The organism is Gracilibacillus phocaeensis (assembly GCF_900626275.1).
Taxonomy (GTDB): domain Bacteria; phylum Bacillota; class Bacilli; order Bacillales; family Amphibacillaceae; genus Gracilibacillus; species Gracilibacillus timonensis.
In genome coordinates this window covers 346,030-390,516 of sequence record NZ_LR131141.1, presented here as the reverse complement: position 1 = coordinate 390,516, position 44,487 = coordinate 346,030, and the positions used below count along the sequence as shown (strand labels likewise).

The window sequence follows — 44,487 nt, the reverse complement described above, 5'->3', positions numbered from 1 at the left end:
AAGAACGCTGCCAAAGCCACGAAACAAGAAATAAGGATAAATCTCCCCAACCCTTCTGTTCCTCTTTCTAGAACAGTTTATCGCAGGGTTGGGGATTTTTCTATACACTTGAGTATTGATCGCTTACTGTAAATTACAACAGGGTTATTGATTTTATCGTATTTTTCTAACTTGATGAATGGAAAGTTCTCTCCATTTTTCGAAAAAAAGCCCCACTCATCATTGAAAATGAGGGAGGCTTTGATAATGGTTATGTCATTCGATCAGGATCTACTTACATGAAGTTTGGCTCTATGCCTTTTGTTTATCTTTCTTTATTTGCTTACTTCTTAGCTGTCCGCATGCCGCATCAATATCCGTTCCGTGCTCTACACGCACGCCACAATTTATTCCATTCTCAAGCAATACTTGATAGAAATCCAAAATCGCCTGTTTCTCACTGCGATCATATTGAATGTGTTCATCCACTGGGTTATAAGGAATTAAATTCACGTAAGACAAGTGGCGCTTATTTTTTAATAACTGTACAAGTTGCTCCGCCTCTTGTTTATGATCGTTTACTCCTTTTAATAAAATATATTCAAAGGTAATCCGGCGATTGGTTTTTTCCAGATAATAATCGATCGCATCCATTAGTTTCTCAAGAGGGAACGCTCGGTTAATTTTCATAATTTGTGTTCTTAATTCATTATTTGGTGCATGCAAGGATAAGGCCAAATTGACTTGCATGTTTTCATCCGCAAAATCATAAATTCGTTTCGCCAATCCGCTTGTTGACACCGTAATATGACGAGCACCGATAGAAAGCCCGTTTTGATCATTGACAATTCTTAAGAAATTCATCGTATTCTGATAATTATCAAATGGTTCGCCGATACCCATCACTACAATATGACTAACACGTTCTTGTTTCTCTTTTTGGTCCAAATGTTTCTGTACATTGACAATTTGCTCTACGATTTCCCCAGCAGATAAGTCGCGATCTTTAGTGAGAATACCACTCGCACAAAAGGAACACCCAATATTACAACCTACTTGAGTGGTTACGCATACCGAGTAGCCATAAGGAAATTTCATTAAAACCGTTTCAATCAAATTACCATCAGTTAACTTAAACAAGAATTTAATGGTACCATCTTTTGATTCTTGTTTGATTTCCTGCTGTAACGTTCCTAAGTAAAAGTTCTCTTCCAGTACTAATTGACAGTCTTTGTTTAGATTCCGCATTTCATCGAAGCTGTTCACACGTTTTTTGTATAACCAATCCCAAACTTGTTGCGCGCGAAATTTCTTTTGACCATGTTCTATTAACCAATCTTGCAATTGTTGTTGTGTTAATGAATAAATAGAGGTTTTCACCAACATCCCCCTTTTCTAAATAAGACAAATCTTCATCATTTCATCATACTGAATATTTGACAGCTATGCAAGTTTAAAATTTTAATACGGTGATATCTATACTATTTACAAAGTGGTTATGGTCAATCATAATAAAGTTGATTTTTTCCTGTTTATTCAGTTCAAGATCAAAGTGTGGCCATGTTCATAGGATTTTCTTTGCTTACCATATAAAAATACATGGGACTACAGCACTTTTGTAATAAGAAAAACCAAGCAACCCCCACCTGGCCCTTTATTACTATATAAGTTGAACTTATAAATGTAACAAAAACGTGTGACAAGCAAGTCATTGCTCGCATGATTTTCTGATAATGCCTCGTTTGATTCATTCGTGTGGATGGATCAAGAGCACATACCAGATCAATGAGACATTATTTCATTCCACTTATGTAATCAAAAGAAAATGCTGACTACCGATAAGGAGAGAATATGACTTTACGATATGGCATAATTGGACTCGTTACGTTACATTATCCAACGTATCGGTATTACGATTCATTCCAGGTCAACATCATTTCAAATCCTATTATACCAAGGATCCTATGCTTTATTTTCATATAAAAAATAGTCCCTCCCATCTTAGCCTGAACAGGAAAACGCAAGGTTATTCGAGATAAAAAACTATGCTGTAAAGAAATTCATCACCATGAAATAAAAGAATTTACATAGTTTGGGTTGCTTTTTTTGTCTATGCTTGTTATAATACAATTAGCTATTTTGTTCGATGACACCTTCAAGTATGTAACGTAAAGTGTTCGTTTTGGGGCAAGAGCAAGAATAGTAATACATTTGTGTGAAAGTTTCACACTAGGAGGAAAAGAAATATGGTACAAGGTACAGTAAAATGGTTTAACGCAGACAAAGGTTTTGGATTCATCGAAGTTGAAGGACAAGACGACGTATTCGTACACTTCTCTGCTATCCAAGGCGAAGGCTTTAAAACACTTGAAGAAGGTCAAAGCGTAACTTTCGATATCGAAGAAGGTAACCGTGGACCACAAGCTGCTAACGTAGTGAAAAACTAATTAGCGCTTTTGTAAAAAAGCTTATGCAGTTGCATAAGCTTTTTTTATTGGATTAATTCTTCTAAAATGACAACATGGTTATACACTTCATCCTTAGCCCCATACACCAATGTCAGGTTATCACCATATTTATTTCGATATTCTCTTAACGACTCCAGCGCTGTTGCTTTATCCTGATCTTCTTTTAATTCTTGCATATATTTCTGCCTAAACATGGCAAACTTCGTCGGATCATGGGCAAACCATTTCCGCAATGCCGGGGACGGGCCAATCTCTTTTAACCATACATCGATTTGTGCCTTTTCCTTGGACACTCCTCTTGGCCAAAGACGATCCACCAAAATCCGAAAACCATCTTGTTTGCTTGGTAATTGATACACTCGCTTTCTTCGCATATACTTCCCCCTAAGCAAATTATTAGACCTTTCCACTCCTTCAGCGTATCATTTCCTACATATTAGATTACCTTAAGGAGTGATATACTTGTCAACCACATTTTCCAATGTAAACTTTTCTGTTTTAGATTTAGCACCGATTCTTTATCAACAAGACATCCGTACTTCTTTAAATAACAGTGCTAACTTAGCTCAACACACAGAACAGCTTGGTTATCACCGCTATTGGTTGGCCGAACACCATAACATGCCCGGTATTGCTAGTTCTGCCACTTCCTTGTTGATTAGCCATGTAGCCAGCCATACCCAATCTATTCGCGTTGGATCTGGGGGCATCATGTTGCCGAATCACGCACCACTCGTTATCGCCGAGCAGTTTGGTACGTTAGACGCCTTATACCCTGATCGAATCGACCTTGGCTTAGGACGAGCACCGGGAAGTGATCAAGCAACTGCCTTTGCCTTACGTCGGACACTAAACAGTAGTCCAGAAGACTTTCCTAATCAAGTAGAAGAATTAGAATCCTATTTTGCAGGAGATGCGCGTGTCAAGGCCGTTCCCGGCAAAGGAGCAAATGTACCAATCTGGCTACTAGGCTCTAGTGATTTCAGTGCCCGATTAGCGGCTGAAAAAGGACTGCCTTTTTCTTTTGCCAGTCACTTTTCTCCAGATTATACGGTACCTGCTTTAAGCCTATATCGTGATCGATTCCAACCTTCCGAGCACTTAAATCAGCCGTATGCCATGGTGGGTGTCAATGTTATTGCAGCCGAGACAAATGAAAAGGCCAAATGGTTAGCCACCTCACAACAACAGCAATTTCTTTCGATGGTACGAGGCGCACCTTCTCAATTAATGCCGCCAATCGATGATATTGACCAAGAATGGAGCATATATGAAAAGGCTTCTGTTGAAAAAAATGTGAATAGTAAGTCTACCATTATTGGTGATAAGACAGCTGTCGCCGAGAAACTTGCCCAGTTCCTTGAAGAAACTGCGGCAGATGAAGTGATTATTAATTCACAAATTTATGATCATGAAGCAAGAAAACAATCCTACCAAATCGTCGCCGACGTAGTAAACGGTTAAGTTTATCCCCCTTCTTCTGCCATTTCTTTAGGCAGGAAAAGGGGGATTTTATCATAATCAAACCTTGCTCAATGCTTTTTGCGACTAGCTGGATTATTCTGGATTGGAAGCCATTCCAATACTTCCTGAATCACTGTATCCCAATAGCCCCATTCATGTTCTCCAGCACTAAATGATTCTGTAATCGGCACATCTAATTCCATAGCAAATTGATACATGCGCTTATTACTATCCCAGAGAAAATCCTCTGTTCCACAAGCTTGGAATAACTTTGGAATCCTTTGTTTATCTTCCTTCAACATTTGCAGCAGATAAAAAAGATCAACATCGGTATCTGTTAAATCCTCACCAGCAAAAATATGATAAAGAGCATTGGCGACTGGGTTACTTTCACCTTTCACTTGGCGGTAATGGGTCGCAATATCCATCACACCGGATAAACTAGCTGCGGCGGCAAAACGATCTGGATGACGCAATGCCCATAACCATGCACCATATCCACCCATCGATAATCCGGATACAAAATTATCTTCTCGTTTATCAGATAGCGGAAAAAATGATCGGGCTTTTTGGGGTAATTCCTCTGCGATAAATGTCCAATATTTTTTTCCATAACTCATATCCAAATAAAAGCTATGATCCACTTGTGGCATGATCACCGCTATACCATATGATGCTGCATATCGTTCGATCGAGGTTCTCCTTGACCAGATCGTATGGTCATCACTAAAACCGTGTAATAAATACAAGACAGGAAGCTTACCATCCATGCGTCGATTTTTTTGACCGATTTGATTGGATGTTTCTTCCGGCAGAATAACCGTCATGGTTGTACTAAGATTTAATACATCAGAAAAGAAATTACAAGTAATTAATGCCATCATTCATCCCCCTATGTCTCATTTCCTTTTTATTATTCTAGCACAGATACTTGCTGTTTGTAGATGAAAAGCACCGTTTTTTTTCACAGATCTTAAGCTAGAGTTTCCATTAAGTTAAATCAAAGTAAACAATATGAGTGGCAGCTTCCTCTATCCACTTATTTAAAGATCAAAACCGGTTCGAAACCAAAACGCTTTCTTATTTTATGTAGATTAACCATGCGCCATCAGAAAAAAGCTTATTTCTGACAAACCAAAAGAGAATCTGCTACAATAAAGGGAAGTTCCAACAATCATATATACTCGCTAATTTAGACGAGAAGATTACATACAAATAGTTGCAGCAAAGGACGAATAAATGATGGTAGATAAACAAACAAAACGACCGCTCGTATTAATCGCCTTGGTACTCTCCATGTTTATGGCAGCCATTGAGGGAACCATTATCGCTACAGCCATGCCAAATATCGTTTCCGACTTAGGTGGATTCTCATTATATAGCTGGGTTTTTTCTAGCTTTCTATTAATGCAAGCGGTAACTACGATGGTATATGGAAAACTAGCCGATTTATTTGGACGAAAACCGATTTTTGTCATTGGTGTAGGGATTTTTCTTATCGGTTCCTTATTATGTGGACTTGCTCATACGATGACTGCCCTGATTATTTTCCGTCTTATCCAAGGATTGGGGGCAGGTGCCATCCAACCTATCGTAACCACCATGGTAGGAGATATGTATAATGCCGAAGAACGAGCTAAGGTGCAAGGATACCTAGCTAGTGTCTGGGGAATTTCTTCCGTTGTCGGCCCACTTCTAGGTGGATTTATTGTTCAATTTATACATTGGGCTTGGATCTTCTGGATTAACATCCCGCTTGGTTTAATTGGCTTGGCAGGAGTGATGATATTCTTCCACGAAGATGTAAATAAGGAGAAGAAAAAGGTTGACTATCTTGGCACAAGTCTTTTCTTTATCGCCATTTCCTCGTTAGTTATTGTTTTTGTTCAAGCCGGAACTAATTGGGCATGGATGTCTCTAGAGACCCTAGGCTTGCTTGGATTATTTATTATTGGTATCGTTCTGTTCATATGGCAAGAACGTAAATCTACAGCACCAATGATGCCCTTGCACCTTTGGAAAAATAAACTCATGGTCATTGCCAACGTAGCTACTTTACTTTCCGGTATGATTGTTTTAGGATTATCCAGCTTTCTCCCCACCTTTGTACAAGGGGTGATGGGAGAATCAGCGATTGTTGCAGGATTTACGCTGAGTACTTTATCGGTAGGTTGGCCGATATCTGCCACCATTGCAGGGCACTTGGTATTACGAATTGGTTTTAAACAAACAGCATTTATAGGTGGTATCGCCTTGTTTATTGGTACATTGCTCTTTTTCTTACTGGATGCCGATAAAGGACCGATCTATGCAGGTGTTAGCTCATTAGTAGTAGGCGTCGGCATGGGGCTCACGTCAACAACATTTATCGTAGCCATCCAAAACAGTGTATCCTGGCAAGAGCGAGGAGCAGCCACCTCCTTAAATATGTTTATGCGGGTTATCGGTAGTGCGGTCGGCGCCTCTTTACTTGGCGGGCTCTTAAATCTCAGGCTACAGCATTTCTATCAACAACAGGCTGTAGATGTGGATATGCCCAATACGGATGCCTTATTAAATCAGGATCTCCAAGACACCATTTCGTCGGATACCTTGACATTAATGCAAGATGGGCTATCTTATGCACTACATACGGTATATCTAGGCTTGTTTTTAATTGGTACGCTTACGTTTATCATTCTATGGTTTTTCCCGAAAGTATCGATACCCAAGCAATAAGACTTTGAAGAAACGCGCATTTGTATGTTTTGACTTAAACGTACGTTATTCGACAACGCTACAAAGAAGATACCAATGGAAGATACAATTACCTAACATCTTCAATATCTCTTAGTAATGACAAAGCCAGATACCAAATAAACTTCTTAGTCTTTCTTCATTATGGTATGATAAGAATAGGGGGTGTACATCATGAAGCTAAGCAATTTTATTTTACACAATGATATTTTACTTGTTCATGCCGATATTAATGGAAATGATTACATCTTTACCGTTAAATGGCGAACTTTTACTAATAAAAAGGGTGGCGATTGGGAATTAAAATCCTATCTCAATAATTCCAACGGTAAAAGGGACCTAACCGAACAGCAGCTGCAGAAATTTATCGACCGAATTAATCCGCAATGGGACTGGGACAATGATCAGAAGCACATATCGGATGCATTAAAAAATGACTAGTGGCAAACTTAGACCACTAGTCATTTTTTCGATAAGAGGATGACCTCGAATCTTCTAACCTAATGACAGATACGATAACCTATCGTTAAACCTGGATTTCTGCTTGTTGAGTTTGCATACGCTCAAACCATTGCAATTGTTCACTCAATTGAACAACCTCTCCAATTACAACCATAGACGGATTACTTACCTCATTCAACCTCTCCGTTATAGAAGCCAAATCGCCTTTGATCGTTTTTTGATGGGAAAAGGTTCCCCAATGGATAATAGCAACAGGAACAGCTGGATTTAGTCCTGCTTGCAGTAGCTTCTCGCATATCACTGGAAATGTCTTGATCCCCATATAAAAGCATAGCGTATCTGCACCATTAGCGAGATGCACCCACTCTTCATTCGATCTTTCATCAGGGTTAGCACCATTGATAAAACTAACGGAACCACTTACATGCCGATGAGTCAATGGGATCCCCGCATAGGCAGCAGCACTGATACCGGATGTGATCCCCGGTACTACCTCATAATCAACCTGGTTTTTCTCAAGTACAACGGCCTCTTCTCCACCTCTGCCAAAAATAAAAGGATCCCCACCTTTTAATCGAGTGACAACCTTACCCAGCTTAGCGTGGAATAGCAAATGTTCATTGATTCGATCTTGAATCAAGCCATGCTTATTAGGTTCTTTTCCGCAAAAAATGAGATCTGCCTCCACTTTGGCATGTTGTAAAAGATTAGGATTAATTAAGCGATCATATAAGATGACATCCGCCTCTTTAATAGCTCTCAATCCCTTTATGGTTATTAATTCCTCATCTCCTGGTCCTGCTCCCACTAAGTAGACTTTCCCCATGTTGTTCCCATCCTTTCTCTCTTATCACTTTTGTCGGTCTTTCTCTATATCTTACTAAAATATACGTTGCAAAAATGGCTAAGGTGAGGATAATAACCTGATTATAACTATATTGCACCAATATTTCCGTTAGAGCAAAGGCAATGACTAAAGATACAATTGGCGAGGTAATCCATACCTTTGCAATCTGATGAATGATCTTTTGCTTCCAAACCTTCTTCTTATCTTTACTTGCCTGAATACCTACAATCGCAGCAGTAGTTATTTGAGTCATTGGTATAGGAATACCTAAAAACGAAGCCCCCACCACAAGGCTTCCTGTAGCACCTGAGATGACAATTCCATTCCCCAAAGTCAACGAGGTAATCTTTTTGGCGTTGGTTTCTAAAACCTTCCCACCAAAAAAGATACTGCCTAAGACCACTACAATCGCAATAAGCGGCAATCCGGCTTCCATCGACACAATATTTGATCCCACTAATGGCGCTAAAGCGTTGGCCACGTTATTCATCCCTGCTGCAATAGCCTCCACGATCCCGGTAATAAGTAATATGACGGCTAATAGTTTTACCGGTGGCCGGTAATTCATCTTTTTAGACAAGACGCGCTTGACCTTTTCTAGAAAGTAAGGAATAAGGAAAGCCGCTACTGGGACAATCACCCAGAAAGACACAATCATGGCAATCGTGTCCACATTTACCTGTCTAAAACTTAAGCCAACTCCGACAATGGCACCCACTGTTACTTCACTTGTTGATAAGGGAATTCCGATGTAATTGGTAACCAGCAAGGTGAAACCTGATACTAATAAAATGATACAAGCGACTTTCACTGTCATGATATCTTCAGGGATAATACCTTTACCGAGAGTACCTGTCACGTACTGTCCTCCGAATACACTACCAACTACTGCCCCTATCCCAGCTAACAGAAGGGCAAGTTGTCGTTTGGTAATTACTTTTGCCCCATAGACAATCCCCATGCTAGCAGCAGAACCACTTGCACCGATATTAAAAGCAAATAAACAAGCCGCTACAATTGCTATGATCGTTAACATCTTATCCCAACCTTCAGTCCATCAATTTCTTTAATTCATTTATACCGATAAGAAAACTTGGATTAATGATCAAAAAATGAAGTAGTAATCTCTTTACTACCATTTCTATTCATTACTCCCACACGTTTGCTTGTTTTACCTCATAATGAAAAAATCCTACTTGGCTTCAGTTAAGTAGGAAGTACACCTCTTATCTGCCAATTACTTGCTGGATTTAGCACAGTACATAAAGCCTGTTGCTGGGGATTCAATGGGCCAGTTCCCTTCTCCCCTCTGGATAAGAAAAACAATATAGGTTTTCATTTATTTCCTGTTATTAGTTGATCCTAAATATAAAGGATTCTACGTCTTCTGTCAATAGGATAACCAAAAAATTTTATAAAATAGGCTTGTAATCTTCCTCATTATAGGATATGATGCGTGTATGAAAATCCTATAAATAATAATCTTATCAAGAGAGGTAGAGGGACTGGCCCGATGACACCTCAGCAACCAGCATACAGATGTATGGTGCTAATTCCAGGCGGCTAACTACCGACAGATGAGAGAATACTATCTTAGTACACAAGAAGTCTTCTGCTTATCGAAGACTTCTTTTTGATTTTTACAGCGAAAGGATGAAAACCAATGAACAGAATGAAAACATTGCTTGCTCAAATCGGCAATCGCAAGGACGTACGAACAGGAGCGGTAGAACCTCCTATATACCTATCGACAGCTTATCAACACCCAACCCTTGGTCAATCAACGGGATATGACTATACCCGAACTGCTAATCCTACCAGGGAAATCGTTGAAGAAGCGATTGCCACGCTGGAAGGTGGCGTAAGGGGATTTGCCTGTGCCTCTGGAATGGCAGCTATTCAATTGATTTTTTCGTTATTCAAACAGCAGGATGAAATTATCGTTACAGAAGACATCTATGGCGGCAGTTATCGTTTGTTTGAGCATTTACAAAAGGCATATGAGATAAAGCCAGTCTATACCGATCCCAATGATATAGAACAAAAAATCACCAGTCACACCAAGGCACTATTCATTGAAACACCTACCAATCCGTTATTGATGGAAATTGATATAGAAGAAGTGGCTGCTATTGCCAAAAAACACCATCTGCTTTTTATTGTAGATAATACCTTCTATACCCCTTACCTTCAACAGCCACTATTGTTGGGTGCCGATATTGTTATTCACTCTGCGTCTAAATATCTGGGTGGACACAATGATGTCTTAGCAGGACTCGTTGCTGTCAAAGAGGAGTCCTTAGCAGAGCGACTTACCTATTTACATAATGCCATTGGTGCTGTACTGTCACCTTTAGACTGTATGCTGTTGATCCGAGGCATGAAGACATTGCCGCTGCGCCTAGAGCAACAACAAGCTAACGCGCAAGAACTGGTGACATTTTTAAACAAAGAACCACAAGTTGAAGAAGTCCTTTATCCAGGAAAAGGTGCTATGATTAGTTTTCGTGTAGTTGATAATAAGCTGGTTGCTTCATTTTTAGAAAAACTAAAGATTATCTCTTTTGCAGAAAGTTTGGGTGGTGTAGAAAGCTTTATTACTTATCCTACGACACAAACACATGCCGATATTCCGCAAGAAGAATTACAAAAACGTGGGATTTGTAACAAATTACTTCGTTTTTCCGTTGGTATTGAGCATGTGGAAGATTTGAAAGAAGATATTCAGCAGGCACTGAGAGAGAATTAAATAAACGCTTCTTCAGTGAAGTGCATAACCGAAGTATTTATGAAAGAAATGAAATCGGCAGAAGCAACATAAACCTGCCTCTGCCGATTTCTATCAAATACATTCGTTTTGCATATGAAAGTGCCTCATCCAAACAATAACCGAATCGCCCCAATAGCTGCAAACAACAACACCAATGTCTGAAATACCTTTTGAGGCATGATTTGAATTATTTTCACACCTATTAGCGCACCAATCAAGATAACGGGAATTAATAGAGCATTAAAGCTTAGTGATTCCGTTGTAATAATGCCAAGTGACATATAAAAAGGAAATTTTATAATATTAACCGATAAGAAAAACCATGCCCCGGTACCAACAAATTCTTTTTTTGGCAGACCTTTCACTAGTAAATAAATGGTCATTACTCCCCCAGCTGCATTGCCGATCATCGTGGTAAAACCAGCTAATATACCCATACTGTAAGTGAAGATTTTGGATTCCGGCAGCATTTCAACAAAACGCTCTCCCCATTTTTTCTGACCCATATGTAAAATAATTAATCCAAGCACTAGTATTCCAATCATCGGCTTTAACTGTTCACTTGTCACCACATTTAATACCAAATAACCAAGTAAAATACCGAGTAATACCCAAGGAAGCAAGGATAATAAGTAGCGCCAAACTACATTTCTTCGATAAAAGATTACAGCAAATAAATCTCCAACCATTAATAACGGAAGTAAAATACCGATTGATTCTCTCGCTGGAAAAAGCAACATAAAAATGGTGACTACTAAAATCCCCATGCTTGCTACTCCTGCCTTAGAAAAGCCAATAAGCAATCCTGCAAAAATAACCACGATCCATTCCCACATACTTAAGTCAAACACACTATCACTCCCTTTTTAAAACGCTTTTCCACATCGTTAAGTACTCGTAAATTTCCCTGCCTTTATGGTGGAGATAGCTTAAACTGTTAACAGGTGTTTCACATAACCACATTAACGATGACCCAAATTAATACAAAGCTCACGATCATGGTTAAGTTTGAAGCAGTTCCCACCAGCCGCTGATTATAGCCGAACATAATGGAATACGGTAATACAGAAGCTGGAGTTGGCAAAATAAAACCAATTAGTAAAGTAAATTTAAACATTTCGTCCACTGGCAGCAGAAGGTAACATGCCGTTCCCATTATCAATCCTAATCCATACTTGGTGGCTAGGAAAGCAACTAACATTTTTCCATAACCTTTAGCAAAGGAGAAGTTCAAATACAACCCCAATAATAATAAGGAAAGCGGCATATTCGCTACAGAGATAACGTTTGTAATATCAATGAACGTCGATGGTAAGGATAAGCCAAATAAATTAATGAGGCATACAAGGAAATACGTCATTAATGGCACAGACTTCGATAATTTCACGGCAATCGAGCGCATTTCCAATGTACCTGATCCACTGGCAAAATACCCTGCGATAATATAAGTTAATCCAAAAACAATGAAAGCATTCCCAACATCTAGCATGCCAAAATATTTGAGGCCTTCCAATCCAAAGAGGCCTTCCACTAATGGATACGCAAACAGACCAATATTTAAGCCTGGTACCATCATTCCAAAGGTTCCTTTCACCTCCCGAGAATGTTTACGAAACACAAAAAGAGCTAATCCTGCGCATATCAAACCGTAAACAAAGGCAATAACAACTAAATAAAATAAAGAGGGTGCGAATGTCACATCGTTGAACGTTACGATAATTAAGCATGGTAACGTTAGATTGAAAATAACCCTAGCAATGCCTTCCCCATCCTTTTCCTTTACAAGCTGAACTCTTTTTAATACATAACCGATCATCACAATCGTAATCGAAATAAGAAATTGTTCGTTAAATCCACTCATTTATGTATGTCTCCTCAATTAGTCAGTAACACTTTCTACTATATCACAAGTTGCAAGCCTTTCCTTCACATTAATTCTTTGACATAATATAAGGCAAGCTGTACCATAAGTAGTAATATAAACAATTAGTACAGTTAAAGGAGGTTCGCTTCTCTTCAGTGGAGAAACGCATAATGTTATGAAAGAAACTTGGTTCTTTTTAGATAGTAGTAAACAAACACCAGCTTATAACATGGCAGTGGATGAATGCTTGCTCCAGTGGCACAGTGAGGGGAAAATCCCCCCAGTTCTTCGTTTTTATGAATGGTTACCTGCTGGACTTTCCATTGGTTATTTCCAAAAAACGAAAAATAAAATAGATTTAGATGCCGCCAAAAGAAATGGTATTCCGGTAGTTAGAAGGTTAACTGGTGGACGTGCAGTCCTGCACGATCAGGAACTAACCTATAGCGTGATTGTATCAGAGCAGCACCCCAAGATGCCAAAATCGGTTAAAGAAGCTTACTTGATCTTATCCAGAGGGCTGCTTGCTGGGTTTCAAAATTTGGGGATTCAAGCCGAGTTTGCTATACCTGATAATCAACGAAGCACTACGCAATCTGCCGTTTGTTTTGAAGAACCTTCTTGGTATGAGCTTGTAGTGGATCAAAAGAAAGCCGCCGGAAGTGCCCAAACCAGAAAACAAGGGGTCATCCTTCAACACGGTTCCATCCCTTTGTCTGTCGATAATGATCGATTGTATGATCTCTTCGTCTACCGGAATGAGCGAGTAAAACAACGAGCACGTAATGCCTTTAATGATAAGGCAATCTCTATCGACAAAGCTGCCGAAAGAGCAGTCAGTCTACAGGAAGCTAAACAAGCGTTTAAAGAAGGTTTTGAACAAGGATTGGACATTCAATTGGAAGCCTTTCACTTATCCACGGAACAAGAGCAAGAAATCCATGCGTTAATGAAAAACAAATATTTAAAAGATGAATGGAATCTTTCTAGATAGGAGTCGATGATCAGATGGCAAAACAAGAAGAACACCTACGTAAACCGGAATGGTTAAAAATCAAAATCAATACCAACAAATCCTATAATCGATTAAAACACCTTATGCGTGACAAACGACTAAATACGGTTTGTGAAGAGGCTAAATGCCCTAATATTCACGAATGCTGGAGTGAGCGACAGACCGCTACCTTTATGATTTTAGGAGACACCTGCACGAGAGGTTGTCGTTTTTGTGCCGTGAAGACAGGTCTTCCGAATGAGTTAGATTGGGGCGAGCCAAAACGTGTGGCGGAGTCCGTTGAAATTATGGGGCTAAAGCATGTGGTTGTAACCGCCGTTGCTCGTGATGACTTAAAAGATGGCGGAGCGGCTGTGTTTGCGGAAACAGTACGTCAAATCCATAAAAATGTGCCCAGCTGTACCATCGAAATCCTCCCTTCTGATATGAAAGGAGATTACGAAAGCTTACATACCTTAATGGACAGTGAGCCAGATATCTTCAATCATAATATTGAGACCGTCAGAAGATTAACCAAAAAAGTTCGGGCGATTGCCATGTATGACCGCTCTCTTGAACTATTGAGACGAGTCAAAGAGATTGCCCCTAATACGCCAACCAAATCCAGTATTATGGTTGGACTTGGAGAAACGAAGGAAGAAATCATCGAAGCAATGGATGACCTTAGGGCTAACAATGTTGATATTATGACCATCGGCCAATACTTGCAACCAACAAAAAAACATTTGAAAGTAGAACGTTATTATCATCCTGATGAGTTTCAAGAGCTCAAACAAATCGCCTTATCCAAAGGGTTTACACATTGTGAAGCTGGACCACTTGTACGTTCTTCTTATCATGCCGATGAGCAAGTGAATCAAACCGCTGCCCAACGCCGGATTAAATACATGAAAGGATATGAAGAAACAAGTGGAAAAGAATTAGATAACCTGACGTTTTAGGTGTGGAAAAGGAGACAAATCAACATGGAAAAGTATCAAACACTGTTTTTAGATATTGATGGTACCACACTACGCAGTGATCATACCATCCAGCCATCTACTAAAGAGGCTATAAAACAGGCGCAAGCTAATGGGGTTGAGGTCTTTCTTGCAACGGGAAGACCGATTCATGAAATTCAGGATATCGCAAAGGAATTAAACGTTCATTCTTTTGTAGGCTATAATGGGGCACTGGCTATCTATGAGGGTTTTACAGTAGTAGATGAACCTATTTCACCTGAGGTTATTGATTTCTATCTACAAGTGGCCCAAGAAAACGATGATGAGTTAGTTTTCTACACCAGCCAGTTGAACCTGCTAACCAATGATACAAAACCCTATATGAAAGAGTTTATCGACTATTTCGGGCTCTATAATTATAAGAGCTATCACAAAAGCTTCCGAGAAGAAATTCTTGGTATAACCATTGTGAACCTAAGACCAGAAGAGCTTCATAAGTATCAGCTTGCAGGTCATGACATCTATTTTTCCAAAATTAATGTGGCAGCAATTCAAAACGGCTATGACGTTATCCGGGAAAGTGTCAATAAAGGAGAAGCCGTCAAAAAAGTGCTGGCCCATTTAAATTTACCGTCTGAAACAGCGATTGCCTTTGGGGATGGGATGAATGACAAGGATATGCTTGCTTTTGTTGGAGAAGGTTTTGCCATGGGGAATGCCGATGAGGAATTACAACCCTTTGCTAACCGACAAACAACCTCAGTTGAAGACTCAGGTATTTATAATGGTTTAAAACAACTCGGTATTACAAAGTAGGTAGCGAAAACGTTCCCTGTTCTCTTTATTTAGAAAGTTCATGCTTTTTAAAGATTTAAAAAGGCTTACCTGGTGTAAGTCTTTTTTCTAGGGCAAAAAACAGATAATTCTTGATATTATAGGATTTAGATTGATTTTGAAAGAATCAACAATTCAGGATCTGTTTTTGGTGAGTAATGAAGGACCGGAGGATTTCAGCAGGATTTGACTTGCTTTTGCCAAGTCGATATGTGATAAGAGAGTAAAATGAAGTAATACATTTCCTATGGCATTCGCCCATTTTATAAAAAAATGGTTATTTGCCTTAACCTTCAACCGGAACAAACATACATTATATAGTGATAAAACACAAGGAGGTTTGATCAGTATGAGTTATTACGGTGGCTGTTACAACCCATGTGGTGGCTATGGCAGTGGTTATGGCAATGAATGTCAGACTGGCGGTTACGGCGGTGGATTTGCTTTAATCGTTGTGCTTTTCATTTTGTTAATTATTGTAGGGGCTTCTTTCTATTGCTAACCCATTTCCACTTTCATGAATAACAAATGAAATACCTGTCGAAGGGGTCGAGGCAAAGTTGTTACGGCCCTCTCCCCAACTACAGAGAACCCTATCTGTGCTTAAACAAATAATAAGTTAAAAATCCTCTCCCCTGCTGGACTGCATGTTCCATAATATGCAGTTCAGTTTTTGCAGGGAGTTTTTTTATCCTGTCAAAAAGGATATAACTTCTTATTGTGAATTCCCCCAAACAAGATGTATACTTAAGGATGTGACATAAACATTATAAAGGTCATAAACCATTATGGATAGCAGAAAAAGTTAATTATGTTGGAGGTATAGGTTATCATGAAGACAAAATTGCACCTATTATTTGGTGGTAAATCAGCGGAACATCAAGTATCCTTACAAACGGCAAAAGCAGTTATGAACGCCGTTGATAAGGATCGTTACAACATCCAGCCCCTTTTCATCGATGAAAAGGGTGGTTGGAATAAAGTTCCTGCTATAGATGGGAAGGTAACAGATATTCAACACCTTATTGAAACGACCGATCAAACGGCTGTTTCTCCACTTACTTTAAATAAACTAGAAGAAACCGAAACAAATCAAGTCGTTTTCCCATTATTACATGGTCCAAACGGTGAAGATGGTACCGTGCAAGGTCTGTTGGAACTGCTTGATCTACCTTATGTTGGAAATGGCGTGTTAGCTTCTTCTACTGGAATGGACAAAATCACGATGAAGGCCATTTTTGCTCAAGCAGGATTACCGCAAGTTCGATATATAGGGTTCCTCCACAAAGAATGGGAAGAAAATCAAGATACTCTTGTGCAACAAATAGAATCAGAGCTAAACTATCCTTGTTTTGTTAAACCTGCCAACCTGGGTTCAAGTGTAGGTATTAGTAAATGCAACAATCGTGAGACATTGGATGAAGCGGTACGTGAAGCCTTACAATATGACCGGAAAATCATTGTTGAACAAGGGGTCGATGCACGCGAAATTGAAATGGGTGTTATTGGAAATGATGATCTAGCCTGTTCCGTAGCAGGAGAAATTGTTGCCAGTACAGAATTTTATGACTACCAATCCAAATATGAGGATGGTAATACTGGTTTGATTATTCCAGCAGATATCCCAGAAGAATCCTATGATCAAATGCAGCAAATGGCAAAGCATGCCTATCGTTCCTTAGATTGTTCTGGATTAGCCAGAATGGATTTCTTTTTAACGAAAGATGGTGAAGTACTGGTTAATGAAGTCAATACCATGCCAGGGTTCACCCCATTCAGCATGTTCCCGTTATTATGGAAACATAGCGGTTTAGATTATCCTGCACTCATTAATAGATTAGTAGAATTGGCCTTGGAAAAACATCAAGAGAAAATGAATATTCGATATACTATGGATGAATAGGAGCGTACCAAATGATTAATAGAACCTTATCACAAATAGCTGTGATGGCAAACGCTGAGCTTTCCTCCAATCAGTACAGCAACAGAACAATGACCGGGGTATCGATTGATACTCGTTCGATTGAGGAGGGACAGCTTTTTATCCCTTTCACCGGGGCAAACGTCGATGGACATCAATTTGTTGAACAGGCCTATGAAAATGGTGCAGCTGCTGCTTTTTGGCAAAAGGATGTTCCTAATCCACCAAAAGATGTCCCTTTATTATTTGTGGATGACAGCTTACAAGCCATGCAGGACTTGGCAAAAAACTATCGCATAGAAACCGGCGTCAAGGTCATTGGAATCACAGGAAGCAATGGCAAGACCTCTACTAAAGACATGGTCGCTCAAGTATTAAGCGGACATTTTAAAGTACAGAAATCGCAAGGAAATTATAACAGCCAGCAAGGACTCCCACTCTCGCTATTTACTTTAGACGAGGATACGGAGATTATGGTGTTAGAAATGGGAATGAGTGATATTGGGCAAATTGCTAAATTAGTAGATATTGCTTGTCCGAATATATCGATTATTACCAATATTGGTGAGTCACATATGGAAATATTGGGATCACGAGAGCGAATAGCAGAGGCGAAATTTGAAATCACCTCGAACCTTAGTCAAGAAGGACTTTTTATCTATGACGGGGATGAACCTTTATTGCAACAAAAGTTGACAGAGGATCAAACCCCTTTTATTTGTAAATCCTTTGGTAAATCGAAGACATCCGACATCTACCCGCTCTCGATTGAACTAAAGGGTGATGGAACAGAGTTTATCGTTAATCAATTTCCAGATAGCACCCTTTACCTTCCTGTTCTTGGGATTCATAATGTAAAAAATGCGATGGCTGCTATCTTGGCTGCGATCCATCTTGGCGTTCATGAAAACGAGATAAAGCAGCAATTAACCAATTTACAGCTAACGGCTATGCGAATGGAGACAATTCAGGGTAAAAAACAGTCACTTATTGTCAACGATGCCTATAACGCCAGCCCCACCTCGATGCGGGCAGCTATCTCACTCATTGATTCCTTAAAAGGATATACCAGTAAGATTCTCATTCTTGGAGACATGTTGGAGTTAGGTGTAGCCGAGAAGGAGCTTCACCAAGAAATCGGACATTTCATTGCGGAACAAGGAATTCACTATGTATATACTTACGGGGAACTGGGTAAGGAGATTGCCAAAGGAATTAAAGAAACAAAATCCTCAATACAAGTCACATCATTTATGGATAAAGAAACACTAGTTGCGGCTGTTACCCCTCTCTTGCATCCACAAACGGTTGTACTCTTAAAGGCTTCGAGAGGAATGAAACTAGAAGAACTGCTTGATGAACTAGTATAATTTAAAGGAGCATTTTAATAAATGTACTCCCATCTTCCTTGGGGATGACGACCATTTTTTCAAGTTTTCCACTTTTTTTGGTCGTCATCAGATCTACCATTGCACAATAACACCAATTGTAATGGCGACTTTATACACTCCTAAGAACAAAAGCACAAAATGCTCGTTCAGAAATGTATGAACTGGGCAGAGTAAGTGTAGGCGCCGATGTTGAGTTATCGTACAACGGAGGAAAGCCCGAGCTTGTTGCTGGACGACCCGCTTTGAAAATAATTATCCTCATAGATGGGTTTTATTCTTAACCCATAAAAAAACAGACAACATCACCAAGTTGTCTGTTTTTTGTTTAGCTCGGCACAACGGTTTCACCATTCCAGGCAAGCATACCGCCATCAACATTGATAGCCTGATATCCTTTGGCCAATAAATATTGAGCCGCTCTCGAGCTTCTGCCGCCAGAACGGCAGATAATGTAATAGTCTGTCTGGTCATCCAGCTCCGTTAAATGCTCTGGAAGCTCACCCAGCTTAATGTGCTTGGCATTGGGAATCATGCCTCTTGCAACCTCGTCATCTTCTCTGACATCAATAACCGCCAACGTTTCATCATTAGATAATTTCTCGGCTAATTCTGTTGTATGTATTTCTTGCATTTTCATCTCTCCAATCAAGCTATATTCATCTACAGTATAGCAATGTTTTTGTTTATTTGTCATTTAATTTAATGACAATAAAGCATGAAATTTTTGTAAAAGTGACCAAACCTCTGATATTTATGAGTTCACACGCTATATTTCGTAAACATTTTAACATATTTGTCTTTCTATTTCTAAATCCTAGATGTTCATACAGTCATTGTTACTGAGTTTCTCTTATAAAAAGAAAACGACAAAGTTCACACCGCCGTTTTCTTTATTCATTAAATAATCTTAAACTTACTGATTTCTTTTTCCAAATTCTCAGCTGATTTATCTAATTCTACTGCACTCTTGGACACTTCGTCCATCGATTGATTAGCTTGTTCGGCGGAGGCAGCCGTTTCTTGTACAGCCGCTGCCGATTCTTCACTTACTGCCGCGATTTCATCAACTGATTTTTTCATGTTTTGACTATTCTCTTGTACCAATTCCAGTTCATGTACCATCAATTCAACATGATTGACCATCCCTGAAATCGAGGTATTTATCTGTTGAAAGCTTTCTCCAGTAGTTCCTATTTGCTCTGTTCCTTTCTCCACTTCTTTAAACCCATTTTCTAAAGAGGAGGCCACTTCATTTGATTCCGTTTGAATATTACCGACTAGTCCTGTAATATCTGTTACCGAATCTGTCACCTGTTCCGCTAATTTCCTTACTTCATCCGCTACTACGGCAAAGCCATTACCAGCTTCCCCAGCGCGGGCTGCTTCAATCGCCGCATTTAATGCTAATAGATTAGTCTGCTCGGCAATCTCTTTAATCACGACCACAATCTTATCGATTTCTTCTGTCCGCCTGTCCAGCCCAGAAACTCGTTGATAGGAATCATGTACCGTTTGATAAATTATTTTCATTTGATCGATCGTCACTTGTAGTTCTTGTCTGCCTTGTTCACTTAATTCCTTCATCTCTTGAGCTTGGCTACTTACATTTGTGCCACTTTTCGCAGCAGTTTTCACCTTCAGATTATATTGATCCACAGATGTCGCCAAATCACTTGCATGACTAGCTTGAGACTCTGTACCAGACGCCAATTCTTCCATCGTTGCCGCAATCTGTTCACTGCCTTGTTTGACTTGATCAGAGGCTTGACTTAGTATAGTTCCCTGCTGCATCACTTGACCGGTGGCAATCATTACTTGGTTAATCATTACATATAGGTTATCCTTCATCTTATTCAAGGAATCAGCTAAATCAGCAAATTCATCTTTACCTTTCACCTTTACTTTTTCACCCGACAAATCCCCACTAGACAAACGATCTAATTCTTCTATCATTGCCTTAATATTATAATTCATGACACGGACAAACAAGATAATGATCGCCAGTCCAATCACTGTAGAGAGTATCAGAGTTATGACAGTCGTCTGTAAAATATCTTGACGCATTTGCATCGCTAATGCATGCATATCAAAATCAGAGGCAAGCACGCCAACCACTTGATTGTTTTCATCATAGATCGTTTTAGCAAAAGTAACAACCGGATTGCCTGTCAAGTTATCTATATATGGCTTTGACCATATGACCGTTTCCGGTGATTCTATTGCTTGTCGATACCAATCTGCTTCTGTTGCATTATAATCAGACATCCTCAATTCTTCGGTAATATTACTTAAATACAAAGCACCTTCCGTTGTACCAATATATAAATTAATCATATAATCATCCGAATGCATCTGGTCTGACAGTGTCTCCTCATAATAGCTTGTTAATAGCGGATCATTCACTTCTGGCATATTAGGATACGTATTTGTCGGTTGATCACTTAAGTCCACCTGTTGATAATCCATTTCCTCTAATTCGGATAATTCGGTTAACTTTTGTTCGTATGTATTAAATACATCCTGATATTTGGGTAATGTCTCTACAATATCATCCTTTTCTATAATGGCTTTTTCCAGCACTTCTGTTTGCTGGTACGAGAAATAACCTACAATTGTACTTGGGATAATGAGCAGCGCGAGCATAATAACAGGTATTTTATACTTATTTTTAGACAGTTTCTTCATATTAAATGCTCCTTTTTATGTGAAAAAAATAACAAAAATAATCATATCATATTTTTCAATAGTTGACTATCATTTTTTGATTCTTTTTTATTAGGTATAAAAAACTAATTAATGCACAAAATATAATTAACTTAGCGTAAATTTGGATGATAATTTCTATATAAGTTGAACTTATAAATGTAACAAAAATGTGTGACAAGCAAGTCTGTGCTCGTTTTATTTCCCGATAGTATCTCTCGTTTGATCCATGAGGCATTATTTCATTCAACTTATTTAGTTTTAAAAAGATGATAGGAAGGGACTTAGCATCTTCCATTATTCTGTTTTCTGCTTTCCATAAATTTTACACTTTTTAGCTTTCTCCTTGTAAAAACAGTATAAAACCCTATCATATAAGCTTTTAAAAGGTTACAAAGTGTTTACAAAGGTATTTTGCCAATGATTTCGGTTTTATTTTTGGGACAAACTGTGCTACACTCGCCAAAGAAATAACAAGAGAAAGGAATGAATCTAGATGAATAAAAAAACCATATGGAGTATTGCGTTTCTATTCATGTTTACGATATTAGCTGCTTGTAGTAACGATGATGATGGCGCATCAGATGATAATAGTGAGGAAGCGGGCGATTCAAATACAGAGGAGCAAGCAGAAGGTGGCGCAGAAGGCGGTGGCGAAATGCCTGAAATGCCTGAGCCAGACTTAGAGGGTGTTCCAGATACTGTAGCGGAAGTCAATGGCGAGGAGATTTCCAAGAATGAGTTCGAAACAGCCTATACGTCTCAATTTCAACAAATGGCCATGCAAATGCAAATGACCGGTGAAGAACTGGATCAAGATCAACTAAAACAGCAAGTAGCGGAAAGCTTAATTGGACAAGAATTGTTGGTTCAAGAAGCGAACAATGAAGGTATAGAAGCCTCAGAAGATGAAGTAAACTCGACGATAGACGGTTTGATCGAACAAAATAACTTTGAATCAAGGGAAGATTTGATCGCTGCATTAGAAGAACAAGGAACAGGTGAAGAAGAATTTATGCAGCAGGTAGAATCACAAGTCCAATTAGACACTTTGATCAACAATGAATCTGGAGATTTAGAAGCAAGTGAAGAAGAAATGCAAGAACTATACGACCAATTGGTTGCCCAACAAGAGCAGCAAGGTCAACAGAGTGAATCTGGGGAGGAACAAAGTATTCCTTCTTTTGAAGAAGCACAACCGAACTTAGAACAACAAGTTATTAATCAAAAGAGAGCAGAAGTAGTTCAAGGACTTATCAGCGAACTACGCGAGAATGCAGAGGTATCAACCAATCTATAATGAATCATAGCTAGGTCTTCCTAAAGACCTAGCTTTTTTATGATTTCTATGACGATTTTAAAGAGCAGATTTACGATGATATGGGAAGAATTCTATGATGATTTCAAAAACAAGAGCTATGCAGAAATGACAGAAGAAATTATCGACAAAATATCTGATCAAGATCAAGATAACACAATAAACAATGATAAATAAAAACCAGTAAGGAAACTTCATTTAGTGGATTAGGATGTTTTCCTCAATTACAATTGGCGGTTCCATCTGCTCATAATACCCATTATCTCCCTCTTTTTTTTGCAGTAGTCGTCTTGCAGGCAATTGCTATATGATAAAATGAGATGTATCCCCTATCATCTCCTTCAAACCCTTCCAATGATATAACCTTAGAGTGTGAGATATCAGGATTTACATTTTTATTAGATGACTTTTATCTCCATTAAGCAGATTCCTTTCTTGCCTGTTATATTTGTGGCAAAATAGGTATGAAACTTAAGTGAGGTGTTTTAGATGCAGATTGAAATATGGGGCGATTTTGCCTGTCCTTTCTGTTATATTGGTACGAAACGTTTACAGCAAGCAATCGAGCGTTTTCCTGAAGACTTAAATATTACTACCACACATAAAAGCTTTGAATTAGATCCTGATGCTCCGCCCTACAGTGGAAAGAACATGCATGATCTATTAGCTGAAAAATATAATATGACAGCCTCTCAAGCAAAGCAAGCCAACGAACAAATTGGTGAACAAGCCAAGGCAATCGGGCTTGATTTTGTTTTTGATACGATGAAACCAGGTAATACATTTCTTGCCCATCGCTTAAGCAAATACGCTGCTTCTGTTAATAAGGAAACGGCCTATGTAGAATCCGTCTTATATCATTATTTTACACTATCCAAGGATATTGGAAACGCAGATACATTAATGGCGATTACAAAGGAGTTAGGCTTTCATCAAGATGAGGTAGCGCAAATCATTAATAACGAGGAATATTACGCAGCAGACGTACGTAAAGATGAAGCAGAGGCAAGATCATTGGGCATTACCGGTGTACCCTTTTTTGTGATCAATCATAAATACGCTATTTCTGGGGCACAGCCGGTTGAAACATTTATGCAGGCTATCGAAAAGATTGCCGAAACCGAAAAAGAAACCAAAAAATCGTTTGAGATGGAACCAGGAAGTTTCTGTGAAGGAGACTCTTGTAAATAAAGCTATCCCTACAATCCCTATTTCGAATAGGGATTGTTTTTTATAAGCTAGGAAAGTTTATAATCCTTGATATAATAGGACTTGGAATGATTTTGACCTTGAATGAACGAGAGTACCGATAAGATGGATGATGTAAAGGAGTTTGCTTTCTTTAGTGGTGAGTTTGCCCGTTTTTTTGTGCTAGGCGAGCGCGGCGGGAATATGCTGCGCTTTCCGCGGGGCCGGCTTCAGCTAACTTGCAAAAGAAGAGCGCTTTTACAAGTGGATCTTCAGCTCGTCCTGGTCCCACAGGAGTCGCCGCACATTCCCTCCGCTAGGGTAAAAGTACTACATCGGTTATCACTGCAAAGATGAAGCGTTCTAGGTACCAAGACCGGGTTGTAGCAAAAGGAGAAAATCGTCAACTGATTCTTCGGCTGCGTAATGGATCATGGTATAAATATAAAAGTCATAACGTAGGATCGAATCGTTCTCAAAAAAAGGTTACGTGGTTTACTTATTGGCAGAAATATAGTGTCTGGAACGCTTCATTCTCGCAGCCATTCGATTGTAGTACTTTTACCCCAGCGGAGGAAATAGGTGAAGACTCCTGCGAGAAAAGCGCAGTGTGAAGACCCCGCAGGAAGCGATCTTTGCTGACGAGGAGGCTAAAGCCTTGACATGAAGGTTCGCAGGCTAAGATCACGACCTCCTGTCGTAACGCCTGCACTTGCACGTCCTGTGCATCGAAGCGGAAGCTATTTCCGGAGCGCATCCTAGCACTGACAAACAATCAACTTTATTTTATGGAATAAATGGTCTGGCTACTTTACATCATCCATCTTATCGGCAGTTCATTAACTACTTTGAGTGGTCGATAAAGAACCGGGCGGAAATTCCCCGGTTTTTCCTATGTAATAATATAGGTAGTAAAATCCCTGTCACCTGAGCTTTGTACTCATATTAAGATATGTAAAATCCCTTTCGTGCGCTAGCCATAGAATCTTCTTCTCCTTTAAATAATATATAGGTATTTTTATTTATTTGTCATTTTATGTAGTTAAATCAAACAGACCGTGATATAATTAATTAGAACTATATTTTCAGATTTATTAATCACAAATTCGCGTTTAAAGGAGGATAAAGGAAATAAAATGAAGAAAAAGTTTCAGCGTTGGGGAAATAAGGCGAAGCAAGGATGGAGCACCTTTTCTAGCAAACTGCGCCTGCCCAAAAAAACAAAAACCAAGAAAAAAAGAACATTCAAAAATTCAAACGTTTCCAAAAAAGACTCACTTAGTACAAAAATTCTCGTCAGTATTCTATCTACTGTGATGTTGAGTGTATTGGCAGTAGGTATTGCCTCTTACTTTATCTCTAATCAAATTATTGAAGATAAGGTGACAGAAGCACAAGAGCAAACGATTATTCAATCAGGTGACAAACTAGATTATTTAATGAAGCAATATAAAGACCGTGTCACAGAAATACTGATGGCAGATAATTTCAGCAATACCTTAAACCAAATGGATACATATGACGATACGAATAACTTTGAATACTATAATCTAAAATCAACCATCGATGATGCCTTAACACAAATAACAATGATAGATAGCAATGTAGATCTCTATTTACTTGATACTGATAAAGAATTTATGATCTCTTCAACAGAAACCATTGAAGAGTCTACTGTTTTTGAAACGGAATGGTATCAAGAAACCGCTGAGAATGATGCGGGTACCTATTGGATTGGTGGTTTAAAACAGGGAATTTCCACTAGAAAAGATGATCCGACGGTTGCCTTCGGACAAAATTTAAAGATTGGCGGAAAAGACTATCTGATGGTTGTAGAAATGCAAACCATCGTTTTTGAGGAAGCCTTTCAGGATGTTACCTTCGGAGAAAGCGGTTTAATTCGGATGATTGATGCCAATAATAATATTGTTTTCTCTTTTGATTCAGATGAAGTAGCGGAACCGTATAGTTATGATATCCCGAAAGAAGCAGATAGTAATAACTTAGTATCTGATAATCAATTAGTATTCTACACTCCTTCAGAAGCGACAGATTGGTATTTGGTAGGTGATGTTTCCAAACAGGAACTAACCAAGGATACCACCAATATCTTTTATATCACATTAGGAATTGTCCTGCTTGCTCTTATCATTTCGATCATCATTGCAGGAAGTATTGTGAAGAATATTGCAAAACCAATTGATCGAATTTCTCATTTAATGTCATCGGCGAAGCAGGGAGATTTAACCGTTCGTTCCGATGTATCCAAGCGCAAAGACGAGATTGGGGAATTATCGACGAGTTTCAATGCTATGCTAGGTAATATTTCAACCATGATGAAACAGACAAGGCTATCAGCCAATCAAGTATTAGATGCAGCTTCCGAACTAGCGACAGTCTCCAATACACAGTCACAGTCTGCCAAAGAGGTTGCACTCGCTTCAGAAGAAATTGCTAGCGGCGCAACGGGACTAACCGACGAAGCTGAAAAAGGAAACAACTTGGCTGCCAGTATCCATGACGAAACAGAAACGGTTTATCAAAATAATATTGAGATGGAACAACAGGCAGTTGCAGTCTTAGAACACAGTCATTCCGGATTAGAAAAACTAAATGAACTGGTTACACAAACTAGGGATAGTGAAGAGATGACTGAAGCCTTGGTTTCGAAAGTAGATATTTTACAACAGAGTACGGAACAAATCTATCAGGTAATGGAAATGCTAACCAGCATTGCACAACAAACGAATCTACTATCCCTGAACGCAGCCATAGAAGCCGCTCGTGCAGGAGAAGCTGGAAAAGGATTTGCTGTCGTGGCAGATGAGATCAGAAAACTCTCTACCCAATCCAAGGATTCGATTGATAAGGTAGAAGAGATCACTTCTGGGATTGTAAATGAGGTAAATGAGACACTACAATTATTAGAGCTGTCCACTCCTCGTTTCCGGGCGCAAGTCACCCAAGCTGAAGATACACAGTCGATATTAAATGATGTCGGGGAAAATATGGGAAGCTTTGCTGGGAAAATTCAACAAGTAACCGCTTCTGTACAGCAATTAAGAGATTCTCAAGAGGTACTAACCTCGACTATTCACCAAGTCAGCGCAACAGCAGAAGAATCTTCCGCAATAAGCGAAGAAGTCTCTGCCACGACTGAAGAACAATTACGTGTGAGTGAATCACTGGTGATCACTTCTGATGAATTAAAACAGCTATCAGAAGAATTACAAGAGATGATGAAACAATTTAAGGTAGATTAAGACAAAGACCGCTGAAACTCTATCATGTTCAGCGGTCTTTGACATGGTTTTAATGGATGAATAGCTGCAGGTGTTGTAGCCAAAATACATTAAAGATGATATTGGTTTCACCATAATAAATCCTCGTGGTCATCTAAATACATTGGTGAAATATCCATAAACAAATAATAATCCGAATCTAGCGGATAAGAAAAAGTTCGAATACGTTCACCTGTTTCAATATCATTATATAAGTCTGACAGTATACCTGTTTTTTCCTCTTTCATTCGAATCACGTTCTCAATAAAATAAGGTCGCCAGCTCCAATTCTTCCCTTTTACCAAACTGTCCCATTCCCATTCCTCTTCATTATAGATAAGATTGACGGTTTTTTGAAAACCATCTTCATCCGTCACATATACTTTAAAAAAGATATCTTCTAATCCCCTAGCCAAGTAATCCACTTGTTCATCCAGTGGCCTATGCTTCTTTACTTCCTTCCCTTTTCCAGAGATTAACTGGTTCAAGGTCCTTGCCAGCTGATATTTCGCCATTAATTTGGTTCGTTCGATTTCAATAAATTGCTGAATATCCAAGCGAAATCGTTTTTTCAATACATCCACCGCTAAAAAATGAGGTTTAATCTCAGAAAGAAAATCTCCTTGGTAGTACCTCCCATTATTGCGCCAGGCATAATGAAACTGATAGTTAGAAGCAATACCATTAAAAAGCAATTCTGCCCCTAGTTTTCTTGCTAATAGGGATAAAGAATGGATGATTCCATGAAAGCTCGTTGACATCGATTCATTTTGCAATACCTCTAAGTCAACTTTTAGAATATCAGGTTCCATCAACATGATATCCTCTACATTACTCATTCCAGTACCTAATTCATCCACTACTACTTTAACGCCAAAGGTTTGCAAATACTTCAAGGTATGCGATAGGGAATCAATATCACCGGTCGCTTGATGTCCCATGATTTCAATCACTATTTTGGATAAATCCAATCCTTTTTCCTGATAGGCTAATAATTGATTCAGAAATTGATCATCCGTATCCGTAGCAAAATAATTAGCCCCAATATTTAAAAATAAATGTTGCTGAATATTTTGTTCCATATAATAATTCAATGCTAGCTGTTGCACCTTTAAATCCATTTCCATCTTAAAGTCATCTGGTACGTTGGCATCATGGAAAAAAGGCCCTAGGCTAATTGTACGCTCTTGCTGTCGCAACCTGCCTAATACTTCATAACCAATAATTTCATGACTGTCCGCACTAAAAATAGCTTGAAAGTGTGGCTCCACTTCATCAACTTGCAACACAACATCTAATGGATCCATCGTCATTCCCCTCTCTCTTACCTCTTATTCTACCGATATCGTAACGGATTTTCAATTTTGTTATCTGATCGATCATACTTCATATAAAACAAAACCCGGCCACCTTCGCCGGGTTTTGTTATGCCTTATTTAGTTGTTCTTTAAGTGCGTCCCATTCTTCCTCCGTAAGCGTTACTCCTTTGCCCATCTTCTCATGGTCCGGTGACCAATCACGAATATCATACTTGGGCGAACGATCGTTCCAGCTAATAAGATTTACTTCCTTGTGCCAACCGGAGGCAGACTCAGAAAGTACCGCTATTTGTTGGATGATTTCATATTTTATACCTGCCATTGTTCTCCTCCTTTGGTTTGTGTTGCTTAGCTTTACTAGAATGATAACGATGACCATTCTACTTATCGTGTTTCATCACATTTCCTTACCTTTATTTTAAGGAAAATCGATGTTAGTTGCAATGACTATCTACGGTTTATGCCCAGGAAATACCCCTGTATTCTAGCATGAATACAGGGGTTCGATTAATTGGATGTTTTCTTCTTCATATGGCTTTTAATATACGTTAAAAACTCGTTTGCCTTTTGTTCCGGTGCTTTCGTGCTCAAGCTCACCCCTACAAATAAAATACCGGAAACGACAATGCCCCAGATACCTGATTTTAAGCCTAGCAACAATCCCCCAGTTGCTTCAATATAAATCACTAGTAGACTACTGATAATAATACTTGTCATCACACCCGCTGCTGTTCCTCTTTTCCAAAAAAATGTTCCAATAATAGCGGGCACTACCACGATTAAACCAGCCGAAGAGGAAACGGACAGCACAGCAATCAGATCAAGCTGTAATTGGGCAAATAAATAAGCAAGAATAGCTATAACCGGGATGACGATCTTACCTACCAGCAATTGTTTCCGATCCTTGGTTCCTTGCTTCACATTAGCATAAATATCCCTAGAAAATAAGGATGACAGGGTTAGCAAGATCGAATCAATTGTGGAAATAGCTGCTGCCATAATCCCAATCATCACCAACACGCCTAATATAGGCGGAATAGCTTCTGATGATAATAACATCGGAGTTGCCATATCCGGATTCTCTAAATCAGAGAACATGACCGAAGCGGAAAAGCCCCATACTACAGATACAATTGTATAAATAAGGCCAAATATCATAAAACCTAATAACATATACCTCATGCTTTTTAAGGAAGCTGGCATAAATAAGCGCTGGCTTACCTGTGGATTCGAAATGCTAAAGAAAAACCATGGAATCGTCAAACCAAGGAAGGTCCAAAACTGAAAAAAACCATTTCCTGGAACAGACCAGGCTTGTGGATTATTCGTTTTCACGGAATCTACAAATCCTTGAAAACCTCCTAAGTGGTTAATCAATAATAAAACGACAATCGTTGACGTAATAATCATCATAATCGACTGTAATGAGTCCGTCCAAGCAACGGAACGAATGCCTGCGATATAGGTGAAGATTAGGGCTAGTATCGTCGCAAGGACCACACCCGTTGTATAACTAATCGCATTATCTGTAACACCTTGAAGCAAATAGCCAATCCCTGTTAATTGTACAGCACTATAAGGAATCAAGAAAAGACAGCTGGCGATGGCAGATACAACCGACGCCCCTTTATGCTGATACCTGTCCCCTAACATCTCTGATGGGGTAACATAACCATATTTCTTACCAGCTAACCAAAACCTTGGTCCAAAAATGGCAACCAATGATACTCCCATAAGATAAATAATCTCAAAACCATAGGCACCCACACCACCGCTAAAGGTTAAGCCAGCTAATCCGACAAGCATAAACGCACTATATGTAGTAGCACTATAACTCATTGCGGAAACAAAGCCGTTTAATTTACGATCACCAATAAAATAACTGACCATACTCTGCTTTTTTCCACGACGGGAAATGATCGCAATCACAATCGCAATGATGACATATAAAATAATAGCTGACCAAATGAGTGTTGCGCTCATTCTTCCTCACTCCAATCTTCTGTTAATTTGACATTAATGGCGATAACAACGACTGCCAAGATGGTCCATAACAGAAAGCTCCCATACCATGTTGTCACCTCTTGAAAGATTGTGTAAGGCATCACAAAACTGCACAAAACAAGAATCAAAATAACTAATCCCCAACGTTTCTCTTTTTTATTCAGCGCTCTCACCTTTTCTTTTTTTGTCATGTCCTTAATTATACACATTTATATACATGTGTAAAGACACTTGTTGTGTTTTTATTCAAAAAGTTGAACAGTTGGTGGCATTCTAGTAACCAATCATTTTATTTGTTTACTAAAATGCCAAGTTTAACCCCGTTCGGTTCTTTCCGACCACTTAAGGTAGTTGCTGAGCTGCCGATTCGTTCAAGGTCAAAATCATTTCAATTTTTATTATATCAAGGTTTATGAGCTTTCCTAACTCATAAAAAAAGAACCAACACTTTGGTTAGCTCCTTGTTCTTGCTTATTTTTTCTTGTTTCGCTGTTGCGGTTTAGCACCTCGCTGCCTAATAGAAATATTATAAGCTAATAATCCGACAATAAGGAGAATAATCACAATAGCAGGCACACGAATAACACCCGACATATCTAAAACCATCATGGCTATCAATGCGATCAATAGTGGCATACGAAATTTGTTATTCATTTAATGCAACTCCTTCCAAAACTCAGTCCATGGATAGTCACGAGGTGGAAAAGAAGATATTCCCATTTCCTCTTTTCGCACAGGATGAACCAGACGCAACTGATGAGCCCATAAGGCGATTTGCTGACCATGCTGATTCACCTGTTGTCCATATTTTTGATCTCCATACAGAGGAAAACCTCTGGAAGCAAATTGCACACGAATTTGATGTGGTCTTCCGGTTTGTAGATGAATCTTTACTAAACTTAATCCCTTGTCACTTGTCAGTAATTGATAATCTAACAGCGCCTTTTTCGCTTTTTTATCTTTTTTAGTCGAAACAAAAACTTTATTTTGTTTACGATCTTTCTTCAGGAAATCCACCCATTCTCCTTTTGTTGGTGGAGTCCCTCGTACAATCGCCAAATAAGTCTTCTCCAACTCGTTTCGTCGGATCAAGTCAGAAAGACGGGACGCTGCCTTGGAGGTTTTGGCAAACAGCATCACGCCACCAACCGGACGATCCAAGCGATGCACCAAGCCTACATATACATTCCCCGGCTTCTGATAGCGCTCTTTAATGTCTTGTTTTACCATATTGAAAAGATCGGGATCATTACTGTTATCTTGTTGAACCGGAATATTAACCGGTTTTTCTACCATTAACAGATGATTATCTTCATATAGGATTCGAATTGGCATACAATACTCCTTTATCACTTTCATCATTGTTTCCATTGTATCATACTTCCATCAATACGTATGGAAATATCATAGTAATCCATTGAAGTGGACTGGTATCCTTACGTGACTTATCAGCGCTTCGTTGATCTCCTGATCTCTAAAAGTAAGAGGTTAGCTCGTGATCAATCGATCTTTCTGAAACTTTTCGTCCTTTTCAGTAGATCAAATTATGTTTTAAAAAATCTGACTTTACAATTCAAAGAAAATCATGTATACTTTATATATCATTTAGATATATATCATATTGATAGGAAGTGACCTAATGAAAGCATATTATAATGATACCACTTATGCGATACTTGGCATTTTAACAACCGAATACCGATCAGGCTATGAGATAAAGCAGTTTATTGATAACAGCCTCAATCATTTTTGGAAAATCAGCTATGGTCAAATTTATCCAACGTTAAAAAGACTGGAACAGGACGGGTTGGCAACGATAGACATAACTGCTCACTCAGGTAGACCAGACCGCAAGGCATACCACCTTACCCAAAAAGGGAAGGAGATATTGCGGGAATGGCTGGAAAAACCAATACAACAATTACCGGTAGAACGAAATGAAGTACTGTTAAAACTGTTTTTTGCCAACCATCAAACACCAGCACAAACGACTCATTTATTGAAGGATTATCATCAAAAATTAATTGAGTTGTATCAAACCTATGAAGGAATTGAAGAGATCATCTCAGCACATGACAGTAACCTAAAGGATGCAAGATATTGGCTATTCACATTAGACTATGGAAAAAGAACGACAGAAGCTGCTATCGCTTGGTGTGAAGCAACCTTGAAAGAACTTTAATAATACTAATTACTAAAGGAGGAATCATATATGGGGAAACAAGTATACACCGGCAGATACACCGTGGAAAATGATCAGGATATCATTGTTTTTATCATCGGCATGCGCATCAATAAAAGATATGCCATTCATAAATGGGGACCCGTTTTTTCCGCGATGCCTGGTATGATTAAAGAATTATATGAAAACCAAGAAAAATTAGGATTTCTTTCGGTGGAAACCTATTTTGGTCTGCGTACTACCTTGATGGTTCAATATTGGCGTTCCACGGAAGATTTGCTCTCCTATGCCAAAGGAGAAAAACATGTAACCGCCTGGAGAAATTTCAATAAAAAGATGGCCGATAATGATGCCGTAGGGTTCTATCACGAGACATATCAAATAAAAAGCGGTCATTATGAATCCATCTACCGAAATATGCCAAAGTTTGGATTAGGAAAAGCGATCAGGCACATCCCTGCAGGCTCCCAACATCATTCTGCCCGTAAACGTCTACAAAGTGCACAATCAAAATAAATGCATGTATAATGTTTACCACAGCACTAATAGCAGTCTCCCCTTTTCCAATCCAAATACTTGACAAAAAAATTCATTTATGCTATAATTTACTAATAATAAAATAACGTGTATAATAGGGTTCTCCTGGCCGGGGAATCCTATTTTTTTGTGGAAGGAGATCCATTATGAATATATCTGACATATTGCGTACCGTTCCATTATCACCATCTTCTAAAACAGTGAAAGAACTAGTCCACTTAAATGAAACCACCAAAGAGCGAGGACTAGAACTCTCAACAAATGAGGTCAAAACATTACTGACTGCCAGAAATAAAGTGTTACACGATCACGCAAGGATTGAACTGAGCACCGATGTATTAAAAGAGTTGATTAGCGTTTTTTCTGCTTCCCCCTATATCGATCAAGCGCATTACGTTGCAACACTGAACGAATTGCAAGAAATTTTTTATTACCTTAAAAATGAAACGGAAGATAAGATGGCAGACAAAATGCTTATTCAGCAAATGAGTGACTACTATAATACAGACTGTGCTGGATCATTGGAGCTTTTACGAAGCAAGACGGAAAGATTTGCAGAGGATTTCAGAATGGATTTACTGCGTCTTGACTCATGCTGGAAAGGTGATGAATAAATAATGAAATCACGTAACACATCCCACTCCGTTTCCCCCATAACTATGAATCGATCAAGATTAAAACGAAATCAATTTACGGTGTCGCTGCTGCAGGAAGGTCTGCGTACCGGTATCATTACTAGTGAACAGGCCATTCAGATTCAATTAGGAATATTACAGGTGCTACAACAATTAATACATCGGCATACGCAAGGTGAAAGTACCTCTGTTTCCACAGACACAGCAGAAGGGATGATGGCATCTTTATTATATGCCATGGATACTTATATTTTTGAATGCAAAAGTCCTGAAGAAGCGATCGTTCATTTAAAGAAGAAGCCAATAAGAGAGATACACGAAAAAGGAATTGTCTTACTACATCACTACTTTGAGGAAACGAAACAGCTTTACCAAAAAGTGAAAAAGAGCAAGCTTGATATCCCTGTCGATGCTTATCAGATGACGATTGATGAATCGTTACCCGTATTTTTGAAGCACTATAATATCATGTTCGAGGCTCAAAACACCATGGCTAGTATAGATTATCCGTTAGCCATGGATGATATGAAATTACAAGGTGTTTTTTACATCAAACAATATCTGGAACGGTTACATTTAGAGACAAAATTCTGCCAGCTTTTCTTGCACGAAGATTTAATCTATATATTAACAAATTTCGGTAAAATAAATCGATGCCATTACCAAATAGAATTGTTTAATCTGTTCGAATTAGTGGTGAACAATGCCGTGTTCTCTTTACTATCTGGAGGAAAAGCTAACTCTGTCAAGATAACAGAGGGGCAATTTAATCAATTGAACCAAATGTTAATGGAGTGCCGTCCAAGTCAACGACATGCACTCCTACACGAGGCAACCGATCAACTGCAAAAAACGTTACAAACCGATCAGGAGCTTACGCATTATCTCAATAAGTACCGAGATGAATTAGTACAGAGAGTAAATAATGCAGTCGAAATCGGCAGCTTCGATCGTTTAATTATCAGGGAGATCGATCAACCCGAAAAAAATATCAGCCTTATATTACATGCCAATGATCGCATGAGTGACCAGCAAATGCGCCAATTGGTAGATCAAGTGATGGAAATGGATCAGACAGAAGAAAAAGTACAACGTATCCGCGAACGGGTTTTTTCTTTGTACGATTACTTGGATATATTAGACGCACATTGTTTGTTTGACGAGGAATATGCTGTTTTTTTTGATGCACTTGAGAATATTGAGTTAGCCATTTTATCCAAAATTGTTTTTTATGAGCTATTACGTGAAAGTACGGAGGATTTTTCAGTGATTTTGACAGAGGAAGTAGATACAGAAGACGAGTGGAAAATACATTTTATTGCTTTTTTGCAGCGATTGAATAAAACACGTATCCAAACTATCGGATCTCTTATCTACCAAATAAATGAGGAAGATTTATCGTTGTATGGCAGCAACCAATTTGAATAGCCATACAGGGCAGTCCCTATGTATTGCTATGACTGCCCAAACCAATCTTTAGCTTGCCATGTGCTCGATTTGTCTAATCATATCATCTAGCAAGTCTTTGGCGGATTGCCCCTGACATGTGCGGGGATTTTGACCAGACCATAGTGACATCCATTCCGTTCGTTGCTGTTGTCCTGCTAAACGACGAATCGATTTGGTCAGGGTGTTCTGAATCGGATATGGTGGAAAATCTGGCTCGTATTTTTTCATTTTGATCATAAAATCATTTTGAATACCCCTGGCTGGTTTACCACTAAAGGAGGAGGTGAGCATGGACTGATCCTCCCTGCTATTCAAAACAGCTTGCTTGTGCAGATCATTTGCACCACTTTCCGCGCAAGTAAGAAAGGCGGTTCCTATTTGAGCTGCCTGTGCACCAAGTATAAGAGAGGCTAAGACACCTCGACCATCCGCGATCCCTCCTGCTGCAATCAACGGAATAGTTACCTGATCGGCCGCTTGTGGAATAAGCGCCATAGTCCCAATCATCGCCTCTTCAAATCTACCAAGAAATGTGCCACGATGACCGCCGGCCTCACTTCCTTGCATGACTACCATGTCCATCCCGCTATCTTCATTAGCTTTTGCTTCTGCTACCGTTGTTGCCGTTCCGATCACTAAGATATCCTCTACTTTTAATTGTTGCAGAAGGTCGGCATCAGGAATTCCAAATGTAAAACTGCAGACAGGAACCTCTTCTTCTATCAAAACTTGGATTTGCTGTTCAAAAATGATAGCGTGTTCTTCTTTTACTTCTGGAATTTCAGAAATATGTAAAGCTTCGCGAAAAGGACGAAGCCATTCATTGGCCTGTGCTACATCCTTTTCTACTACTTCCGGAGTTTCCGGAGTAAACAAATTAACCGCAAAAGGCTTATTTGTCAGCTGCTTTACCTTACGAATACTTGCACGAGTCTGTTCTAGATTCAAATAGCCAGCACCAATTGTGCCAAGTCCACCGGCATTAGAAACGGCTGCAACCAATTCCGGAGTAGTTACGCCTCCAGCCATACCTGCTTGAATAATGGGATAACGAATACCTAGCGCCTTCATCAATCTATTGCTATGCCACATATTCATTCCTCCTTTTAGTTAACATTATATCAAATCATTCATTTTAACAAATGGTTTAGCAGCAATATTTTACAGAGATACGTGTATCATTCTTCCTAATAAAACAAGCTTGAGCTTAAACTTACTTGATAGATGGTAAGTAGTTGCTAATTTTGACTTTTTTAATTCTAGCAAACCGTAACTGTAAACGACTGCATTTTTCCAGGATACAGGACGAGTGAACTAGCTATTTTATGAAAATATATTAACTGTTCATCTCACTTGATTGAAGCTATTCTGCCATCATACCAGTTGCAATAGAAAGCCGATTCCAACTATTAATTTGATTAATTAAGACAAGTAAATCTAGATATTCCGTCTCAGTAAACTGTTGACGCACATGATGATATAATTCATCTGATACATGATTTTCTACTATGAGCGTTATCTGTTCCGTTAACGCTAATGCTGCTTTTTCTTGTTCTGAATAAAACGTACAATCCCTCCAAGCACTAATACAATATAGGCGTTGTTCTGTTTCACCTAGTTTCCTTGCTTCAACCGTGTGCATATTTAGACAAAAGGCACAGCCATTGATTTGTGAAGCTCGAATCTTCATTAATTCTTGCAGCTTTTTGCTAACTGTACTTTTTTTGGTATATTTTTCTATTTCCCTCATCATTTTCACGACCTCAGGCATCATTTTAAAATAATTGATTCGTTGTGTCATTCGTAGTTCCCCTTTCCATGTTTTTGTGAACGAAGTGCAAATGAATGGTCATCGACAGCTCTTGAGGTTGCCAGGATACCATCTAAATGATCATACTCATGTTGAAGTAATTCTGAAAGATCACCTGTAGCTTGTATCACCTTCTTCTCCCAATCGCGGTCACGATATTGCATCGTACAGGCCTTATAGCGCTCCACTTTCACTAACAGGTCTGGGAAACTCATGCAGTCATCCCATACCTCCATCTTTTCATGATTGCTTATCTCCCATTCGGGGTTAATAAATACGACAGGTTTGTCGATATACATGTAAATGATTCTTTTCATTACCCCGATTTGTGGTGCGGCAATAGCACGACCTGCGCCATACTTCGATTTAAAATCCATTAGGGTATCATGAAGATCTTCGATAATTGGCATAAAATCAGCCAGTTCATGCTTTTCCACCACAGAGCTTGTTTCATGAAGTTTCGGATTTCCCAATAAGAGAATTTCTTTTACCGCCATTTCTCTTCCCCCTTTGTTTCTATTATAAACACGAACTAGTATAATAGACAAAACGAATAATTAAATAGTTACGATTGATTTTTTCGATGGGAGAATAGTCTAATGGATGATGAACAATTAAAAACCTTTCTAACAGTAGTAGAATTAAAAAACTTTACCAAAACAGCGGAAATACTTCATGTGACACAGTCCACGATAACTGCAAGAATTCAGCAAATCGAAGCATTTTACGGACAGCCATTACTCAAAAGAAATAAAGGGAATATTCAATTAACGGTCATGGGCGATAAACTACTGCCACTTCTGCAACGTCAGATGGATTTACGAGAACAAACCAAAAGAGTGGCCAGTGAAACAGCGGAAGAAGGTTTTCAAATAACGATTTCTGCTGCGTATTCACTATGGAGAAAAATGAATACACAGGTCATTAAGGAACTATATCTGATGCAACCGCATACACACATTCATTTAAAAACCGATCATTCTCCTTTGGTGATCCAACATTTGTTAGATGGTTCAATAGACTTTGGCATTGTGTATAATAAACCGATGAGTAAAGAGTTATCCTCTGTCCTTATTCAAAAGGATACATTTTCTTTATACCAACACCAAGATATAAACATTTGTAAACCGACAAGTGTTTCAGACTTAAAGAATTTGCCTTGGGTATATCTAAATTGGGGACATTCATTTCAAGCATGGTTGGAAAACGAAAACAAGCAAAGCATCAAACCCAGTTTGGAAGTGGGACATAGCGATTTAGCGTTCCAATTTATCATTGATTTAAAAGGAATTGGATTTCTTTCAGATAATGAAGTAAGGGAATCTGCTTATGGTGACTATCTGGAAGCTATCACATGCCAAAGCAGCGTCCCTATTCCATCACAATCCATCTATTTAATCTTTAAAAAAAGCAGGGAGATGGAACCGGCGATCAAGGCAGCTGTTGCTAGTTTTCAACAGAAAAAAACTCTCTGATCAATTGTGGTCATCGCTGTAATAAATAATCATATAGTAGCTGACCACTGTGTTCGTGTTATTCATATAACGATGTTCGATATTCGCGCGAAACTTCAAACTGTCATTACTCGTTAGTACAAACGTTTGATCCGGAAGTTGTAATGTCAGTTCACCGTTCTGAACCAATATATATTCTTCGCCTAAATGCTCTGTTGAGACATGTATATACCCGGGTTGGATCTGAATCATATAAATTTCAAAATTCCTGTCAGGATGGAAGGGGTAAAGGGAATAGACAAGGTACTGTTCCGTATCCCCTTGTACCGGTTTCAATTGATCTAATGTTATTTTTTCCACCTTTTGATTTTCAGGTTCTTTCATAAACGTCGAAAAAGACACTTGTAAACCATTTGCGATTTTCCATAAGGTAGATACGGTTGGATTGGTCCTTCCTTTCTCTATTTGAGCCAGCATAGCTTTACTGACACCTGTTAATTCTGCTGTCTTATCCAGACTTAATCCTCTTTTTTTCCGAATATGAAGAAGATTATGAGAGATGATTTCTTGAATAGAATCCATAAGTAGATCGCTTGACTCCTTTTTCTGTTTATTATACCATACAAATATTTAATATAACAAACAAGGAGGAAAACGATGAAAGCATCCCTTGACTCATCCACAAATGAAACAAACAAACTCACCTTTTTACAAGGGGTAAAAGATTGTGTCCCCACATTAATAGGCTACATAAGTATTGGGATCGCAGCTGGAATCGTCGGTGTTGCTTCTAACCTTAGTATCATGGAAGTTGGCCTGTTATCGATACTGGTCTATGCCGGTGCTGCTCAATTTATTATTTCGGCTCTGCTTGCTACGAGCACTCCTTTTTTGGTTGTTGTATTTACTACGTTTATTGTTAATTTACGGCATTTATTATTATGTATGACATTAGCACCTCACTTCAAATCTTATTCTTTATTAAAAAATGTGGGGATTGGCACCCTTGTTACCGATGAATCCTTTGGAGTGGCCGCTAATAAAATTTTTCGTGGCGAACCTATTAATGATAAATGGATGAACGGATTAAATCTTACAGCATATCTGTGCTGGATTCTATCCTGTCTTGTGGGGGCTGTTTTTGGGAAATGGATTGCCTCTCCAGAAGTATTCGGTTTAGATTTTGCCTTAACGGCTATGTTCTTGGCCTTGCTGGTATTACAGCTGGAAAATATTAAAAAACCAAAATTGAGGCTTTATTTATCCTTAATTGTATACGTCGTTATCGCGATGTTGGTATTATCCCTCTTTGTGCCTTCTTATATAGCGATTATTTTATCCACTGTCTTGGTGGCAACGATTGGAGTGTGGAAAGATAAATGAGTGTGGATCTATCCATTTTACTAATTATTTTAGGGTGTGCTGTGGTAACCTTTATTCCACGAATTATTCCGTTCATTGCTGTGCGAAAACTGGACATTCCGGATGTGGTTACTAAATGGTTGTCTTTTATACCTATCTGCATCTTTACGGCGCTTATCGTTGATAGTTTTATACAAGATGGCGAAGGACTGCTGACAATTAATTGGTATGTACTTCTCGCGATCATCCCAACACTTTTTATGGCATTATGGACGAAAAGCCTCTCATTTACTGTTTTATTCGGAATTATCTGCATGGCTTCTATCCGTTTTATTTTTTGAAGCGCCCTATATGCTGCCTTTCTTTCTTATCCATCGAAGGAGGGTAGTTTTTTTATGCTTCCATATCTATTTTGCATAGTTTTGAAACTGCTTGGCAAAATACAACATAGAGTTACTATGGAAAGGAGTTTCAAATTCATGTGTGATCATAAAAATAGCAACAAAAAAAGAACAGCTAAACCCTTTTATTAGAGATGGCTATAATCACGAGATGATTTCGAACGAAGGAAAAAATTGTTGACGATCAAAACTCACTACAGCATCTAGTAATTATCAGCGTCCATCTTGGTGAGGTTAGTAGCGACGACGGATATGCTTATCCAGTCGATCAAAACTCCCTCACTGATTCGCCTTTAAGCTATGATGGCGTATACCTCGTTGGTGGTACAGCAGCAAATGACTCTTTCTATCGTCAAGCTCGTAAATTTATCAGAACCACGTACACACACTTCAAGCCGATAAGCGCTAGAAAAGAAGTGGTTCATCTGCTTGAGGAAATGGCTATCAAAGATATGCCTGGTGTGATCATTGGTACAGAGCATCCGTTTGGATCCGCATTTACACAAGCGATGGCACAGCAACGCTTTTGGGACCAAACTAGTGACCTGTATCACGTCTAACATTATCAAAACCGTTATCAGACGTCCTGATAACGGTTTTTCTTTGAAAATGCGAGACTGTCCAAATGATTCTATACTACCTACCCCCCTATCGAGATTATGCATATCATCCAAAGAAGATGGGTATATCAAGTATAAGGAGTGTATACCATGGAACAAGCTATTGATTTCAAAATACTGCCTGTCTCCTTTTATCAGCAGCCTACTTTACAATTGGCACAAAGCTTGCTTGGCTGTATCTTGGTCAAACAAACCGATCAAGGAACTAGTTCAGGATTCATTGTCGAGACAGAAGCCTATCTAGGAAGTACAGACCGAGCTGCTCATGGCTTTGGCAAGCGCAGAACCAAAAGAACCGAAATTTTATATACAGAGGCTGGAAATGTTTACACTCATTTGATCCATAATCACTGTTTAATTAATGTGGTCAGCGGGGAAAAAGAATCCCCGGAAAGTGTCTTAATTCGCGCGGTAGAGCCTTACACTGGGATTGAGCACATGCTGGAACGCCGGCCTGTGCAGCAACTTCGGCAATTGACCAGCGGACCGGGTAAACTCACCCAAGCACTAGGTATTAACATAGACGATTATGGTCGTACTTTTACAGAGCTGCCGCTTTTTCTTGCGAAAGGAAAGCAGCCAACAAAAGTTGAAAGTGGACCACGGATCGGTGTAAACAATTCGGGAGAGGCAAAAGATTATCCCTATCGTTTCTGGATCACAGGTAATACATTTGTTTCGAAATAAACATAACCAAATTCCCTTTCACGATGGAAAATGAATGTTAGAAACAACCCGACTTAGGCTTGTCGGGCTGTTTCTTATGTTCACGCATGTTTGTTATTCAATACTAATGGAACCATTTGTCGTACGCGCCTTGATCAAATGCTCTCCATTGCCATACATCGAATCCCAATCTGTTGTACCAAAAACTTTGGTAGAACCGTTAACTGTACGCAAATCTAGTACCACATTGTTTGGTTTTTGATTAGAATGAATTGTTACTCCCCCATTGACCGTCTTTAAATCCATGGATTGATCCAAGGACTCTGTTGTAATATCAATCCTGCCATTCGTTGTTTGTGCCTCGATATCCCCACTAATTGAATCCAGCATAATCCTGCCATTAGTAGAGTGGACATTCAGAGCAGAAACGTCAATCCGTTCACCCTCCAAGCTACCGTTAATAGTAGAAGCCTCGATATTTTCCCACTCCTCTGCAGGAAGAAAAACATGTAAAGTAGACGTGGATTGGAAAAATAAATCCACTTTAAAGAAGTTAAATAATTTTCGTTTTATCTCGATGATTAGTGTTTCTCCATCCATGAAATGTTCAAATGTTTCCTGCTCCACATTACGTCCTGTGGCAGTATATTCTATTCTCGGTTCGGTCTCTCCTGCTGGTTGGAAATAAATATTGGTATTTCTTGCCTTTATTTGCAAGGCACTGATATCTTCTTCAGCTAATCTCTTTGTTTCGGATTCCTCTATATTACCAGCCTCGTAGTAAGGAGAAAAGGTAACCACCATACCAATAACGCCTACGATCAGTAACATACCAGCTATAATAAGAATTATTTTCACTTTATTCATGAGCGGTTCCTCCCTTTACTAAACGGATATTAAATGAAAGATATTTAATGAACAGCGCTCCAGCAACTCGTGTCAGCGGATAGACAGCTAATAACAGCAAGACACCAATACCGCTTACCGTAATGGAAAAGAATAGCTCAAACATGTAAAAGGAGTCAGGTCTGATCACCAAGGTAAGAAGCGGCATCGCAACTTGCAAGATTAAAGACAGCGTCATCACCCAAAGGCTCAAAATAAGTGTTGCAAAAAACAAAAATGGGCCTAGCACAATCAGTAAATTGAAAAAACTTAGGCCGATTACTGCCCAAACGGCTCGGGAGATACTACCGGCAGAACGGTCTATTTTGGCCTTTTCTACCAAATAAGTGGCCTGCAGATCCTTGGCTAGCTTTTGTGGTGATCCTAATGATTGAACAATATCTTCCTCATTTTTCCCGTCTGCTTTCCCTATGTCAAAATATTCTTCAAAGTCTTGTATGATCTCTGTTTTTTCTTCATCAGGTAAGCCTTTTAAGTAATATTTCAATTCATTCATGAACGTATGCTTATTCATTTTCATCCTCCTCCATTAACGCATTAACTCCCTGTGTAAAATGTTTATATTCCTTTTTCTGCTCTTGCAAATACAACTTTCCTTCTTCCGTTAAATGATAATATTTCCTGCTCGGTCCTTCTGATGATTCGGTAAGGTAAGTGGTACAGTAACCTTGTTTTAATATGCGTCGTAACACGGGATACACCGAGCCTTCAGAGATTTCAATATTTTCGGTAATCTGTTTAATCAATTCATATCCATAAAAATCTCGTTTATCCAGCAGCACTAATACACATAGTTCCAGCACTCCCTTTTTAAATTGTGCATTCATGGAAAGCACCCTCTTTCTGAATCAGTTGATTACATATACTATAACACAATGATTACTATTATTCAATAAATAATAGTGTTCAATATATATTAGTTCAACAATTTACTTCTTTCCAACATCAATATTGGTCAGATTTGATGTTTTTATGTTTTATTCTGAATGGATAAGTGGATAGTATTGGATGAGCTTTGTGAAATATATGAGAAAAAATGGTAAAACATACACGAGGGGTAGATATGAAGATATTTGTTGCAGGATACGTTTCACATAATAAAGAGAGATTACTATATCTCCCTCCATAACAAATACTCTCGTATTTATATATCATCACAGTGCATACAGCTACCAGCTAATCAACCATGCTATAAACAAGATACTACTCACACAAGTTAGCCAATAACCAGCTTCTGCATTTTTGTGAGCTGATTTCTTTCCAGCTTTCCTGATCTTTTAAGACAATGATCGCAGCACCAGCTATCGTTTCTCCGATGTATGCGCTGACATAATTGCTGACATAATTTATCGACAAATTCTTTCAAGTCTGTGATCGTAATCCCCGATGGTGTAGTACTTTCCGTCGCCGACAAAACATTAGGAAAACACAAACCAAATAAGAGCATATAAAATCCTATGATTATTCTTTTTATCAATTGCTTTCTCCTCCACCTCTGCTAAAGATGTTAGCTTTAAATAGCATACCACTAAATGGTTCCGTTAGCTATCTCATTATGTATATAGGGCGACCAGCGCCGATTTGCCATTCTCTGAAATCTTATTCCATAACGTATGAATCAAACAGTAATGGAAAAGGAAATTCTGGCAGCATTCCTTCTTAATATCTATTTGTTTATAGATACAGTATGCGTACGAATCAAGTTATTTCAATCGTCCAAAAACTCATTCATAACATTCGATAAGCAAACGTATGGACTAAATATCCTAAACGGCTTTACAAACAAGAAAACGAAACAAGCGATTAACTTGTTTCGTTCTCACCTTAATGTTCCAACGATTTTCGAAGTTTTTTTACTTCCTGCAGCTCCAGACCAGTTAATTCTGATATTTCTTCATTCGAATAACTCCTGGCTAACAGCTTTCTAGCAAAATTTTGTTCCGCTTCTTCCATCCCTTTT

The 44,487-nt window shown here is 38.9% G+C and carries 48 protein-coding genes and 2 riboswitches (1 of these 50 only partly in view); of the genes, 24 read left to right on the top strand and 24 right to left on the bottom strand.

Going from position 1 to position 44,487, the window contains the following annotated elements; translation table 11 throughout:
* Positions 1-291 precede the first annotated feature (291 nt).
* Complete coding sequence (gene rlmN / locus E0E32_RS02320) at positions 292-1,365, bottom strand: dual-specificity RNA methyltransferase RlmN (RefSeq protein WP_066187344.1); 1,074 nt, start codon at positions 1,363-1,365, stop codon at positions 292-294.
* A gap of 860 nt (positions 1,366-2,225) precedes the next feature.
* On the opposite strand from rlmN, the gene E0E32_RS02315 reads away from it, so the two are divergent.
* A complete protein-coding gene (locus E0E32_RS02315) occupies positions 2,226-2,426 on the top strand; it encodes a cold-shock protein (RefSeq protein WP_018934369.1) in 201 nt (66 codons plus the stop codon).
* Between the two features lie 44 nt (positions 2,427-2,470).
* Here the strand turns inward: E0E32_RS02315 and E0E32_RS02310 are convergent, their stop codons facing one another.
* Entirely contained in the window at positions 2,471-2,821 is a 351-nt protein-coding gene (locus E0E32_RS02310; RefSeq protein WP_066187341.1) for a DUF488 domain-containing protein, read from the bottom strand.
* Positions 2,822-2,909: 88 nt separating this feature from the next.
* Between E0E32_RS02310 and E0E32_RS02305 the strand changes: the two genes are divergently transcribed.
* On the top strand, positions 2,910-3,911 hold the full coding sequence (locus tag E0E32_RS02305) for an LLM class flavin-dependent oxidoreductase (protein ID WP_130858826.1): 1,002 nt from the start codon (positions 2,910-2,912) through the stop codon (positions 3,909-3,911).
* A gap of 68 nt (positions 3,912-3,979) precedes the next feature.
* Here the strand turns inward: E0E32_RS02305 and E0E32_RS02300 are convergent, their stop codons facing one another.
* Complete coding sequence (locus E0E32_RS02300) at positions 3,980-4,792, bottom strand: alpha/beta hydrolase (RefSeq protein ID WP_130858850.1); 813 nt, start codon at positions 4,790-4,792, stop codon at positions 3,980-3,982.
* Between the two features lie 361 nt (positions 4,793-5,153).
* On the opposite strand from E0E32_RS02300, the gene E0E32_RS02295 reads away from it, so the two are divergent.
* Together E0E32_RS02295 and E0E32_RS02290 are read left to right on the top strand one after the other, a co-directional pair.
* Positions 5,154-6,629, top strand: a complete 1,476-nt coding sequence (locus tag E0E32_RS02295; RefSeq protein ID WP_066187332.1) for an MDR family MFS transporter — start codon at positions 5,154-5,156, stop codon at positions 6,627-6,629.
* Positions 6,630-6,821: 192 nt separating this feature from the next.
* Positions 6,822-7,088, top strand: a complete 267-nt coding sequence (locus E0E32_RS02290; RefSeq protein WP_066187330.1) for a hypothetical protein — start codon at positions 6,822-6,824, stop codon at positions 7,086-7,088.
* Positions 7,089-7,173: 85 nt separating this feature from the next.
* On the opposite strand, the gene cobA is transcribed toward E0E32_RS02290, so the two are convergent.
* Both cobA and E0E32_RS02280 read right to left on the bottom strand, forming a co-directional pair.
* The gene (gene cobA, locus E0E32_RS02285) at positions 7,174-7,935 is read right to left on the bottom strand and encodes a uroporphyrinogen-III C-methyltransferase (RefSeq protein ID WP_130858825.1); all 762 of its coding nucleotides are present in this window, start codon (positions 7,933-7,935) and stop codon (positions 7,174-7,176) included.
* Entirely contained in the window at positions 7,895-8,992 is a 1,098-nt protein-coding gene (locus tag E0E32_RS02280) for an inorganic phosphate transporter (RefSeq protein WP_130858824.1), read from the bottom strand. Before E0E32_RS02280 ends, cobA begins: the two co-directional genes overlap by 41 nt.
* A gap of 187 nt (positions 8,993-9,179) precedes the next feature.
* Positions 9,180-9,276, bottom strand: a riboswitch (SAM riboswitch).
* A gap of 161 nt (positions 9,277-9,437) precedes the next feature.
* Positions 9,438-9,540: riboswitch (SAM riboswitch) on the top strand.
* A 79-nt stretch (positions 9,541-9,619) separates the two neighbouring features.
* Between E0E32_RS02280 and E0E32_RS02275 the strand changes: the two genes are divergently transcribed.
* Positions 9,620-10,705 carry a methionine biosynthesis PLP-dependent protein gene (locus E0E32_RS02275; RefSeq protein ID WP_130858823.1) on the top strand — a complete coding sequence of 362 codons (1,086 nt, stop codon included), beginning with the start codon at positions 9,620-9,622 and terminating at the stop codon, positions 10,703-10,705.
* Positions 10,706-10,830: 125 nt separating this feature from the next.
* Here E0E32_RS02275 and E0E32_RS02270 read toward each other — a convergent pair whose 3' ends face one another.
* Positions 10,831-11,577, bottom strand: a complete 747-nt coding sequence (locus E0E32_RS02270; RefSeq protein WP_066187321.1) for a sulfite exporter TauE/SafE family protein — start codon at positions 11,575-11,577, stop codon at positions 10,831-10,833.
* Positions 11,578-11,675: 98 nt separating this feature from the next.
* Positions 11,676-12,587 carry an AEC family transporter gene (locus tag E0E32_RS02265; protein ID WP_066187319.1) on the bottom strand — a complete coding sequence of 304 codons (912 nt, stop codon included), beginning with the start codon at positions 12,585-12,587 and terminating at the stop codon, positions 11,676-11,678.
* Positions 12,588-12,765: 178 nt separating this feature from the next.
* Here E0E32_RS02265 and E0E32_RS02260 point away from each other — a divergent pair, with 178 nt between their 5' ends.
* The 6 genes from E0E32_RS02260 to E0E32_RS02235 all read left to right on the top strand — a co-directional run bounded on the left by E0E32_RS02260 (position 12,766) and on the right by E0E32_RS02235 (position 18,671).
* Positions 12,766-13,584, top strand: coding sequence for a lipoate--protein ligase family protein (locus E0E32_RS02260; protein WP_066187315.1), 819 nt, complete (start codon positions 12,766-12,768; stop codon positions 13,582-13,584).
* Between the two features lie 14 nt (positions 13,585-13,598).
* Entirely contained in the window at positions 13,599-14,546 is a 948-nt protein-coding gene (gene lipA, locus E0E32_RS02255; RefSeq protein WP_066187312.1) for a lipoyl synthase, read from the top strand.
* Between the two features lie 24 nt (positions 14,547-14,570).
* A complete protein-coding gene (locus tag E0E32_RS02250) occupies positions 14,571-15,362 on the top strand; it encodes an HAD family hydrolase (protein ID WP_130858822.1) in 792 nt (263 codons plus the stop codon).
* 367 nt (positions 15,363-15,729) lie between these two features.
* Positions 15,730-15,882: a YjcZ family sporulation protein gene (locus E0E32_RS02245; RefSeq protein ID WP_078059915.1), complete on the top strand. Its 153-nt coding sequence runs from the start codon at positions 15,730-15,732 to the stop codon at positions 15,880-15,882.
* A gap of 330 nt (positions 15,883-16,212) precedes the next feature.
* Positions 16,213-17,283 carry a D-alanine--D-alanine ligase gene (locus tag E0E32_RS02240; protein ID WP_130858821.1) on the top strand — a complete coding sequence of 357 codons (1,071 nt, stop codon included), beginning with the start codon at positions 16,213-16,215 and terminating at the stop codon, positions 17,281-17,283.
* Positions 17,284-17,294: 11 nt separating this feature from the next.
* Entirely contained in the window at positions 17,295-18,671 is a 1,377-nt protein-coding gene (locus E0E32_RS02235; protein WP_066187306.1) for a UDP-N-acetylmuramoyl-tripeptide--D-alanyl-D-alanine ligase, read from the top strand.
* Positions 18,672-19,017: 346 nt separating this feature from the next.
* On the opposite strand, the gene E0E32_RS02230 is transcribed toward E0E32_RS02235, so the two are convergent.
* Positions 19,018-19,386, bottom strand: a complete 369-nt coding sequence (locus E0E32_RS02230) for a rhodanese-like domain-containing protein (RefSeq protein ID WP_350308614.1) — start codon at positions 19,384-19,386, stop codon at positions 19,018-19,020.
* A gap of 203 nt (positions 19,387-19,589) precedes the next feature.
* Positions 19,590-21,377, bottom strand: a complete 1,788-nt coding sequence (locus E0E32_RS02225; RefSeq protein ID WP_130858820.1) for a methyl-accepting chemotaxis protein — start codon at positions 21,375-21,377, stop codon at positions 19,590-19,592.
* A gap of 514 nt (positions 21,378-21,891) precedes the next feature.
* Between E0E32_RS02225 and E0E32_RS02220 the strand changes: the two genes are divergently transcribed.
* The 4 genes from E0E32_RS02220 (at position 21,892) to E0E32_RS02210 (ending at position 27,164) form a co-directional block, all read left to right on the top strand.
* Positions 21,892-22,695 carry a SurA N-terminal domain-containing protein gene (locus E0E32_RS02220; protein WP_130858819.1) on the top strand — a complete coding sequence of 268 codons (804 nt, stop codon included), beginning with the start codon at positions 21,892-21,894 and terminating at the stop codon, positions 22,693-22,695.
* A 48-nt stretch (positions 22,696-22,743) separates the two neighbouring features.
* On the top strand, positions 22,744-22,890 hold the full coding sequence (locus E0E32_RS21990) for a hypothetical protein (RefSeq protein ID WP_165444925.1): 147 nt from the start codon (positions 22,744-22,746) through the stop codon (positions 22,888-22,890).
* 312 nt (positions 22,891-23,202) lie between these two features.
* Positions 23,203-23,904 (top strand): DsbA family oxidoreductase, encoded by a 702-nt coding sequence (locus E0E32_RS02215; RefSeq protein WP_066187300.1) that lies wholly within the window; start codon positions 23,203-23,205, stop codon positions 23,902-23,904.
* Between the two features lie 1,133 nt (positions 23,905-25,037).
* Entirely contained in the window at positions 25,038-27,164 is a 2,127-nt protein-coding gene (locus E0E32_RS02210) for a methyl-accepting chemotaxis protein (protein WP_130858818.1), read from the top strand.
* Between the two features lie 107 nt (positions 27,165-27,271).
* Here the strand turns inward: E0E32_RS02210 and E0E32_RS02205 are convergent, their stop codons facing one another.
* From E0E32_RS02205 to E0E32_RS02180, 6 genes are all read right to left on the bottom strand, one after another.
* Entirely contained in the window at positions 27,272-28,489 is a 1,218-nt protein-coding gene (locus E0E32_RS02205; RefSeq protein ID WP_165444924.1) for an EAL domain-containing protein, read from the bottom strand.
* A gap of 118 nt (positions 28,490-28,607) precedes the next feature.
* A complete protein-coding gene (locus E0E32_RS02200) occupies positions 28,608-28,823 on the bottom strand; it encodes a YdbC family protein (protein WP_066187291.1) in 216 nt (71 codons plus the stop codon).
* Positions 28,824-29,008: 185 nt separating this feature from the next.
* A complete protein-coding gene (locus tag E0E32_RS02195; protein WP_130858816.1) occupies positions 29,009-30,484 on the bottom strand; it encodes a sodium:solute symporter family protein in 1,476 nt (491 codons plus the stop codon).
* Complete coding sequence (locus tag E0E32_RS02190; protein WP_286171644.1) at positions 30,481-30,696, bottom strand: hypothetical protein; 216 nt, start codon at positions 30,694-30,696, stop codon at positions 30,481-30,483. The genes E0E32_RS02195 and E0E32_RS02190 overlap by 4 nt, the downstream gene beginning before the upstream one ends.
* A gap of 280 nt (positions 30,697-30,976) precedes the next feature.
* Positions 30,977-31,159 (bottom strand): hypothetical protein, encoded by a 183-nt coding sequence (locus E0E32_RS02185; protein ID WP_130858815.1) that lies wholly within the window; start codon positions 31,157-31,159, stop codon positions 30,977-30,979.
* Positions 31,160-31,840, bottom strand: coding sequence for an RluA family pseudouridine synthase (locus E0E32_RS02180; RefSeq protein ID WP_130858814.1), 681 nt, complete (start codon positions 31,838-31,840; stop codon positions 31,160-31,162).
* Between the two features lie 304 nt (positions 31,841-32,144).
* Between E0E32_RS02180 and E0E32_RS02175 the strand changes: the two genes are divergently transcribed.
* The 4 genes from E0E32_RS02175 to E0E32_RS02160 all read left to right on the top strand — a co-directional run bounded on the left by E0E32_RS02175 (position 32,145) and on the right by E0E32_RS02160 (position 35,287).
* Entirely contained in the window at positions 32,145-32,687 is a 543-nt protein-coding gene (locus E0E32_RS02175; protein ID WP_130858813.1) for a PadR family transcriptional regulator, read from the top strand.
* A 30-nt stretch (positions 32,688-32,717) separates the two neighbouring features.
* Positions 32,718-33,203, top strand: a complete 486-nt coding sequence (locus E0E32_RS02170; RefSeq protein WP_130858812.1) for a DUF4188 domain-containing protein — start codon at positions 32,718-32,720, stop codon at positions 33,201-33,203.
* Positions 33,204-33,370: 167 nt separating this feature from the next.
* Positions 33,371-33,838 carry a DUF6323 family protein gene (locus E0E32_RS02165; protein WP_130858811.1) on the top strand — a complete coding sequence of 156 codons (468 nt, stop codon included), beginning with the start codon at positions 33,371-33,373 and terminating at the stop codon, positions 33,836-33,838.
* A 45-nt stretch (positions 33,839-33,883) separates the two neighbouring features.
* Positions 33,884-35,287 carry a DUF6179 domain-containing protein gene (locus E0E32_RS02160; protein WP_286171643.1) on the top strand — a complete coding sequence of 468 codons (1,404 nt, stop codon included), beginning with the start codon at positions 33,884-33,886 and terminating at the stop codon, positions 35,285-35,287.
* Between the two features lie 48 nt (positions 35,288-35,335).
* Here the strand turns inward: E0E32_RS02160 and E0E32_RS02155 are convergent, their stop codons facing one another.
* The 3 genes from E0E32_RS02155 to E0E32_RS02145 form a co-directional block, all read right to left on the bottom strand.
* On the bottom strand, positions 35,336-36,400 hold the full coding sequence (locus E0E32_RS02155; RefSeq protein WP_066187277.1) for an NAD(P)H-dependent flavin oxidoreductase: 1,065 nt from the start codon (positions 36,398-36,400) through the stop codon (positions 35,336-35,338).
* Positions 36,401-36,671: 271 nt separating this feature from the next.
* Positions 36,672-37,109: a carboxymuconolactone decarboxylase family protein gene (locus tag E0E32_RS02150; protein ID WP_130858809.1), complete on the bottom strand. Its 438-nt coding sequence runs from the start codon at positions 37,107-37,109 to the stop codon at positions 36,672-36,674.
* The gene (locus tag E0E32_RS02145; RefSeq protein ID WP_130858808.1) at positions 37,106-37,615 is read right to left on the bottom strand and encodes a peptide deformylase; all 510 of its coding nucleotides are present in this window, start codon (positions 37,613-37,615) and stop codon (positions 37,106-37,108) included. The genes E0E32_RS02150 and E0E32_RS02145 overlap by 4 nt, the downstream gene beginning before the upstream one ends.
* Before the next feature lie 102 nt (positions 37,616-37,717).
* On the opposite strand from E0E32_RS02145, the gene E0E32_RS02140 reads away from it, so the two are divergent.
* Positions 37,718-38,593: a LysR family transcriptional regulator gene (locus E0E32_RS02140; protein WP_066187274.1), complete on the top strand. Its 876-nt coding sequence runs from the start codon at positions 37,718-37,720 to the stop codon at positions 38,591-38,593.
* Here the strand turns inward: E0E32_RS02140 and E0E32_RS02135 are convergent, their stop codons facing one another.
* Positions 38,594-39,154: a helix-turn-helix domain-containing protein gene (locus tag E0E32_RS02135; RefSeq protein ID WP_066187272.1), complete on the bottom strand. Its 561-nt coding sequence runs from the start codon at positions 39,152-39,154 to the stop codon at positions 38,594-38,596. It lies immediately after the preceding gene.
* 75 nt (positions 39,155-39,229) lie between these two features.
* Between E0E32_RS02135 and E0E32_RS02130 the strand changes: the two genes are divergently transcribed.
* The 4 genes from E0E32_RS02130 (at position 39,230) to E0E32_RS02120 (ending at position 41,642) form a co-directional block, all read left to right on the top strand.
* On the top strand, positions 39,230-39,955 hold the full coding sequence (locus E0E32_RS02130; protein WP_066187270.1) for an AzlC family ABC transporter permease: 726 nt from the start codon (positions 39,230-39,232) through the stop codon (positions 39,953-39,955).
* Positions 39,952-40,275, top strand: coding sequence for an AzlD domain-containing protein (locus E0E32_RS02125; RefSeq protein WP_066187268.1), 324 nt, complete (start codon positions 39,952-39,954; stop codon positions 40,273-40,275). The genes E0E32_RS02130 and E0E32_RS02125 overlap by 4 nt, the downstream gene beginning before the upstream one ends.
* 233 nt (positions 40,276-40,508) lie before the next feature.
* The gene (locus E0E32_RS21985; protein WP_165444926.1) at positions 40,509-40,895 is read left to right on the top strand and encodes a type 1 glutamine amidotransferase family protein; all 387 of its coding nucleotides are present in this window, start codon (positions 40,509-40,511) and stop codon (positions 40,893-40,895) included.
* A gap of 150 nt (positions 40,896-41,045) precedes the next feature.
* Entirely contained in the window at positions 41,046-41,642 is a 597-nt protein-coding gene (locus tag E0E32_RS02120; protein ID WP_066187266.1) for a DNA-3-methyladenine glycosylase, read from the top strand.
* 93 nt (positions 41,643-41,735) lie between these two features.
* On the opposite strand, the gene E0E32_RS02115 is transcribed toward E0E32_RS02120, so the two are convergent.
* From E0E32_RS02115 to E0E32_RS02095, 5 genes are all read right to left on the bottom strand, one after another.
* Complete coding sequence (locus tag E0E32_RS02115) at positions 41,736-42,488, bottom strand: DUF4097 family beta strand repeat-containing protein (protein WP_066187264.1); 753 nt, start codon at positions 42,486-42,488, stop codon at positions 41,736-41,738.
* Positions 42,481-43,041 carry an HAAS signaling domain-containing protein gene (locus E0E32_RS02110; protein ID WP_066187262.1) on the bottom strand — a complete coding sequence of 187 codons (561 nt, stop codon included), beginning with the start codon at positions 43,039-43,041 and terminating at the stop codon, positions 42,481-42,483. The genes E0E32_RS02115 and E0E32_RS02110 overlap by 8 nt, the downstream gene beginning before the upstream one ends.
* On the bottom strand, positions 43,034-43,354 hold the full coding sequence (locus E0E32_RS02105; RefSeq protein WP_130858807.1) for a PadR family transcriptional regulator: 321 nt from the start codon (positions 43,352-43,354) through the stop codon (positions 43,034-43,036). The genes E0E32_RS02110 and E0E32_RS02105 overlap by 8 nt, the downstream gene beginning before the upstream one ends.
* Before the next feature lie 389 nt (positions 43,355-43,743).
* Positions 43,744-44,004: a hypothetical protein gene (locus tag E0E32_RS02100; RefSeq protein WP_130858806.1), complete on the bottom strand. Its 261-nt coding sequence runs from the start codon at positions 44,002-44,004 to the stop codon at positions 43,744-43,746.
* 347 nt (positions 44,005-44,351) lie between these two features.
* Positions 44,352-44,487 carry the 3' end of a FliH/SctL family protein gene (locus tag E0E32_RS02095; RefSeq protein WP_130858805.1) on the bottom strand. The gene runs 497 nt beyond the window's last position, so 136 of the gene's 633 nt are visible here — the last part of the coding sequence; its start codon lies beyond the right edge, outside the window; its stop codon occupies positions 44,352-44,354.

Coding starts and splice junctions, on each gene's coding strand:
- rlmN (WP_066187344.1), bottom strand. CDS start 1,365: ATGTTGGTGAAAACCTCTATTTATTCATTAACACAACAACAATTGCAA.
- E0E32_RS02315 (WP_018934369.1), top strand. CDS start 2,226: ATGGTACAAGGTACAGTAAAATGGTTTAACGCAGACAAAGGTTTTGGA.
- E0E32_RS02310 (WP_066187341.1), bottom strand. CDS start 2,821: ATGCGAAGAAAGCGAGTGTATCAATTACCAAGCAAACAAGATGGTTTT.
- E0E32_RS02300 (WP_130858850.1), bottom strand. CDS start 4,792: ATGGCATTAATTACTTGTAATTTCTTTTCTGATGTATTAAATCTTAGT.
- E0E32_RS02295 (WP_066187332.1), top strand. CDS start 5,154: ATGGTAGATAAACAAACAAAACGACCGCTCGTATTAATCGCCTTGGTA.
- E0E32_RS02290 (WP_066187330.1), top strand. CDS start 6,822: ATGAAGCTAAGCAATTTTATTTTACACAATGATATTTTACTTGTTCAT.
- cobA (WP_130858825.1), bottom strand. CDS start 7,935: ATGGGGAAAGTCTACTTAGTGGGAGCAGGACCAGGAGATGAGGAATTA.
- E0E32_RS02280 (WP_130858824.1), bottom strand. CDS start 8,992: ATGTTAACGATCATAGCAATTGTAGCGGCTTGTTTATTTGCTTTTAAT.
- E0E32_RS02275 (WP_130858823.1), top strand. CDS start 9,620: ATGAACAGAATGAAAACATTGCTTGCTCAAATCGGCAATCGCAAGGAC.
- E0E32_RS02265 (WP_066187319.1), bottom strand. CDS start 12,587: ATGAGTGGATTTAACGAACAATTTCTTATTTCGATTACGATTGTGATG.
- E0E32_RS02260 (WP_066187315.1), top strand. CDS start 12,766: ATGAAAGAAACTTGGTTCTTTTTAGATAGTAGTAAACAAACACCAGCT.
- lipA (WP_066187312.1), top strand. CDS start 13,599: ATGGCAAAACAAGAAGAACACCTACGTAAACCGGAATGGTTAAAAATC.
- E0E32_RS02250 (WP_130858822.1), top strand. CDS start 14,571: ATGGAAAAGTATCAAACACTGTTTTTAGATATTGATGGTACCACACTA.
- E0E32_RS02245 (WP_078059915.1), top strand. CDS start 15,730: ATGAGTTATTACGGTGGCTGTTACAACCCATGTGGTGGCTATGGCAGT.
- E0E32_RS02240 (WP_130858821.1), top strand. CDS start 16,213: ATGAAGACAAAATTGCACCTATTATTTGGTGGTAAATCAGCGGAACAT.
- E0E32_RS02235 (WP_066187306.1), top strand. CDS start 17,295: ATGATTAATAGAACCTTATCACAAATAGCTGTGATGGCAAACGCTGAG.
- E0E32_RS02230 (WP_350308614.1), bottom strand. CDS start 19,386: ATGACAAATAAACAAAAACATTGCTATACTGTAGATGAATATAGCTTG.
- E0E32_RS02225 (WP_130858820.1), bottom strand. CDS start 21,377: ATGAAGAAACTGTCTAAAAATAAGTATAAAATACCTGTTATTATGCTC.
- E0E32_RS02220 (WP_130858819.1), top strand. CDS start 21,892: ATGAATAAAAAAACCATATGGAGTATTGCGTTTCTATTCATGTTTACG.
- E0E32_RS21990 (WP_165444925.1), top strand. CDS start 22,744: ATGACGATTTTAAAGAGCAGATTTACGATGATATGGGAAGAATTCTAT.
- E0E32_RS02215 (WP_066187300.1), top strand. CDS start 23,203: ATGCAGATTGAAATATGGGGCGATTTTGCCTGTCCTTTCTGTTATATT.
- E0E32_RS02210 (WP_130858818.1), top strand. CDS start 25,038: ATGAAGAAAAAGTTTCAGCGTTGGGGAAATAAGGCGAAGCAAGGATGG.
- E0E32_RS02205 (WP_165444924.1), bottom strand. CDS start 28,489: ATGGATCCATTAGATGTTGTGTTGCAAGTTGATGAAGTGGAGCCACAC.
- E0E32_RS02200 (WP_066187291.1), bottom strand. CDS start 28,823: ATGGCAGGTATAAAATATGAAATCATCCAACAAATAGCGGTACTTTCT.
- E0E32_RS02195 (WP_130858816.1), bottom strand. CDS start 30,484: ATGAGCGCAACACTCATTTGGTCAGCTATTATTTTATATGTCATCATT.
- E0E32_RS02190 (WP_286171644.1), bottom strand. CDS start 30,696: ATGACAAAAAAAGAAAAGGTGAGAGCGCTGAATAAAAAAGAGAAACGT.
- E0E32_RS02185 (WP_130858815.1), bottom strand. CDS start 31,159: ATGAATAACAAATTTCGTATGCCACTATTGATCGCATTGATAGCCATG.
- E0E32_RS02180 (WP_130858814.1), bottom strand. CDS start 31,840: ATGCCAATTCGAATCCTATATGAAGATAATCATCTGTTAATGGTAGAA.
- E0E32_RS02175 (WP_130858813.1), top strand. CDS start 32,145: ATGAAAGCATATTATAATGATACCACTTATGCGATACTTGGCATTTTA.
- E0E32_RS02170 (WP_130858812.1), top strand. CDS start 32,718: ATGGGGAAACAAGTATACACCGGCAGATACACCGTGGAAAATGATCAG.
- E0E32_RS02165 (WP_130858811.1), top strand. CDS start 33,371: ATGAATATATCTGACATATTGCGTACCGTTCCATTATCACCATCTTCT.
- E0E32_RS02160 (WP_286171643.1), top strand. CDS start 33,884: ATGAATCGATCAAGATTAAAACGAAATCAATTTACGGTGTCGCTGCTG.
- E0E32_RS02155 (WP_066187277.1), bottom strand. CDS start 36,400: ATGTGGCATAGCAATAGATTGATGAAGGCGCTAGGTATTCGTTATCCC.
- E0E32_RS02150 (WP_130858809.1), bottom strand. CDS start 37,109: ATGACACAACGAATCAATTATTTTAAAATGATGCCTGAGGTCGTGAAA.
- E0E32_RS02145 (WP_130858808.1), bottom strand. CDS start 37,615: ATGGCGGTAAAAGAAATTCTCTTATTGGGAAATCCGAAACTTCATGAA.
- E0E32_RS02140 (WP_066187274.1), top strand. CDS start 37,718: ATGGATGATGAACAATTAAAAACCTTTCTAACAGTAGTAGAATTAAAA.
- E0E32_RS02135 (WP_066187272.1), bottom strand. CDS start 39,154: ATGGATTCTATTCAAGAAATCATCTCTCATAATCTTCTTCATATTCGG.
- E0E32_RS02130 (WP_066187270.1), top strand. CDS start 39,230: ATGAAAGCATCCCTTGACTCATCCACAAATGAAACAAACAAACTCACC.
- E0E32_RS02125 (WP_066187268.1), top strand. CDS start 39,952: ATGAGTGTGGATCTATCCATTTTACTAATTATTTTAGGGTGTGCTGTG.
- E0E32_RS02120 (WP_066187266.1), top strand. CDS start 41,046: ATGGAACAAGCTATTGATTTCAAAATACTGCCTGTCTCCTTTTATCAG.
- E0E32_RS02115 (WP_066187264.1), bottom strand. CDS start 42,488: ATGAATAAAGTGAAAATAATTCTTATTATAGCTGGTATGTTACTGATC.
- E0E32_RS02110 (WP_066187262.1), bottom strand. CDS start 43,041: ATGAATAAGCATACGTTCATGAATGAATTGAAATATTACTTAAAAGGC.
- E0E32_RS02105 (WP_130858807.1), bottom strand. CDS start 43,354: ATGAATGCACAATTTAAAAAGGGAGTGCTGGAACTATGTGTATTAGTG.